Source organism: Streptomyces sp. NPDC020192, assembly GCF_044388685.1.
Taxonomy (GTDB): domain Bacteria; phylum Actinomycetota; class Actinomycetes; order Streptomycetales; family Streptomycetaceae; genus Streptomyces.
This window is the reverse complement of record NZ_JBIRXG010000026.1, coordinates 56,149-109,166: the sequence shown is the minus strand read 5'-3', so window position 1 is coordinate 109,166 and position 53,018 is coordinate 56,149. Positions and strand designations below refer to the sequence as shown.

Below are 53,018 nucleotides of genomic sequence, written 5' to 3'. Positions count from 1 at the left end.
CCCCCCGGGGGGCCGTACGGCTCCGGACCAGAGGGTCGCTGGCTCAGAAGTGCGCCGCCGCCCACGCGGCCAGTTCCGACCGGGCCGCGCTCAGCAGGTCCGCCGAGGGGGCCGGGGCGCCATTCGTCACCAGCGCGTAGTGCGGGGCCCCGGAGTCCGTGTCGGTGAGCAGCAGCCGGCGGCTGCCCGTGCCGCCCGGTTCGGGGGCGACGGCGACCGGGGTGGACGTGGCGTAGGCGGGCGGACCGTACACCGTGCCCAGGTCGGAGACGACCGTGGTCGACGCGGTCGGGAAGGACGCCGGAAGGTGCAGTTCGGTGGGCGCGGTGCCGTCCCCGGAGCGCCACACCAGCAGCCCGTACTGGCCGGAGCCCACCAGCCGAGCCACGTTGGGCAGGCTGCTCGGCACCGGGTTCCAGGTGAGGGTGGTGGAGCCGTCGCGCGAGCGGTCCTCGTAGGTGAAGGCCAGCGTCGTACCGGCCGTGGCGCTCGGGTAGAGGCGGTCGAGGAGCCGGGAGTTCTGACGCAGCGTCACATTGCCTGAGCCGTCCAGGTTTACGGCCGAGAGGTCCTCGTCGTTCCAGGCGTCGCCTGAGGTGAGCACCTTGCCGGAGTTGCCGTTCATCAGCTCGTGATGCCGGCCGTTGTAGATGTCCCACTGCCACTGGGTGCCGGAGAGCACCGGGCCCGAGGCGGCCGGGTTGGACCACCAACTCGCGCCCGGCAGGCGGGAGTCGAGGGCCTGGTACATCGCCTTCAGGACGGTCGGCGCCTTGTCGGACACCGTGCCGGACAGGGGGTGCCCGAACTCGCTGACCATGGCCGCGGTACCGGCGGCCGTGGCGCGGTCGCGGACGGTGGCGAAGTCGAAGGCGTACTGACCGTCGGCCGCCTTGCCCCACATCAGGATCCCGGAGATGGCCTTCTGGTCGTAGAAGTGGGTGTTGAAGACGTAGCGCGAGCCGAGGGTGCCCGCGTCCAGCAGGCCGCCCTCCTGCTTCTGGGTCGAAATGTTGGAGTTCCAGAAGAGGTTGGGCTCCACGAAGGCGGGCTTGTCCTGCCAGCCGGCCGCGTCCATCCGGGCGCGGAACTTCACGTAGAACGGCCAGAGCAGGTCGCGCTCCCAGGTGCGGGAGGTCTGCCCGGAGTCGTCACTGCCCGCGTACGGCTCGTTGTACGGGTCGAAGCCGGTGACGGCCGCGAACTCGACGTCGGTCAGGTGCTGTTGGAGGTAGGCCATCGTCGCCTGGGCGGTGGTGAGGAAGGCGTCCTGGAGGCCGTGGTTGTTGTGCCAGAAGTCGTACTGCGCCTTCTGCACCGCCGCGTTCTGGGTGATGTTCTGACCCCAGAAGAGGCAGATCCCGCAGGACTCGGCGGGGTAATTTCCGGCGTCCACGGCCCACTTGGGGGCGCCGTCGCCGGTGTACCAGCTGCCGCTGTTGAACAGGTAGCGGGAATACAGGTCCTGGTGGAAGTCAGGGAGGACACGGATGCCCGCGTCCAGGAAGGCGCGCATCTGCTCGGCGACGGCGGCCAGATAGGTGGTGTCCACCTGGCCGCGTACGGGTTCGGCGTGCGCCCAGGAGAGCAGGAAGCGGACCGCGTCGCCGCCGCCGAGGGCGCGCAGCGCGGTCGCGGACTTGCGGGCGTCGGCGACCGAGGCGAACGGCAGCCCGCTGTTCTCCTCCAGCTTGGTCTCGCCGGAGACGTTGTAGCCGCGCAGGACGATCTCACGGCCCTGACCATCGGTGAGGCGACCGTTCTGGACCGTGAGGGAGGAGCCGTCGAACCACAGGGAGTCGGAAGGGGTGGCGGCGGTGGCGGGCGGGGCGCCCGCCACCGTCAGGAATCCGCAGAGGATGACCAGGACAACCAGGAGACGGGCGCGGATGGTGGGCATGTCCACCACAATCAGGGGATCTTCCGGTCGGCGTCAATACCACCTGACTCTCAAGTAAGTTGACTATCAGTCAGCTCCTGCCGCCCCGTCCCCCGTCCTGCGCATCACCTTCAGCAGATACTCCTTGCGGTTCAGCGGGTTGTGGTCGGTGCGCGGCCGCTCGGGGACGGTGCCCCGGGTGACCGGCGCGTAGTGGTCGAAGGCCGTCTCCAGCTCGCCCTCGCCCCGGGTGAGCCCGGGCAGCCGATGCTCCAGCTCGTGCACCCGGGCGGCGGGCACCGTACCCTCCAGCACGGCGGCCGTCCCGAGCGCGCCGGTCGTCTCCGGTACGGCGCCCAGCCGGGCGAGCACCGGCAGCAGCGCGCCCAGCGTGTCCGCCGGGACCTCCAGCCGGAAGCGGTGCATCGGCTCGTGCACGACGGTGCCCGCGCGGCGCAGAGCCTCGGTCAGGACCAGCGGGGTCAGGCCCCGGAAGTCGTAGCCGGTGCTCGACATGCTCTTGTCGAAGCCCTGGTGGGCGTGGCTCTGCCGGGGCGAGTAGCCGGAGTGGGTCATGGTCACCGCGCAGTCGGGGACCTGCCAGCCGCGCAGCCCCTGGCCGAGCGTCTCGCGGACGGTGTCCTCGACGGCCTTGAAGAAGGCGTACGGCATCGAGCCCAGCTCCACCTCCAGCCGGAACGCCACGCCCGCGCCGGGCGGTGCGGGCTCGACGCGCAGGCCGACGGTGGCCAGGAACGGGTTGGGGTCCTTCTTGTTGAACTCCACGGCGTGCCCGGTGCCCGCCGGCCGTTCGATGCACAGGGTCGTCGTCTCGCGGAAGGTGACGTCCAGGCCGTACTCCTCGGCGAGGGTGGCCTGGACGACCTCCTTCTGCACCTCGCCGTAGAGCGAGACGGAGGTCTCCCCGCGCAGCTCGTCGTGGCGGACGCCGATGAGCGGGTCCTGTTCGGCGAGCTGGGTGAGCGCGAGGTGCAGGGAGCGCCGGTCCGCGCCGGGGCCGGGGACGACGACGGTCTCCAGGGTCGGCGGCGCGAAGTGATGCTCGTACGCCCGCCCCGGCACGCCGAGCGCATCCCCGATCCGGATGCCGCCGAGCCCCCACACCTTGACGATCCGCCCGGCACCGGCACTGTCCCACCGGGTGTCGACGGCCCCGTCGAAGACACTGAGCGCGGTGACACGGCCTGTCGGCCGGGCGCCGAGTTCCCGGCCGGCGGCGAGGGTGCCTGCGGCGCGGGAGCCGACGGCCCGACCGGTCGCGCGGGACCCGGCGGCGCGGGAGCTGACGGCCCGGCCGTCCGCCCGGCGGTCGACGGCCCCGTCATCCGCCCCGCGGTCAGCCCCGCTCTCGTCACGGGCGCCGCCCGTCTCGCACGCGCCGGCCTCCTCGCGGGCGCCGACTTCCTCGCGGGCGTCGATGTCCTCGCGGGCGCCGGTCCCCTCGCGGACGCCGGCCTCCCCGCAAGCACCGACCTCCTCGCGGACGCCGCCCTCCTCACGAACACCGGCCTCCTGACGGACGCCGGCCTCCTCGCAAGCGCCGGTCCCCTCCCCGGCGCCCCTCCTCCCCCGGGCGCCGACAGGGACGCCCGTCGCACGGCCGTCCCCGAACGGGATCCGGTCGCGGACGCGCAGGGTGCCCGAGAAGATGCGCGCGTAGGCGATCTTCTCCCCCGCCGAGCCCCGCTCGACCTTGAAGACCGTGGCCGACAGGGGTGCGGCGGGGTCGCCGGCGGCGGTGGGCAGCAGGTGTTCGATGCCGGTGATCAGCTCCGGAACGCCCGCGCCCGTCATGGCGGAGCCGAAGTACACCGGATGGACCAGGGACCCGCGGGTCTGGGCGGCGAGGACCGTGTGCAGTCGGCCCTTCTCGACGCGACCGTCGAGGTAGGCGGCGAGCAGGTCGTCGTCGTGGTCGGCGAGCGCCTCCTGCGCGGCCGGGCCGAGGCCGGGCACGAAGCGGGCGGCGCGGGTGCCGAGCGCGGCGGCCCGGCCCATCGGGACGAGCGGCACGGCCAGCCGGCGGGTCAACTGGTCCAGTACGGCGGAGCCGTTCGCGCCGCGCCGGTCGATCTTGTTGACGAAGACCAGGGTGGGGATGCCCAGCCGGCGCAGGGTGCGCATCAGCACTCTGGTCTGCGCCTGGACCCCTTCGACGGCCGAGACGACCAGCACCGCGCCGTCGAGGATGCCGAGCACGCGCTCGACCTCGGCGATGAAGTCCGGGTGGCCCGGGGTGTCGATGAGGTTGACGGTGACGCCGTCGAGCGGGAACGACACGACGGCGGACTTGATCGTGATGCCGCGCCGGCGTTCCAGCGCGAGGGTGTCGGTCCGGGTGTTGCCGTCGTCGACGCGGCCGAGCTCGTCGGTGACCCCGGCCGTGTGCAGCAGCCGTTCGGTCAGGCTGGTCTTACCGGCGTCGACATGCGCGAGAATTCCGAGATTGAGCAGATGCACTGAGCGTGATGTCCTTCGGCATGGGGCGGATTCCTTCCTGGGTGGACATGCACGCAGTGCGCATCGCTGGTCCTCTCCGGGTGACGTCGGATCGCCGAGCAGTGCAACAGGAACGCCCGGCGACAGCAATGGATTAACGTTCAACGAAGGCCCGGTCGCCGCACTCGCCACCCCCAGAACACGGTCATAGAGTGACCTACGTCACCGTGGTCGGCCCGTCTGGAGGTCCCATGACCCGCATCAAGGTGAACGTGGACGGCATGACGTACGAGGACGACGTGGAACCCCGTCTCCTCCTCGCCCATTACCTGCGCGACCGCCTCGGCCTGACCGGCACCCCGATCGGCTGCGACACCTCCAACTGCGGGGCGTGCACGGTCGACCTGGACGGGATGAGCGTGAAGAGCTGCTCGGTGCTGACGGTGCAGGCCGACGGCGGCGAGGTGACCACCGTCGAGGGGCTGGCCGTGGGCGGCGAGTGGACCGCGCTGCAGCGCGCCTTCCACGAGCGGCACGGTCTTCAGTGCGGCTACTGCACCCCCGGAATGATCATGGCGGCCCGGGATCTGCTGCGGGAGAACCCGCACCCCACCTCCGACGAGATCCGGCAGGCCCTGGAGGGCAACCTCTGCCGCTGCACCGGATACCAGAACATCGTCCGCGCGGTGCTCGCCGCCTCCGCACAGGACCAACAGGTCGGTGAGGAGGTCACGGCATGACCCATCAGGCCGCCGAACCCGAGGTCGGCCGCTCCCGGTTGCGCAAGGAGGACGCGCGGCTGATCACCGGCCAGACCACCTGGACCGACAACATCCAGCTGGCCGGACTGCTGCACCTGGCCGTCCTGCGCAGCCCGATGGCCCACGCCCGCATCACCCGCGTCGACGTGTCACCCGCCCGCCGACGCCCCGGTGTCGTCGCGGTGTTCAGCGGAGCCGACCTCGCCGAGGGCCTTGGCTCACTGCCCTGCGCCTGGCCGGTGACCGAGGACATGGTGCTGCCCGACCACCCGCCGATCGCCGTGGACGAGGTCCGCTACGCCGGTGATCCGGTCGCGGTCGTGGTGGCCCGCGACCGGTACGCGGCCGCCGACGCGCTGGAGGCGATCGAGGTCGAATACGACCCGCTGCCCCCGGTCCTGGACCTGGAGACCGCGCTGGCCCCGGACGCCCCGCTGGTCCACGCCGACAAGGGCACCAACCGCTGCTACACCTGGCCGCTCGCCACCGGCGAGAGCTTCGCGTCGGTACGCGACCGCGCCGACGTCGTCCTGATGCGCCGCTACCACCAGCAGCGGCTGATCCCCAACGCGATGGAGCCGCGCGCTGTCGTCGTCACCCCGCTCGCCGCCTCCGGCGAGTACACGGTGTACTCGGCGACCCAGATCCCGCACATCCTGCGCATCATGCTCGCGACGGTCACCGGGATCCCCGAGCAGAAGCTGCGCGTGATCGCCCCGGACGTGGGCGGCGGCTTCGGCTCCAAGCTCCAGGTGTACGGCGAGGAGGTCCTCGCGCTCGCGATCGCCCGCAAGCTCGGCCGGCCGGTGAAGTGGACCGAGTCCCGCTCCGAGGGCTACCTCGCCACCCACCACGGCCGCGGCATGATCCAGGACGTCGAGGTCGCCGCCACGAGCGAGGGCAGACTGCTCGGCCTGAAGGTCGACCTGCTCGCCGACATGGGCGCCTATCTGATGCTCGTCACCCCCGGCATCCCGATCCTCGGCGCCTTCATGTACCCGGCGATCTACAAGATGGACGCCTACGAGTTCACCTGCACCGGCGTCTTCACCACCCGCACCCCCACCGACGCCTACCGCGGTGCCGGGCGCCCGGAGGCGACGTACGCGATCGAACGGGTCATGGACGAGCTGGCCGCCGAACTCGACCTGGATCCGGTCGAGTTGAGGCGCCGCAACTGGATCCGGCACGAGGAGTTCCCGTACACCACGATCGCCGGGCTCACCTACGACAGCGGCGACTACGAGGCGGCCACCGCGAAGGCGCTCGACCTGTTCGGGTACGACGCCCTGCGCGCCGAGCAGCGGGAGCGCAACCGGCGTGGCGATCCCGTGCGGCTCGGCATCGGCGTGTCGACGTACACCGAGATGTGCGGCCTGGCGCCGAGCCGGGTGCTGCGCGACCTCAAGTACTCCGCCGGCGGCTGGGAGGCGGCGAGCATCCGGATGCTGCCCACCGGCAAGGTCGAGGTGGTCACCGGCACCAGTCCGCACGGACAGGGCCACGAGACCTGCTGGAGCCAGATCGCGGCCGACGTGCTCGGCGTGCCGTTCGAGGACGTCGAGGTGGTGCACGGCGACACCAGGACGGCCCCGCAGGGCATGGACACCTACGGCTCACGGTCGCTGGCCGTCGGCGGCGAGGCCGTACACCGCGCCGCGACGACCGTCGTGGAGAAGGCCCGGAAGGTCGCCGCCCATCTGCTGGAGGCGAGCGAGCAGGACCTGGAGTTCAGCGGCGGGGTGTTCTCGGTGAAGGGCTCACCGGAAGCCCGCAGGACCATCCAGGAGATCGCCTTCGCGGCGTTCACCAACCACGACCTGCCCGACGGCGTCGAGCCCAGCATCAACGCCGAGCACGTCGTGGACCCGGAGAACTTCTCCTACCCGCACGGCACCCATCTGTGCGCGGTCGAGGTCGACACCGAGACCGGGCAGACCCGGATCCGGTCGTACGTCTGCGTGGACGACGTCGGCCGGGTCGTCAACCCGATGATCGTGGAAGGGCAGGTGCACGGCGGTCTGGCGCAGGGCATCGCGCAGGCGCTGTACGAGGAAGCCGTGTACGACGCCGAGGGCAACCTCGTCTCCGGCACCATGGCCGACTATCTCGTGCCGTCGGCGGCCGACCTGCCGGACTTCGTGACCGACCGGACCGAGACGCCGGCGGCCTCGAACGCCCTGGGTGTCAAGGGAGTCGGCGAAGCGGGGACGATCGCCTCGACACCGGCCGTGGTCAACGCCGTCGTGGACGCGCTGCGCCCGCTCGGGGTGCACGACGTCCGGATGCCCTGCACGCCCGAACGCGTGTGGCGCGAGGTGAAGGAGGCGTCGGCATGATTCCCCCGGCGTTCGAGTACGCCCGTCCCGGGAGCGTGGAGGAGGCGGTGCGGCTTCTCGCCGACGCGGGCGAGGAGGCGAAGGTGCTGGCCGGCGGGCAGAGCCTGCTGCCGCTGCTCAGGCTCCGGCTGGCCTTCCCGGAACTGGTCGTGGACGTCGGGCGGATCCCCGAGCTGCGCGGGGTCCGCGAGGACGGCGACATGCTCGTGATCGGCGCCCTGACCACCCACCACGACGTGATCCGGGATCCGCTGGTGCGCCGGCACGCCGGTCTGCTGGCCGAGGCCACGGCCACGGTCGCCGATCCCGCCGTACGGCACCGGGGCACCCTCGGCGGCTCGCTGGCGCACGCCGATCCGGCCGGGGACCTGCCCGCGGTGGTGCTGGCCCTGGACGCCGACCTGGTCGCCGTCGGCCCGGGCGGCCGACGCACCGTCCCGGCCCGGGAGTTCTTCGTGGACTATCTCCAGTCGGCGCTCGCCCCCGACGAGCTGCTCGTGGAGGTACGGGTGCCGAAGACGGACGGCTGGGGCTTCCACTACGAGAAGTTCCACCGGGTCGCCCAGGCGTGGGCGATCGTGGGCGTGGCGGCGCTGGTACGACGGGATGACGGGCGGGTGGCCGAGGCCCGGATCGGCCTGACCAACATGGGCTCGACCCCGCTGCGGGCTTCGGCGGCCGAGGAGGCGCTGGCAGGCGCCGGCGCCCCGGACGCGGTGGCCCGGGCCGCGGAGTTGGCGGCCGAGGGCACCCGGCCGGCGCAGGACGTGTCCGCCTCGCCCGAGTACCGGGCACATCTGGCCCGGGTACTGACCCGGCGGGCGGTGCTGGCCGCCGGCGGAACGGGGTGAGCGCCGATCAACACGATGGACGACCCGGAGCAGGTGCGGGCCCGGCTGGAGGAGACGGGGTACCTCGTCGACGAAGGGCTGTCCGTCACCTGTTTCCTGGCCCTGAGGCTGCACCGGCCGCTGTTCTGCGAGGGCGACGCGGGCGTGGGCAAGACCGCGCTCGCCTCCGCCCTGGCCGAGGCGCTCGGCGCGCCGCTGATCCGGCTCCAGTGCCACGAGGGCATCGACGCCTCGCAGGCGCTGTACGACTGGGACTTCCCGCGCCAGCTGCTGCATCTGCGCGCCGCCGAGGCGGCCGGGGTGACGGACGCGGACCGGCTGGAGAGCGAGCTGTACGACCGCCGTTTCCTGATCGCCCGGCCGCTGCTGCGCGCCCTGCAGACGCAGCCGGCGGTGCTGCTGGTGGACGAGATCGACCGGGCCGACGACGAGTTCGAGGCGTTTCTGCTGGAGCTGCTGTCCGAGTACTCCGTCACGATCCCGGAACTGGGCACGCTGCGCGCCGAGGAACCGCCGGTGGTCGTCCTGACGTCGAACCGGACCAGAGAGGTGCACGACGCGCTGAAGCGGCGCTGCCTCTACCACTGGTTCGACCATCCCTCCTTCGGCCGCGAACTGGCCATCGTGCGGCGCCGGCTGCCCCGGGTGTCCGCGCGGCTGGCCGAGCAGGTCACCGCGCTGGTCCAGGCCCTGCGCGGTGCCGACCTGATCAAACCGCCCGGGGTGGCCGAGACCCTCGACTGGGCCGAGGCCCTGGACGCGCTGGGCGCGGACGAGGTCGACGCGGACCTGGCGGTGGCGACGCTGGGCTCGGTCCTGAAGTACCGCGAGGACACCGACCGCGCCCGGGACCTGGACATCGCGGCGGTCCTCGCGGCACGGGGCGGGTGAGCGGGATGGGCGGGCCACCCGGGACGGACACCGGACACCTCGCGGCGGATGCCGTGCTGGTCGGTTTCGTGCGGGCCCTGCGGGCGGCCGGGGTGGAGGCGAGTACCGAACGGCTGTACGCGTTCCTGCGGGCCGTGGCCGCGCTGCGGCCCGGGGTGCGGGCGGACGTGTTCTGGGCGGGGCGGGCGACGCTGTGCGGTGGGCACGACGATCTGGAGCGGTACGAGCGGGTGTTCGCCGCGTACTTCGGGCCCGCCGGGGAGCGGGCGCCGCATCCGGTGCGCACCGCTCCCCCGACCCGGCTGCGGCTCGTCGCACGGAAGGCGCCCTTGGGTGCGGGTACGCCCGGTGAGGATGCACCGCCGGGGCCGCCCGTCGGCGTGCTCGCCGACTCCGCCGAGGTGCTGCGGCACCGCGACGTCGGCGCGCTCGACGCCGCCGAACGGGCCCAACTACGTCGTCTGCTGGCCGCGTTCGCGCTGGAGGGTCAGGCGCGGCGCTCGGCCCGGCGCGGGCCCGCCCGGCGCGGTGAGGTCGATCCGCGGCGCACCGTAAGGGAGTTGCTGCGCCGGGGCGGCGAACCGGCCCGGCTGCGACGGCACGCACGGGTCGAGCGGCCCCGCCGGGTGGTGCTCCTGGTGGACGTGAGCGGCTCGATGGCGCCGTACGCCGACGCGCTGCTGCGGTTCGCGCACGCGGCGGTGCGCGCGGGCCGTACGGAGGTGTTCACCATCGGCACCCGGCTGACCCGGGTGACCCGCGAACTGGCACACCGGGACCCGGACCTGGCGATGGCGGCCGTCGCGACGGCCGTACCGGACTGGCGCGGTGGCACCCGGCTCGGCGAGCTGGTGCGGGAGTTCCTGAACCGGTGGGGGCAGCGCGGGATGGCGCGCGGCGCGATCGTCGTGCTGCTCTCCGACGGCTGGGAACGCGGCGACCCGGAACTGCTGGGGCAGCAGATGCGCCGGCTGCACGCCCTGGCGCACCAGGTGGTCTGGGCGAACCCCCGTAAGGCGCGGCCCGGTTACGCGCCACTGGCCGCCGGGATGGCGGCGGCCCTGCCCAGCGTGGACGCCTTCGTCGCGGGGCACAGCCTGGCGGCGCTGGAGCGGCTGGCGGCGATCGTGCGGGGCGAGGACGCCGGTGCGGAGCGGGTGGGAGGAGCGGATCGTGCGTGAGATTCTGCCGGCGCTGGCGCGGTGGCACGCGGCCGGGATCCCGTTCGGTCTGGCCACGGTCGTCGCGGTCAGCCGCAGCGCACCGCGCGGACCCGGCGCCGCCATGGCGGTGGGCCCGGACGACGAGGTCGTGGGGAGCGTGTCCGGGGGCTGCGTGGAGGGCGCGGTGTTCGAGCTGGCGCAGGAGGTCGTGGCGAGCGGCGAGGCACGCCTTGCGACCTTCGGCTACAGCGACGAGGACGCGTTCGCGGTCGGCCTGACCTGCGGTGGCGAGATCACCCTGCTGGTACGGCCGGTGACGCCCGCGTCGGACCCGGCGTTCGGCGCGGTCGCCGCGTCGGTCGCCGCGGGCGAGCCCGTGACGGTGGCCACGGTGGTGGACGGACCCGCGCCGCGCGGCGCCACGCTCGCCGTCCGGCCGGACCGGGCGGCCGGCACGCTCGGCACGGCCGGCCTCGACATCGCCGTCACCGCCGACGCGCGCGGTGAACTCGCGCTCGGCGCCTCGGTCCTGCGGCACTACGGGCCGCACGGCGAGCGTCGCGAGGACACCGTGACGGTGTTCTTCCAGTCGTTCGCCCCGCCACCGCGCATGCTGGTCTTCGGCGCGATCGACTACGCGGCCGCGGTGGCCCGGATCGGCGACTTCCTCGGCTACCGGGTGACCGTGTGCGACGCCCGGCCGGTCTTCGCCACGCCCAAGCGCTTCCCGGCGGCCGTCGAGGTCGTGGTCGACTGGCCGCACCGCTATCTCGCCGGCACCGAGACCGACGACCGCACGGTGATCTGTGTCCTCACCCACGACCCCAAGTTCGACGTACCTCTCCTGGAGGAGGCCCTGCGCCGCCCGGCCGCCTACATCGGGGCGATGGGCAGCCGGAAGACCCATGAGGAGCGGCGCGCACGGCTCACGGAGGCCGGTCTGACCGGGACCGAACTGTCCCGGCTGCGCTCACCGCTGGGCCTCGACCTCGGCGCCCGCACTCCCGAGGAGGTCGCGGTGTCCGTCGCCGCCGAGATCGTCGCCCTGCGCTGGGGCGGCAGCGGCGCACCACTGACCACCACCGCCGGCGCCATCCACCCGCCCGACGAAGCCTGACGCGCCCGAAAGGACCAGGTCATGGAGCTGCACCACGAGTTCGCCGTCCCCGTCCCGGTCGCCGACGCCTGGCACGCGCTCCTCGACATCGAACGGGTCGCGCCGTGTCTGCCGGGCGCGGTGGTGGAGGACTACGACGGCACGACCGTGACCGGCTCGGTGAAGGTCAGGGTCGGCCCGGTCACGGTGGCCTACCAGGGCACGGCGGTCTTCGAGGAGCAGGACGAGACGGCGCACCGGATGGTGCTCGCCGCGAACGGCCGGGAGACCCGCGGCCAGGGCACGGCCCGCGCGACGGTCACCGGCACGCTGACCGAACGCGACAACGGCGGTACAGCGGTGTCCGTACACACCGACCTGACGGTGACCGGCCGCCCGGCACAGTTCGGGCGCGGGGTGCTGGCGGAGGTCGGCGACCGGTTGGTGGGCCAGTTCGCGGACTGCCTGGCGACCCGGCTGACCGCGAGCGCCGAACCCGCCGCCGAGGACGACGAGGAGGAGCCCCAACCGCTCGACCTCCTGCGCACGGCCGGGGCGCCGTTGGCCAAGCGGGCGGCCCTCGTCGCGGCGGCGCTGGCCGCACTGGCGTACACGGCGAGACGACTGCTACGGCGCAGGCGAGGACGACGCACCACTCGACGCCCGGTGAGAAGGCCACACACCACGGGCACCCGGCACTGACAACTCCCCCGAGCGGGCCCGCTACTCGGGGTCGCCGGCCACGCGCGCGTGCAGATGCTGGTCGTGCCAGCCGTCGGCGTGCAGGAGGGCGCTGCGCTGGGTGCCCTCGTAGGTGAATCCGGCCTTCTCGGCGACCCTGCAGGACGCCGGGTTGGCGACCGAGTGGCACAGGCGCAGGCGGTGCAGGCCCAGCTCGTCGAGGGCCCACTGGCTGAGCCTGCGGGTGGCCTCGACGGCGATGCCGCCGCCGCGCGCCTCGGGCAGGAGCCAGTAGAGGATCTCGGCGCTGCCGCCGTGCAGGTCGATGTCGCCCCATCCGCAGAGTCCGACGGCCGGGCCGTCCGGCCTGGCGATGGCCCATATCGCGGCGATCTCGGCCCGCCAGCGTGCGTGCATGCGCTCGATCCTGGCGCACGCCTCCTCGAAGCTGCCGACGGTGAATCGGTTCCACGTGCGGATCGCGGGATCCTGGCCGGCGGTCAGCAGCGTTCCGGCGTCGTCGGGGTGCCAGGGCCGCAGCTGAAATCCGCCGGGCAGGGCGAGTACGGGCTGCTCACCGCCGGCCATGCGACCTGCCGGAACGACGTCACCCGGGATGCCTGTGTCAGAGATCATCCCGGCATCCTGGCACAGGACCGCTACCGCTGGGGCAGCCGGTGCAGCGTCACCTCGGCCAGAGCGCCGTCGGCGATCGCGGCCGTCAGGTAGGTGCGGTGAGGCTGGCGGCGGCGGTCGGTCGGGGAGCCGGGGTTGAGCAGGCGCAGGCCGGTCGGGGCGGTGGTGTCCCAGGGGATGTGGCTGTGGCCGAAGACCAGCACGTCGAGGTCGGGGAAGCGGGCGGCGCAGCGGGCCTCGCGGCCCTGGGCGGGGCCGGTCTCGTGCACGACGCCGAAGCGCAGGCCGCCCAGCTCGGCGTACGCCACCTCGGGGAGCCGGGCGCGCAGCTCGGGACCGTCGTTGTTGCCGTAGACCCCGATCAGCCGTCGGCTGCGGCTCTCCAGCAGGTCCAGGGTGGCGGTGTCGACCCAGTCCCCGGCGTGGAACACCACGTCCACGCGCGGGAGTTCGGCCAGCAACTGCTCCGGGAGCCGCTTGGCGCGCTTCGGGAGGTGGGTGTCGGACAGCATCAGCAGACGCACAGGGCCACCGTAATCGAGACACCTCCGCCAGATTCGCCAGATGGAACTGAACAGTTTGGACTGGACAGTCTCGGCTGTCAGATCTACGCTGGCCACATGGCTGACATCTCCGATTCCGCCGCTCGCGCCGCGCTCGATCTGCGTGTCGTGTTCAGCCGGCTGCGGCGACGTATCCGCGAGGTCGCGCAGGACACCGACCTCAGCCCCTCCCAGGAGTCGGCGCTCACCCTGGTCGGCAAGCACGGCGCCGCCACCGCCAGTGCGCTGGCCGCCGCGGAGGGCGTACGCCCGCAGTCGATGGCGACCACGCTGGCCGCGCTGGACCAGCACGGTCTGATCCGGCGCGCCCCCGACCCCGACGACGGCCGCCGTCAGCTGGTCACCCTGACCGACGCGGGGCGGGCCCGGATCGAGGGCAACCGGCAGGTCCGTGAGGAGTGGCTGGCCCGCGCCTTCCAGGACCGCTACTCGGAGGAGGAGCGGCAGACCGTCCTGAAGGCACTGGAGCTGATGGAACGGCTGTCGCAGCAGTGATACCGAGGCCCACCGGACACACCGAGAAGGCCACCCGCCCCGCCCCCGCCGGATTCGACCGCCGACTGATCCCGCCGATGCTGTTCGGCTCGGTCCTGAATCCGGTCAACTCGTCGATGATCGCCGTGGCCCTGGTGCCGATCGGCGTCGCCTTCGGGGCCCCGCCCGCCGAGACCGCCTGGCTGGTCTCGGCGCTCTATCTGGCCACGGCCGTCGGGCAGCCCGTCATCGGCCGCCTGGTGGACATGTACGGCCCGCGCCGGCTCTACCTCGCCGGTACGGCCCTGGTCGGCGTCGCCGGTGTGCTCGGCGCGCTCGCGCCCTCGCTGGGCGCACTCATCGCGGCGCGGGTGCTGCTGGGCTTCGGGACGTCGGCGGCGTACCCGGCGGCCATGCGGCTGACCCGCAGCGAGGCCGAACGCACCGGGCAGGACAGCCCGGCCGGGGTGCTGGCCGCACTGGCCGTCGCCAACCAGACGGTGGCCGTCGTCGGGCCCGCGCTCGGCGGCCTGCTGATCGGGCTCGGCGGCTGGCGCGCCGTGTTCACCGTGAACGTGCCGCTCTCGGCGGTCTGCCTGGTGCTCGGCACCCTGCGGCTGCCCCGGTCCGGGACCCGGCGGCGCGCCGTCGACCTGCCCGGCATGGCACTCTTCGCGCTGATGCTGGTCGCGCTGATGCTGTTCCTGATGCACCCGCGCGCCGACCGCTGGTACCTGCCGGTGCTGTCCGCCGTCGCCGCCGCCGGTTTCGCGGTGCGCGAGCTGCGCGTGCCGGACCCCTTCGTCGACCTGCGCGTCCTCGGCGGCAACGGCCCGCTGCTCGCCACCTATGTGCGCCAGCTGCTCGCCTACACCACCTCCTACGCCTTCATGTACGGCTACACGCAGTGGCTGGAGCAGGGGCGCGGGCTCGGCGCCTCCACCGCCGGACTCGTCCTGCTGCCGCTGTCAATCTCCGCGCTGATCGTGTCCACGCTCACCGGACGCCGGGAGGCGGTGCGCGGCAAGCTGATCGTCGGCTCCGCACTCCAGGTCGCGGGCTGCGCCCTGCTGCTCCTCGTGCGGGCCGACAGCGCGCTGTGGCTGCTGCTCGCGGTCGGCGCGCTGCTCGGCATCCCGCAGGGCCTCATCGGCCTGGCCGCACAGAACGCCCTGTACCGGCAGGCCGATCCGGAGCGCATCGCCTCCGCGGCCGGGCTGCTGCGCACCTTCATGTACCTCGGCGCGCTGGGCGCGTCCGCCGCCACCGCGGCGTTCTACCCGCACCACGCCGACACGGCCGGGCTCCACGGCCTGGCCCTGTTCATGCTCGCCGGCTCCGCCCTGCTGCTGGCGACGACCCTGCCGGACCGGTCCCTGGGCCGGCTCGGCACCACCACCTCCCGAACCATCGGAAAGGCCTGACCGACTCATGTCGCTCACCACCCTCGACCCCCGTACCGCCCTCGTCGCGATCGACCTGCAGAACGGCATCGTGGGGATGCCCGTCCAGCCGCACGCGGCCTCGGACGTCGTCTCCCGCACGGCCGGACTGGCCGAGGCCTTCCGCTCCCGGAACCTGCCCGTGGTCCTGGTCCGGGTCTCCTTCGCCCCCGACTGGGCCGACGCCGTCCCCGGCCGCACCGAGCGCCAGGCGCGTGGCCTCGCATTCCCCGAGGACTGGGACACCGTCGTCGACGAGCTCTCCGGCCACGCCGGCGACCTCCGCGTCACCAAGCACAACTGGAGCGCCTTCCACGGCACCGACCTGGACGTCCAGCTGCGCCGTCGCGGCATCACCCAGATCGTGCTGACGGGCATCGCGACCAGCATCGGCGTGGAGTCCACCGCCCGGGACGCCTACGCGCACGGCTACCACGTCACCCTCGCCACCGACGCGATGGCCGACGCCGACGCCGAGGCGCACGCCAACAGCGTCGAGCGGATCTTCCCGCGGCTCGGCGAGAGCGGCACGACCGCCGAGGTCCTGGAGCTGCTGGCCAAGACCCACGCCTGACCGACGCCCCGGCCGGCCTGGGGGTACGGCCGTGCAGCCCGCCCGCGCCGGTGACCGGCCATTCATCCCGCGCCCCGCCGCTTCAGCGGCTCCCACCAGTCGCGGTGGTCCCGGTACCAGGCGACTGTCTCGGCGAGGGAGCCGGCGAAGTGGCGGCGCGGGCGGTAGCCGAGTTCGTCGCGGGCCTTGCTCCAGTCGACCGAGTAGCGCAGGTCGTGCCCCTTGCGGTCGGCGACGTACGCGACCCGGTCCCAGCCGGCGCCGCACGCGTCGAGGAGCAGGCCGGTCAGCTCCCGGTTGCTCAGCTCGGTGCCGCCGCCGAGGTTGTAGACCTCGCCGGGGCGGCCCTTGGTGCGCACCAGCTCGATGCCCCGGCAGTGGTCGTCGACGTGCAGCCAGTCGCGGACGTTGCGTCCGTCGCCGTACAGCGGGACCTTCAGGCCCTCGAGGAGGTGGGTCACGAAGAGCGGGACGATCTTCTCGGGGAACTGGTGCGGGCCGTAGGTGTTGGAGCTGCGGGTGACGCGGACGTCCAGGCCGTGGGTCCGGTGGCAGGCCAGGGCCAGCAGGTCGGCGGAGGCCTTGGAGGCGGAGTACGGCGAGCTGGGGGCGAGTGGGTGCTCCTCCGGCCAGGAGCCGGTGTCGAGGGAGCCGTAGACCTCGTCGGTGGAGATGTGGACGAACGGGCCGGTGCCGTGCCGCAGGGCCGCGTCCAGCAGGGTCTGGGTGCCGAGCACGTTGGTGCGGACGAAGTCACCGGCTCCCTCGATGGACCGGTCGACGTGCGACTCGGCGGCGAAGTGCACCACCTGGTCGGCGTCCGCCATCAGCCGGTCGACCAGGGCCGCGTCGCAGATGTCGCCGTGCACGAAGTCGAGTCGGGGGTGGCCGGCCGGGAGGTTGGTGAGGGTGCCAGCGTAGGTGAGCTTGTCCAGCACGGTGACGCGGGGCGCGTCGGGTGAGGGGTCGGCGAGCAGTGCGCGCACGTACGCGGATCCGATGAACCCGGCGCCGCCCGTGACGAGGAGATGCACGGGAACTCCCGTTCGAGGTCGGTGATCAGCCTGTACAGCTTACGGAGTGGGATGCGCAGGGCGTGGCGCGGACCTGCCCCCGGTCACCGCGAGTAGCTTCGCCAGGGATGACCGAACCACCCCGGATGTCCGACACTCCCGAAGCCATCGACACGCGCCAGGCCGTCGATGCCCGTGCGGCCGTCGCGCGCTACACGGCACCCGCGCCGCGGCCCGGCCGGGCCCTGCTGCGCTGGGCCGCGACGACCGACCACAAGGTGATCGGCCGGCTGTACATGGTCACGGCGTTCTGCTTCTTCCTGTTCGCCGGGCTGCTGGCGCTCGGCATGCGCGCGGAACTGGCCCGTCCGGGGCTGCAGTTCCTCAGCGAGCAGGGCTACAACCAGTTCTTCACCATCCACGGCACGATCATGATGCTGCTGTTCGCGACGCCCATGTTCGCCGGGTTCGCCAACGCCGTGATGCCGCTGCAGATCGGCGCCCCCGACCTGGCGCTGCCGCGGCTGAACGCGATGTCGTACTGGATGTACCTGTTCGGGGCGCTGATGGTGGTGTCCGGCTTCGCGGTGCCGGGCGGCGCCGCCTCGTTCGGCTGGTTCGCGTACGCGCCGCTGAACAGCGCCTACTTCTCGCCCGGCGCGGGCGGCGACCTGTGGGCGATGGGCCTGGTGGTCACCGGCGTGTCGACGACGCTGACCGCGGTCAACTTCATCACCACGATCCTGTGCCTGCGCGCCCCGGGCATGACCATGTTCCGGATGCCGATGTTCACCTGGAACGTGCTGTTCACCTCGATCCTGGTCCTGCCCGCCTTCCCGGTGTTCGCGGCGGCGCTGCTGGCGCTGGAGGCGGGCCGCAAGTTCGGGGCGCATGTCTTCGACGCGGCGAACGGGGGCGCGATCCTCTGGCAGCACCTGTTCTGGTTCTTCGGGCACCCGGAGGTCTACATCGTGGCGCTGCCGTTCTTCGGGGTCATCTCGGAGATCATCCCGGTGTTCTCCCGCAAGCCCCTGTTCGGCTATCTGCCGATGATCGGGGCGACCATCGCGATCACGATGCTGTCGGCGGTGGTGTGGGCGCACCATATGTTCGCCACGGGCGCGGTGTTGCTGCCGTTCTTCTCCCTGATGTCGTTCCTGATCGCGGTGCCCACGGGCATCAAGTTCTTCGCGTGGATCGGGACGATGGTGAGCGGGTCGGTGTCGTTCGAGACCCCGATGCTGTGGTCCATGGGCTTCCTGGTGTCGTTCCTGCTGGGCGGGCTGAGCGGGGTGCTGATCGCCTCGCCGCCGCTGGACTTCCACCTCACCGACACCTACTTCATCGTGGCGCATCTGCACTACGTGCTGTTCGGCACCGTGGTGTTCGCGATGTTCGCCGGGTTCTACTTCTGGTGGCCGAAGTTCACCGGGAAGCTGCTGGACGAGCGGCTCGGCAAGCTGCACTTCTGGCTGCTGTTCCCGGCGTTCCAGCTGACGTTCCTGGTGCAGCACTGGCTGGGCGAGGCGGGGATGCCGCGCCGGTACGCGGACTATCTCCCGGCGGACGGCTTCACGCTGCTCAACACCCTGTCGTCGGCGGGCGCGTTCCTGCTCGGCGTCTCCACGCTGCCGTTCCTGTACAACGTCTGGCGCACCACCACCAAGGGCGAGAAGGTCACCCTCGACGACCCGTGGGGCTGGGGCCGGGGCCTGGAATGGGCCACCTCCTGCCCGCCGCCCCGGCACAACTTCACGGCCCTGCCCCGGATCCGCTCGGAGTCCCCCGCGTTCGACCTGCACCATCCGGAGGCCGGGCAGGCGGGACAGACCGAGGCGGAGGCCGCGCGATGAAGACCGAGGCGATGCTGTTCGGCGGGGTGGCGCTGTTCTTCGGCGGGTCCGCCGCGCTGTACGGGGTGTGGTCCGGGGACGAGACGGGCACGGTCGCGCTGGTCGTGGCCTGCGGGATGGCGGCACTGGTGTCGTTCTTCTGCCTGATCCAGTACCGGCGGCGGGGCACCCGAGCCCAGGACCGTACGGCCGCGGAGGTGGCCGACGGAGCGGGGCCGGTGGCGTTCTTCCCGGACGAGAGCATGTTCCCGATCATCACCGCGCTGGGCTTCGCGGTGACGGCGACCGGTGTGGTCTACGGCCTGTGGCTGTTCCTCATCGGTCTGGGCGTTCTGGCTCGTGGGGTGTTCGGGATGGCGTTCCAGTACGCGCAGCGGTGAGCTGTCTGCGCGGGGCGCCGGGCCGGAAGGACGTGACGGGCTCGTGGTCGGACTCGTAGCCGCCGGTGACGTTCTGCCGGATCTCGCCGGTGGACACGCCCTCCTCGAGCCGGCCGCGCTCGGCCTCGGTGAGGGCCCGGCACAGCCACCGGGTCGCCAGGAACGCCAGTACGGGCGCCACGACCAGGGCGATGCGCAGCACCCAGGTGAGGCCGTTGACGGAGATACGGAAGGTCTGCGCGATCACGTCGTTGCCGCCGGCCAGCAGCAGCACGCCGTAGAAGACGGTGCCCGCGACGCCGAGGCCGGTGCGGACGGGACGCTCGCGCGGCCGGTCGCAGAAGTGCTGTTCGCTGCGCCACTCCCCGGTGATGCGCTGCTCCACGAACGGGTAGGCGTAGAGCACGGCGAACAGCAGGCCGGGCAGGACGATCGCGGGCAGCAGGACGTTCCACATCAGGGTGTGCCCGGCGATGTTCGTCTCCCACGCCGGCACCAGCCGCAGTGCGCCCTCCAGGAAGCCGACGTACCAGTCGGGCTGGGAGCCGGTGGAGACCAGGTCGGGCCGGTAGGGGCCGTAGTTCCAGACCGGGTTGACCTGGGCGAGCGCGGCCAGCAGCACCAGCAGGCCGGTGACGATGATCGACAGGCCGCCGGAGGAGGCGGTGAACTGCGGGAAGAAGGGCCTGCCGACGGCGTTGCGCACGGTGTGACGCGGGCCGCGCCACTGCGTGTGCTTGAGGTGGAACACCAGGATCAGATGCACGGTGAGCAGGGCGATCAGGGCGCCCGGGAGCAGCAGAATGTGCAGCGGATACAGGCGGGTGATGATGTCGTGCCCCGGGAACGGGCCGCCGAAGGCGAAGAAGGCGACGTACGTGCCGACCACCGGGATCGACGACATGATGCCCTGGGCGATGCGCAGCCCGGTCCCCGAGAGCAGGTCGTCGGGGAGCGAGTAGCCGGCGAAGCCCTCGGCGAGCGAGACCACGAACAGGGTCAGCCCCACCGCCCAGTTCAGCTCGCGCGGGCGGCGGAAGGCGCCGGTGAAGAAGATCCGCAGCAGGTGCACGCCGATCGCGGCGACGAAGACCAGCGCGGCCCAGTGGTGGGCCTGCCGCATCAGCAGTCCGCCGCGTACGTCGAAGCTGATGCGCAGGGTGGAGTCGAAGGCGGCCGACATGCGCACCCCGCGCAGCGGTGCGTAGGGGCCGGTGTAGACGACCTCGCGCATCTCGGGCGTGAAGAACAGGGTCAGCCAGACCCCGGTCAGGATCAGCACGAGCAGGCTGTACAGCGCGAGTTCGCCGAGCAGGAAGGACCAGTGGTCGGGGAACGCCTTGCGCAGCAGCGGACCGCCCTCCAGCACGGGAAGCCGGGCGTCCGCGGCGTCCACGAGCCGCTCGGCGCGCCCGCCGGGCCGGCTCCCGCGTCCTTCGGCTCCGCTCATGTGCCCTGCGGTTCCGCCGCCGCCCGGACCACCTCGGCCTCGATGTCCGCGCGCGGCCGGCCGCTGTCCTTGGCGTACTCGCTGAGCGCGGTCTGCACCTCACGGGCCAGGTCCCGGGAGGCGCGCAGGGCGGTCTCGTACGTCTCCGACTGAGCGCCCGTCATCCCCCGCTCGGCCGGCGGGCCGTAGGCCTCCCGCAGCCCGTCGACCGTGCGCTGGGCCGCGTCGGCGGCGCGCTGCTTCTCCACCAGTTCTTCGAAGGTGTGTGCCACGCCGACCGACCCTAGGCACGCCCGCCGTGCGATCCCCTCCGACCTGCCGTGGGTGCCCGCACCCGTACCCGAGTGGCGGGGGTCGGGCGCCCGTGTCCGAAGGGCTGGTCAGCCGTCGGGCACAAGGTCCGCCCACACCTGTTTGCCGCCGCTGACCGGGACCGTCCCCCAGGCCACCGAGACCGCCTCCACCAGCAGGATGCCCCGGCCGCCGGTGGCCTCCCAGCCGATGCTGGTGGGCTTGACCGGGCTGCGCGGCGAGGCGTCGGCGACGGAGAGGCGCAGCCGGTGGTTGATCAGGCTGAGGTCGAGGCGGACCTGGCCGTCGGTGTGCACGAGGGCGTTGGTGACGAGTTCGGAGACCACCAGCAGGGCCGTGTCCATGGTGTCCGGCGAGACGCCCCAGGCGCGCAGGGTGCGCCGGGTGAAGCGGCGGGCGTGCCCGACCGCCTCCGGGAGCCGCCACACCGTCCAGCTCTCGCGCAGCGGGCGTACGGCCATCCCGTCGTAGCGCATCAGCAGCAGGGCGACGTCGTCGGTGCGGCGGGCCCCGGAGAGCAGGGCGTCGGCGACCTGGCCGAGGTGGGCGGGGTCGGCGGCGGACAGCTCGCGGGCGAGCCGCTGCATGCCCTCGTCGAGGTCGGTGTCCGCCGACTCCACCAGGCCGTCGGTGGTCAGTGCGATCACCGTGCCTGGCTGGAGCCGGAGCGGGGTCATCGGGAACTCCGCCTGGCCGACCACCCCGAGCGGCGGCCCGCCCTCGGCGTGCACGATCTCGGCGCTGCCGTCCGGGTGACGCAGCACCGGCTCCACATGGCCCGCGCGCACGCACCAGGCGGTGCCCTCCTCCATGTCGACGTCGACATAGGCGCAGGTGGCGAAGAGGTCGGTCTCCATCTCCAGCAGCAGCCGGTTGGCGTGGCTGACGACCACGTCCGGGGCGTGGCCCTCGGCGGCGTAGGCCCGCAGGGCGGTGCGCATCTGGCCCATCAGGGTGGCGGCGCCCGCGTTGTGGCCCTGGACGTCGCCGATGACGAAGGCCACGTGGTTGTCGGCGAGCGGGATCACGTCGTACCAGTCGCCGCCCACCTCCAGGCCCGCGGTGGTGGGCAGATAGCGGGCCACGGCGACCGCGCCGGGCAGCCGGGGCAGCCGGCGCGGCAGCAGGGTGCGCTGGAGCATGCCGACGAGTTCGTGCTCGGCGTCGAAGGCGTGGGCGCGCAGCAGGGCCTGGCCGGTCAGACCGGCGCAGGCGGTGAGCAGGGCGCGTTCGTCGGGGCCGAACTCGTGCGGGGCCTCCCAGCCGATCAGGCAGGCGCCCGCCACCCGGCCGCCGGCGGGCAGCGGCAGCACGGCGAGCCCGCCGGGGCCGACGCCGGCGAGGGCGGGCTCCAGCGTGCTGCCGGCGGGCCAGATCCGGGCGCGGCCCTCGCGCAGCGCGGCGGCCAGGGTGGGCATGGCGCGCACCGGCGCGTCGGGCCACTCGGTGCGCCACTCGGTGCGCCACAGCTCGGGCCAGGCCTCGGGTTCGGGCGGGTCGAGGACGGTGACGACGAGCCGGTCGTTCTCCAGTTCGGCGAGCGCGATCCGGTCGGCCTGCAGCGGTTCCCGCAGCGCGGCGACCACGGCCCGGCCGACGTCGTCGACCGTGCCTGCGGTGGCGAGGGCGGCGGCCAGGCGCTGCACGCGGGCCACGTCAGTGACGTCGGAGCGCAGGCTGGATGCGTCGGCGACGGTGCCGACCAGCCGGGCCGGGTGGCCCTCTCCGGCGGGCAGCAGCCGGCCGCGCAGCCGCAGCCACAGGGGCTCGCCGGAGGGCTGGAGGATACGGAACTCCAGTTCGCGGTCGCCGATGGTCATGTGGTCGGCCTCGACCACGGACATCAGCGCGGGCAGGTCCTCGGGCACGGCCTGGGCCAGCAGGGTCTCCACCCGGCCGTCGAAGTCGTCCCGGCCGATCCCGAACAGCCGCAGGATGGCGTCGCCGACCTCGACCCGGCCGGTGTCCATGGCCAGGCTGAAGGCGTCCTCGGGCAGCTCGCCGGCCTCGCCCGGGGCGGCGGCCGGGACGGGTACGGCGACCGCGCGGACGATCAGGTCCAGGCAGGCCCGCTCGTCGTCGCCGAAGCCGCCGGGACGCTCGCTGACGGCCAGCAGCGCGCCCGCGCCCGCCGGGCCGAGCGGCAGAGCGGCCACGGAGAAGTCCCGGAAGGGGGTGCGCCGCGCCTCGGGACCGTCGGCCAGCTGTTCCGGACCCAGCCACTGCGGGCGGCCGCTGCGGTGCGCCTCGGCGACCGGGGAGCCGCCCGCGGCCGGATAGCCGTCCCGGAGCCCGTACAAGGTGCGTGGCAGCCCCGCCGACTCGACGAGGCACAGCTCGGCGGGGTCGTCGCCGGGCGTGTACACCCCGGCGAAGGCCGCGCCGGCGAACACCAGCGCCTGTTCGAGGACCTGGTGGAGCCGGTCCGGGGTGTCCGGGGACACGCCGAGGGCGTCGAGGGCGGCCTCGGCACGCTCCGGCCCCGTCCTCGTTCCGCCGACCGCAGCGCCGTCCCTCACCACGTTCGCCATTACAGCGCGTGTGAGCCTCCCGCGCAGCCCCTGTGGACGCTCGGGGTGTCCCGGGTGCCCGGTTCCGCTCGAAAGCCGCCGAACACATCTTGACCCATGCGTTCCGCACGCCGACCTCGTGACAGACGTGACTGTCCGCAGCCGTACGGCGCCTGCGAGTGTCTTTTCCGGTCACCGGGGATCGCCGGTCACCGAGGGCGAGGGCGGGAGGGGCATGGACAAGCGGTACGAGGTGTACGCGCTGGCCGACCGGCATTTCTACGACACGCCCGACCGGCTCTCGGCGGACGGGCGGGAACCCGCGCCGCTGTTCGCGACGGCGCGGCGCGCCGTCCCGGCCGGCTGGCACGCGGCCCGCTCCGGCGACTGGCTGATGCTGACCCCGCTCGGCGCGGACGGCGCGCCGCTGCCGGCGCCGGCCCAGGGCTGGAAGATCCACTCCTCGGCGACCGCGGCGAACGCGAACCGGATCGCGGAGATCGTGTGGGACTACTGCGTACCGCGCCGCATCCCGTTCAAGTTCGTGCCCGGCCCGCATCTGCTGCACCTGCGCAACGCCAAGTACGCGGGCCGCGACACCAGCGGCAAGTTCGTCACGCTGTACCCGGCGCACGAGGGGCAACTGCACGGGATACTAGGTGAGTTGGGAGCGCTGCTGGAGGGCTTCGACGGCCCGTACATCCTCACCGACCTGCGCTGGGGCGGCGGTCCGCTCTACGTCCGCTACGGCGCCTTCGCGCGGCGGTACGTCGTCGACGAGCGCGGCTCGCTGGTCCCGGCGGTCACCGACGGCGAGGGCACGCTGGTGCCGGACCGGCGGGCGCCGTCCTTCCAGGTCCCGGAGTGGGCGACCCTGCCGGAGTTCCTGCGCCCGCACCTCGAGGCCCGCAACACGACGACGGTCGGCGAGCTGCCGTACCGCATCGAGAAGGCGCTGCACTTCTCCAACGGCGGCGGGGTGTACGCCGGCACCGACACCCGGAACGGACGCCGGGTGGTGCTGAAGGAGGCCCGGCCGCACGCGGGGCTGGCCGCCGACGGCGCGGACGCGGTGGCCCGGCTGGAGCGGGAGAAGGCGGCGCTGGAGCGGGTCGCCGGGACCGGTGTGGTGCCCGAGGTGCGGGACTGGTTCCTGCTCGGCGAGCACCGCTTCCTGGTCATGGACCACCTGGCGGGCCGCCCGCTCAACTCCTACTTCGCCGAGCGGCATCCGCTGCTCACGCCCGACCCCGACCCGGCGGCGATCGCCGCGTACACGGCATGGGCCCTGCGCATCAACGCGGCGGTGGAGCGGGCGGTTTCGGCGGTGCACGCACGCGGGCTGGTCTTCAACGACCTGCACGTCTTCAACATCATGGTGGCCGAGGACGAACAGTCCGTGTACCTCATCGACTTCGAGGCCGCCGCCCCCGCCGAGGACAACGCCCGGCAGACCGTCGCCCATCCCGGCTTCTTCGCCCCGCCGGACCGGCGCGGCCCGGACGTCGACCGCTATGCGCTGGCCTGTCTGCGCCTGGCCCTGTTCCTGCCGGTCACCACCCTGTTCGTGGTGGACCGCGGCAAGGCGGCGCATCTCGCGGAGGTGATCGCCGAGCAGTTCCCGGACGTGCCGCGGGCCTTCCTGGACGAGGCCGTCGCGGAGATCACCCGGAACGCGGCGGGCGGACGGCGCGCCCGGCCGGCCCCGCCGGCGCTGCCCGGCGACTGGCCCCACAGCCGGGACTCGATGGTGAAGGCGATCCTCGCCTCCGCCACCCCGGAACGCGACGACCGCCTGTTCCCCGGTGACATCGCCCAGTTCACGGACGGCGGCGGCCTGGGCCTCGCGCACGGCGCGGCAGGCGTGCTGTACGCGCTGGAGGCCTCCGGGGCCGGCCGCTACGACGAGGGCGAGCGCTGGCTGCTCGACCGCACCGCACCGCCACCGCCCGGCACCCCGCTCGGCCTGTACGACGGCCTCGCGGGCGTCGCCCTGGTCCTGGACCAACTGGGCCACCGGCAGCGGGCGTTGGACCTGCTGGACGGCATCCTGCGGGAGAACTGGCGCAACCTCGCCTCCGATCTGCACGGCGGACTCGCGGGGCTGGGCCTGGTCCTCGGCCGGCTGGCGGACACCACGGGCGAGGCGGCGTTGCGGCACCACGCGACGGAGGCCGCCGAGATCCTCGTACGACGTCTCGCCGAACCGCTCCCGGACACCCCGCACCGCCGCGCCGGCCTGCTGCGCGGTGCGAGCGGTCCGGCGCTGTTCCTGCTCCGGCACCACGAGGAGACCGGCGAGGAGGCCTACCTGTCGGCGGCGGCCGAGGCGCTCCGCCGTGACCTGGACCGCTGTGTGACCCAGCAGGCGGGCGGCGGTCTGGAGGTGGACGAGGGCTGGCGGACGCTGCCGTACGTCGGCGACGGCAGCGCGGGCATCGGGCTGGTCCTCGACGACTTCCTGGCGCACCGGGAGAGCGAGGAGTTCGAGCGCGCGAGGGCCGGCATCCTCACGGCCGCCACGTCCCGCTTCTACGCCCAGCCCGGCCTCTTCCAGGGCCGCGCCGGAATGATCCTGCACCTCGCCCGCTCCACAGCCCCGGGCGCGACCGCGGACCGGCTGGAGCAGCAGATCACCGGGCTCGGCTGGTTCGCGATGGCCTACCAGGGCCAACTCGCCTTCCCCGGGCACCAGATGATGCGCCTGTCCATGGACCTCGCCACCGGTACGGCAGGCTGCCTGCTCGCGCTCGCCGCGGCCCGCGACGACGCCGGCACCGCGCACCTGCCCTTCCTGCCGCCGCTCCCGGCGGCCCGCACACGCGGCTCCGCACGGACGGAGCCGTGATCCAACCCCCGTCCCCAAGAAGGAAAGGACACCATCATGGCACTGCTCGACCTGCAGACCCTCGCGTCCGAGGAGCACGACGGCGGCGGCGCGAGCACCCTGAGCCTGCTCTCCTGCGTCTCCGCCGCGAGCGTTCTGCTCTGTCTCTGACCGAGCCGGTGGCACCACGGCTCCGGACGACCCCTCTCCACGTGGGAGGGGCCGTCCGGGGCCAGCGGGACCGGCAGCCGGGAGAGGGCGTTTACCGACTCCCGGTCATCCCTTCCGACCGAGCGAGCGAGGCGGCGGCCCGATGAACTCCCGCCCTGACAGCGCCACTTCGGCGGCCGGTCGCGCCCTGTCCCACGCGGTGCTGCGGCAGGGCCGGGCCCGCTGTGCGGCGCTGTGCGCCGTGAGTACGGCGGCCACGGCGGCCGGCCTGCTGCTGCCGGCCCTCCTCGGCCACACTCTCGACCTCCTCCTGGACCGCGCCCCGGCCGCCCGCTGGGTCGGCGCCTGTGCCGGCGTGGTCCTGCTGCTCGCCCTGCTGGACGGCTGCGCGGGCGTGCTCACCGGCACGGCCGGCGCGCACGCCACCGCATGGCTGCGCCGCCGCCTCATCGGACATGTCCTGGCCCTGGGCCCGCGCGCGACGGCCCGGTTCGGCGCCGGGGACCTGGTGGCGCGCTGGGTCGGCAACGCCGCGCAGGCCGGGACGGCGCCGGGCGCGCTGGCCGCGCTGCTCTCCGCACTCGCCGGGCCGGTCGGCGGTGTGGTGGCGCTCGGCCTCATCGACCCGTGGCTGGCGGCGGTGTTCCTCGCTGGGGCACCGGTCCTGGCCCTGCTGCTGCGCGCCTTCGCCCGGGACACGACGGCGTGCGTGGCCGAATACCAGCGCGTGCAGGGCCGGATCGCCACGGCGCTCGCGGAGGCGATCGGCGGCTCCCGGACGATCCGGGCGGCGGGCGTGGCGGACCGGGAGACGGCCCGCATCCTGGCGCCGCTGCCCGAACTGTCGCGCGTCGGACACCGCATGTGGCGGGTGCAGGGGCGGGCCGCGGCGCAGGCGGTCACCGTGGCACCGCTGCTGAACCTGGTCGTGCTGGCGGTGGCCGGGCTGCTGCTGGCCCGGCACCGGCTGTCGGTCGGCGACATGCTGGCCGCCTCGCGGTACGCGGTGCTCGCGACGGGCGTCGGCGCGCTGGTCGGACAGCTCGCCGCACTCGCCCGGGCCCGCGCGGCGACCGCCCGCCTGGCCGAGGTGACGGCGGAACCCCGCCCGGATCACGGCACCCGCCGACTGCCGCCGGGCCCCGGCCGGCTGGAGCTACGAGCGGTGACCGCGATCCGCGGCGGCCGCACCGTCCTGGACGGACTGGACCTGACCATCCCGGGCGGTACGACCCTGGCCCTCGTCGGCCGCTCCGGCACCGGAAAGTCCCTGCTCGCCGAGGTGGCCGGCCGGCTCGCCGACCCGGACGCCGGCGAGGTCCTGCTCGACGGCGTCCCGCTGCGCGACCTCACCCACGACGAACTGCGCCGCGCCGTCGCCTACGCCTTCGAACGCCCCGCCCTGCTCGGTACGACGATCGAGGACACCCTCTCCTTCGGACTCACCGCCCGGTCACCGGCCGTCGTCGGCGCGGCCGCGCGGCGCGCCCAGGCCGACGACTTCGTCCGCCGCCTTCCCGACGGCTACGCGACCCGCACCGCCGACGCCCCCCGCTCCGGCGGCGAGTCCCAACGCCTGGGCCTCGCCCGCGCCTTCGCTCGCGGCGCCCGCCTGCTGATCCTCGACGACGCCCTGTCCAGCCTCGACACGGTCACGGAACACCGCATCACCCAGACCCTGTTCACCCCCGCCCCGACCGAGACCCGCCTCCTGATCGCCCACCGCCCGACCACAGCGGCCCACGCCGACCACGTCGCCTGGCTGCACGCCGGCCGCGTCCGCGCCCTGGGCACCCACGAGGAGCTGTGGCGGGAGGCGGAGTACCGGGCGGTGTTCGGCGAGGTCGCCGGTGCGAGGGAGGCACGGAGCTGATGGATGTGCCGGACGGACGCCCGCAGCGCCTACGGACCCGGGCGGCCCGGTTCCTGCGGATGCGCCGGCGGGTGCTCCTGCACCTCGGCGCCTGGTCGGTGCTGGAGGCGGGGCAGACCTTCCTCGCCGGGTACGCCCTCGCGCGGGCGCTGGACGACGGGTTCCTCGCCGGTGACGTACGGACCGGCCTGCTGTGGCTGGGGGCGGCGGGGCTCGCCGTGTGTGCCGGGGCGTACGGGACCGGCCGGGTGTACGGCGTGGTCGCCGCGCTGGTCGAGCCGGCCCGGGACCGGCTGGTGACGACGGTGGTCGGGCGCGGGGTGCGGGAGGCGGACACGGGGGCGCTGTCCGGGCTCACCCAGCAGGTGGAACTGGCCCGGGACACGCTCGCCGGTGTGGTCATGGTGTCGCGTTCGTTCCTGTTCACCGCCGCCGGCGCCCTGATCGGCCTGTTCTCGCTGGCCCCGCTGCTCCTGGTCGTCGTCCTGCCCCCGCTGCTGGCCGGGACGGCCCTGTTCGCGGCCACGCTCCGGCCGCTGGCCCGCCGCCAGGAGGCGTTCCTCACGGCCGACGAGGCACTGGCCCAGGAACTGGGCACGCTGTGCCCGGGGCTCAGGGACGTCACGGCGTCCGGGGCCGAGGAGCGGGTCGCGGCGGACGTCGGCGAACGGATCGACACCGAACTGCGCACCGCCCGCGCCCTGGCCCACTGGAGCGTGACCCGCACGGCGGCACTGACCGTCGGCGGCGAACTGCCCGTGGTCCTGCTCCTGCTCACCACGCCCTGGCTCCTGGCCCACGGCGTGACCCCGGGCGCCCTGGTAGGCGCACTGGCCTACGTCACCCAGTCCCTCCTCCCGGCCCTCCAGAACCTGGTCCACGGCCTGGGCACGAGCGGCTCCCGCCTGACGGTCGTACTGCGCAGACTGACCCGCGCGCCAAAGGGGCGCGCACAACGACCCCGTAGCCGCCAACCGGCCGCAACTCCCCCTCCCTCAGGCGCACCCGCCCTCACCCTCACCTCCCTCACCTTCGCCTACGGCCCCGCCGGCGAACCGATCCTCAACGGCCTCGACCTCACCCTCCCCACCGGCGCCCACCTGGCCGTCGTAGGCCCCAGCGGCATCGGAAAGTCAACACTCACCGGACTGGTCGCCGGTCTGCTCACCCCACAGCACGGCACGATCCACGTGCACGGCCATCCCGTCCCCGCGCCGCAGGCAACCGTCCTGATCCCCCAGGAGGCCTACGTCCACGGCGGCACCCTCGCCGAGAACCTGTCCCTCTTCCGCGAGGACCCCGTACCGGAAGCCGAACTGCTGGCCGTGGCCGAGACCGTCGGCCTCACCCCCCTGCTGCACAGGCTGGGCGGACCCGACGCACCGGTCGACCCAGCGGCGCTCTCCGCCGGCGAGCGGCAGCTCATCGCGCTGACCAGGGCCTACCTCTCCCCCGCCCCGCTCGCCCTGCTGGACGAGGCGACCTGCCATCTCGACCCGGAGGCGGAGGCGCGTGCCGAGCGGGCCTTCGCCGCGCGGCCGGGCGGGACGCTGCTGGTCGTCGCCCACCGGATCAGCTCCGCCCTGCGCGCCGAACGGATCCTGGTCATGGACGGCGCGCGCACCGCCTGCGGCACCCACGACGACCTGCTGCGCACCTCGGCCCTCTACCGGCAGCTGACCACCGGCTGGACACCACACCAGACGCCCCTCGCCCGGTAGACCGTGGTCACAGCCACCCCTCCCCCCGAGATATGCGAATGGCGTCGATCCGGTTCCGCGCACCCGTCTTGCGGGTGATCGACGCCATGTAGTTGCGGACCGTGCCGTGGGACAGATGCAGGCTCCCGGCGATCTCCGCGATCGAGGCGCCGCCGGCCGCGAGCGAGAGCACGCTCAGCTCGCGTCTCGTCAGTGGCATCTGCGCGGCCTTGAGGAAACCGAAGCCCAGTGAGGCATCGACGAAACGTTCCCTCGCGGCGACGCTGCGAATGGCCCGCAGCAGCCGGTCCGGCGAGCCGGCCTTGTCGACGAAGCCGAGGGCGCCCGCCTCGGCGGCCCGCTTCAGCTCGCCCGGCCGGTTCGCGTGGGCCAGCACCACCAGCGCCGGCGGCCGGCCCCCGGCACGCGCGGGGGACAGATCGCCGAGCGGGGGTATGCCATGGCCGTCGGCGCAGTCCAGGTCCGCCGCGCACACGTCCGGGGACGACGACCGTATCCGCGCCCCCGCACCCCGCCACGGCGTGTCGTCCACGGCCAGCCCGGGCTCCCGGCCCAGCCACTCCGCCAGGACCGATCGCACCAGACACGCGTCGTGCACCAGTAGTACCCGGATCACTGCCCCGCCCCCTCGCAGGTCGTCGTACGCCGTACGCTCGCGCCGCCCGTGCCGTCGCGGCCGGTCGGCCCTCCCCTCGTCACACGCCTTTCCGGCCCGTGGTCCACGGCCGGGAAAGCGCCTGCCCATTCTTGGGCGCGTCTCTCGTTCGCGGGCGCGGAGAATCGGCCATCAGGGTGCGCGGGGGCGCACGCGGAGCGCCCGTACGCCGCCCGCGCATCCGATACCTCTGGCCATAGGTCGGCACAGGTGGGGTGTCCAGCGGCTCCGCCGCGGCCGCACCCTGCCCGCGCCGGAGCGCTCGCCGTGCGCGGCGCGCCCCCGCGAGGGAATCTGGTCCCCGGGGGCGCGACGCGCGGCCGTGCGAGGAGGTGGTGGCGTGTCCGACGGGCCAGGGGCAGGGCCTGGACCGGCACCGCCGGCCATCGGAGCGGCGACCGCCCAGCCGGTGCTGTCGCTCGCCCTGGCTTCGATGCTCGAGGAGGTGCACGCGCACTCCGGCGCGGTGTATCTGCTCCGGCCCGACCAGCCGGTCCTGGAGATGTCGGTGCACGCGGGCATGCCCCGGGCGTTCGCGGCGCCGTGGGAGCGGGTCGGGCTGAGCGCACCGATCCCGGTCGCGGACGCGGCGCGCGAGCGGCGGCTGGTGTGGGTGGGCAGCGAGGAGGCGATGGCCAGCCGCTATCCGCGGATCGCGGTGGTGCTGCCGTACCCGTTCGCGCTGGCCGCGATGCCCGTGGCAACCCAGAGCCGGGTGTACGGCGCGGCGTACGTGACCTGGCCGGGCGCGCATCCGCCGGAGCTGTCGGACCGGGAGCGAGCGCATCTGACGGCGGCCTGCGACCGGCTGGCGCTGCGGCTGGAACGGGCCGCGGCGGAGAACCGGCCGCTCGGCCCCGAGGCAGATGTGCTGCCGGTGCCGGCACCGGCCGTGGCGGAGACGCTGGGCACGGTCGAGGCGGTGCGGATGGTGTCCCGGCTGCCGTACGGGCTGCTGTCGCTGGATCTGCACGGCCGGATCGGGTTCGTCAACGCGGCCGCCGCCGAGCTGCTCGGCAGACCGGCCGCGGAGCTGCTCGGGACGCCGCCGTGGGTGTCGGTGCCCTGGCTCAACGACCCGATGTACGAGGACCGTTACCGGGCGGCGCTGATCAGCCAGCAGGTCACGTCCTTCGTGGCGATGCGCCCGCCGGGCGAGTGGCTGTCGTTCCGGATGCATCCCAGTACGACCGGGCTGACCGTGCGCATCACCCGGGCCCGGGCGATGGCGGACATGGCGCCCGGGGCCGTGCGGCCCGGTCCGGCGCCGTCCCGGCTGGTGACGATCTCCCAGGTGCTGAGCCTCGCGGGCGCGCTGACCGAGGCGGTGGGTGTGCAGGACGTGGTGCAGCTGGTGTGGGACGAGGTGACCCCGGCGGTCGGCGGCCAGGCGATGGTGCTCCTCGGCTCGCAGGGCGGGCGGCTGCATGTGCTGGGGCACCGGGGCTACGACGACCCGCATGTCGTAGAGCGGTTCGACGGGCTGCCGCTGACCGAGCGCACCCCGGGCACCCATGCGCTGACCAGCGGGGTGCCCGCGTTCTTCGACTCGCGGGAGCAGCTGGAACGGCTGTATCCGGGCCGCCAGGAGACCCCGGACGGCTTCGAGGCCTGGGCGTATCTGCCGCTGATCGCGTCCGGACGGCCGGTGGGCACGTGTGTGCTGGCGTACGCCGAGCCGCATGTCTTCCCCGCCGACGAGCGGGCCGTGCTGACCTCCCTCGGCGGGCTGATCGCGCAGGCGCTGGAGCGGGCCCGGCTCTACGACGCCAAACACCGCCTGGCGCACGGTCTCCAGCAGGCCCTGCTGCCGAGTTCGCTGGTACCGCCGCCGGGCATCGAGGCGGCCGCCCGTTATCTGCCGGCCACGCACGGCATGGACATCGGCGGCGACTTCTACGACCTGGTGCCGACGCTGCCGTTGACGGCGGCCGTGATCGGGGACGTCCAGGGGCACAACGTGACGGCGGCGGGGCTGATGGGGCAGATCCGTACCGGGGTGCGGGCGTACACCACGGTCGGGCAGGCGCCGCACGAGGTGATGAGCAGCACCAACCGGCTGCTGATCGACCTCGGTGCCGAACTGTTCGCCAGCTGTCTGTACTTGCGGCTGGATCCGGCGCGCGGGCGGGCCGTGATGGCGCGGGCGGGGCATCCGCCGCCGCTGCTGAGGCGGCCGGACGGGCGGGTGCGGGTGCTGGACCTGGCCGGCGGTCCGCTGCTCGGGATCGACGCGGCCGCCGTGTATCCGACGACCGAGGTGTCCCTCGCGCCCGGTTCGGTCCTGGTCCTGTACACCGACGGTCTGGTGGAGTGCCCCGGCGTCGACATCGAGGACGCGCTGGTCGACCTCGGCGGGCTGCTGTCGGAGGTCGGCGACCAGCCGCTGGAGCGGCTGGCGGACGAGGTCGTACGGCACAGCGCCGGCGTGCGGGGTCGGGTGGACGACGTGGCGGTGCTGCTGCTGCGGGCCTGCGCCGCCCCCTGAGGCATGCGGCGGGTCCGGCCCTCCCGCCGGAGGGCCGGACCCTGTCCCCGCCGGCCGGGAACCGCGGGTGAGGCCGGTCGGGGAGCGTGGATGAGCCTTTCGGCTCAGTGCCGGGACGACTTGTGGTGGTGCCCGGAGCTGTTGCCGGACTGAGCGCTGCCACTGCCGGACTGGGTGCCGACGCCGCTGCCGGACTGGTTACCGGTGCCGCTGCCGGACGGGTCGGTGGCCGAGGCGGACGGGTCGGTGGCGGAGGCGGAGGGGTCGGTGGCGGAGGCGGAGGGGTCGGTGGCCGAGGCGGAGGGGTCGGCGCTGCCGCCGATCTGGTCACCGGCTCCGGCGCCTGACGGGTCGGTCGCGGAGGCCGACGGGTCGGCGGAGCCGGACTGGTCGCCCGCGCCGTTGCCGGCGTTGGCACCGTTACCCGCGTTGCCCGCGTTGCCGCCGTTGCCCGCGTTGCCGCCGTTGCCCAGCGTCGCGCCGGTGGCCTGGAGGGCGGCGGTGACCGGCTGGAAGAAGGTCTCGCCGCCGCTGGTGCAGTCGCCGCTGCCGCCGGAGGTGAGGCCGACCGCGCCGCCGTCCTGGGTGAACAGGGAGCCGCCACTGTCGCCGGCCTCGGCGCACACGTTGGTCTGAATGAGGCCGTTGACGGTGTCGGTGCCGCCCGGGACGGTCTCGCTCGCGAAGTTCACGGTGGCGTCGAGGCCGGTGACCTGGCCGTTGTGCAGGCCGGTGGTCGAACCCATACGGAAGACGGTCTCACCGACGGTGGCGTCGGCGGCCTGGGTGATCTGCACGGTCTGGCCGTTGCCGGCGTTGACCGTGCTGGACGTCTGAGTGGTCTTGTCGTTGTACTTGACGAGCGAGAAGTCGTTGCCGGGGAACTTGGCCTGGTCCACGGTGGCGATGGGCTGGCCGTTCTGGGAGTCGGACCAGTCCTTGGCGGCGACCCCGCAGTGACCGGCAGTCAGGAAGGCGGGGCTGCCGTCGGCGGCGGTGACGTTGAAGCCGAGGGAGCAGCGCACGCCGCCCTGCTGGGTCTGGGCGAAGATGGCGTCGCCGCCCGCGACGAAGGTCTTGAAGCTGCCGGCGGACTTCTTCAGGGTCGCCATGCCGGAGCCGAGGCTCTGCACGGTCGACTGCAGTCTGTTCCACTTGGCGCCGGTGACGGTGGAGTCGGCGGTGACGAGGACCTTGTTGGTGCGCGGGTCGATCGCCCACGAGGTGCCGGGGATCGTCGCCCTGGTCTTCAGCGTCCCGGCGGCGGCCTTGAGCGCGCCGGTGCTGTTCTTCACCTGGCGGACGACCGCGCCCGCGTTCTTGGCCTGGACGATCAGGTTGTTGTCGCCGTTGACCACGTTCACGACCAGCTGCTGCTTGCCGCTGTCGAAGTACGACCCCGCGAAGGCCTGGCCGAGAATCTTCTGGAGCTGGGCGGAAAGACCCGAGGCCTCCGAGGCCTTCAGGGTCCGCGCGGTGCCGAGGGTGCCCGCCGCGTTCGTGTCGTTCTTGTCCTGGGAGGCGTTGGCGTTGGGCAGCAGAAGGGCCGCCGCTCCGAGCGCCGCGACACCGCCCACCGCTATCGCTGCCTTGCGCTTGGGCATTCGCTTGTGACTCAAACTTCTCGACCTCCTGGGGACGGGGGCCTGCCGCTCATCGGCAGTTCGTATCGGGGCGCCTGGATGGCCGTACGTACGCACCGGGCGCGCGCCGTGTTCAAACCGGGGGCGCAACTTCCGCCTGGGGCAGGCGAATCGGCCACGGTGCGCGTGGCGTGACGGGCGGCCGGGAACAATCCGCCATATGACGATGACCACCGCCGAAGCCGACAAGATCCTCTCCGCCAACTTCGCACCCTGGGTGCTCGAGCTCGGGCTGACGGTCGAAGGGATCGGCGGGGACCGGGCCCTGCTGCGTCTGCCCTGGTCCGAGCGGCTGGCGCGGGAGGGCGGCGGGCTGTCGGGGCAGGCGCTGCTGGCGGCCGCCGACACGGCGACGGTGATCGCGGTGTCGGCCGCGCGGGACGCCTTCGTGCCGATGACGACGGTGCAGCAGTCGATGTCGTTCCAGCGGCCGGTGACCGGTGCGGATGTCCTGATCGAAGCGGTCCTGACGAAGCTGGGCCGCCGGATGGCGTTCGCGGACATCACGCTGACCGACGCCGATTCGGGCGCGCTGGCCGCCCGCGCGAGCACGGTCTATGCGATTCTGGGCTGACACGGTCCGCTACTGATCAGTAACGGACCGTTCCCGACGCTTAGCGGAATCCCAGCTTCAGGGAATCTCCACATCGAATACCCAGACGGGTCACCGCCGTCGGCGGATCTGCACATCCTCACGCCCCCCGGGCACGCGTTTGGCGCGGAGTGCCGGATTCGCCACCGGCGACGCAATAGCACGGACGCGACGATGCCGCGCGGCTTGTGAAGGAGTCGCCGACAAGCCGTGCGCACGCCTGCACGGATGACCCCGTTCCCCGGCCAAGTGCCCTGGTGAGCGCGTTGATTGATTGGATGCGCGCCCCGTGTGCGTGCTTTGATCCATCGCACCGCAGGGTCGCTGCGGGCTCCCGGGCCACGGGAGCCGCCGGCCCGCGGTCGCGGCGTCCCGTCTGTCCCCAGAGGGGGCCGCTCCCCCCTTGTGAAATATCCATCAGGAAGGGAAGTTCCATCATGAACTCCACCCCCCAGGTTGAGACCGTCGAGATCTCGGACGCCGAGCTGGACAACGTCTCCGGCGGTCTTTCCGTGAACACCCTCAACACCGTGACGGGCGCCGTGAACGGCATCGCCCCGGTTTCCGGCCTGGTCAACACCGTCGTCGGCACCGCCGAGGGTGTCACCGGCCTGAACGTTGCGCCGGTCACCAACCTGGTCGCCGGTCTCTGATCGCACCCAGGTGTCACCGAAGTCCCGGAGCCGTTTCCCGGCCCCGGGGCTCTCGGGTGCCCGTCTCCCTGTCGTAACACCGTCTCTCCTCGGGTGAGGGAAGTCCCGTGCAGTTCCGCCAACAGGCCCTCGCCAAGCTCCAGTCGCCGGAAGAGCTGGACCTTCCGGTGCGCCTGGCCCGTCCGCAGGGCTGGCTCGCGCTGGGGGTCACCGTCGTCGTCATGGCGGCGGCCTCCGTCTGGGCGGTGACCGGTTCGGTCGCCTCCACGGTCGGCGCGCCCGCCATCCTCACCCACGGGCAGGGCAGTTACCTCCTGCAGAGCCCCGTGTCGGGCCAGGTCACCGCCGTTCTCGCGCAGCAGGGCCAGCGGCTGCCCGCGAACGCGCCGGTCCTCAAGGTCCGTACCACGCAGGGCAATTCGGTCGTCCGCACGGTCGCCGCGGGCCGCGTCACCGCGCTCGCCGCCACCATCGGGCAGATCATCCAGACCGGCGCCGATGTCGCCGCCGTGGAGAAGGTCGCCCACGCCGCCGACCCGCTGTACGCGACCGTGTACGTCCCCGCCGAGAACGCCGCCGCCATCCCGGCGCACGCCTCCGTGGACCTCACCGTGTCCTCGGTGCCGACCCAGACGTACGGCGTGCTGCGCGGCGAGGTGAAGTCGGTGGACCGCGAGGCGCAGTCCGCCCAGTCGATCGCCGCGTTCCTCGGAGACAGCCAGCTCGGCGAGCAGTTCACCCGCAAGGGCCGCCCGGTGGCCGTCACGGTCGCCCTCGACACGTCGGCGACGAAGAGCGGTTACCGCTGGTCCACCTCCGACGGGCCGCCGTTCGGGCTGGACTCGATGACCCTCGCCTCCGCCTCGGTCAAGCTGACCGACCAGCGTCCGATCGATTGGCTGCTGCCGTGAGCACGACCCAGGAGACCCGCGGCCGCAGACGCGCCGCCCCGGCCAAGCGGCCGGTCCCCAAGCCCCGCGGCGGCACGGTCCGCACCCCCACCGTGCTCCAGATGGAGGCCGTCGAGTGCGGCGCCGCCTCCCTCGCGATGGTCCTCGGCCACTACGGCCGGCACGTGCCGCTGGAGGAGCTGCGCATCGCCTGCGGTGTCTCCCGCGACGGCTCGCGCGCCTCCAACCTCCTCAAGGCCGCGCGGAGTTACGGCCTGACGGCCAAGGGCATGCAGATGGACCTGGCCGCCCTCGCCGAGGTCGCGGCGCCGGCCATCCTCTTCTGGGAGTTCAACCACTACGTCGTCTACGACGGCATGGGCCGCCGCTTCGGCCGGCGCGGGGTGTACATCAACGACCCCGCCAAGGGCCGCCGGTTCGTGCCCATGGAGGAGTTCGACGGCAGCTTCACCGGTGTGGTGCTGGTGCTGGAGCCCGGCGACGGCTTCAGCAAGGGCGGGCGCCGGCCGGGCGTGCTCGGCGCGATGCCGGCCCGGCTGCGCGGCACCGCGGGCACCCTGCCCGCCGCCGTCCTGGCCAGCCTGCTGCTGGTCGCGGTCGGCGCCGCCACGCCCGCGCTCAGCCGCACCTACATCGACAAGTTCCTCATCGGCGGCCAGACCTCGCTGCTCGGCGTGCTGTTCGCCTCGATGGCCACCTGCGTGCTGCTCACCCTGGTGCTGACCTGGCTCCAGCAGGCCAACCTGCTGCACGGCCGGATCATCTCCTCCACCCTGTCCAGCGCCCGCTTCCTGCGCCACCTGCTGCGGCTGCCGGTCACGTTCTTCGCCCAGCGCTCCCCCGCCGACCTGGTCCAGCGCCTGCAGTCCAACGACCAGGTCGCCGAGACCCTCGCCCGCGACCTCGCGGCGGCCGGCGTGGACGCGATCGTCGTCGTCCTGTACGCCGTGCTGCTCTACACCTACGACCCGCAGCTGACCTTCGTCGGCATCGGCGTGGCCCTGCTCAACGTGGTCGCCATGCGGCTGGTCGTACGGCTGCGGGCGACGCGTACGGCGAAGCTGCGCGCGGACACGGCACGGCTCACGAACACCTCGTACACCGGTCTTCAGCTGATCGAGACGATGAAGGCGACCGGCGGCGAGGACGGCTACTTCCGCAAGTGGGCCGGGCAGCACGCCACCACGCTGGAGGAGCAGCAGCGGCTCGGGGTGCCGAGCGCGTGGCTCGGGGTGGTGGCGCCGACGCTGGCCACGTTCAACAGCGCGCTGATCCTGTGGATCGGCGGCATGCGCGCGGTCGAGGGGCACATCTCGGTCGGTCTGCTGGTCGCGTTCCAGGCGCTGGTGGCCCGGTTCACCGCCCCGCTCACCCGGCTCAACGGCGTGGCGGGCCGCATCCAGGACTTCGCGGCCGACGTGGCCCGGCTGAAGGACGTGGAGAACTTCCAGGCCGACCCGCTCTACGCCCGCCCCGGCGGCGCCGACTCCACGCGCCGGCTGCAGGGGCACGTCGAGCTGGAGAACGTCACCTTCGGCTACAGCCCGCTGGACAAGCCGCTGCTGAGTGGCTTCGACCTGATCGTCGGCCCCGGGCAGCAGGTGGCGCTGGTCGGCGGCTCGGGCAGCGGCAAGTCGACGGTGTCCCGGCTGATCTCCGGCCTGTACGCCCCCTGGGACGGGGTGATCCGCATCGACGGCCGCCGGCTGGAGGACATCCCGCGCGGGGCGCTGGCCTCCTCGGTCTCCTTCGTGGACCAGGAGGTCTTCCTCTTCGAGGGCTCGGTCCGCGACAACGTGGCCCTGTGGGATCCGTCGATCCCTGACGAGGCCGTGGTGGAGGCGCTGAAGGACGCGGCCCTGTACGACGTCGTGATGCGCCGCCCCGGCGGCATCCACAGCAGGGTCGAGCAGGACGGCCACAACTTCTCCGGCGGTCAGCGCCAACGCCTGGAGATCGCACGGGCGTTGGTGCGCCGGCCCAGCATCCTGGTGCTGGACGAGGTGACCAGCGCGCTGGACGCGGAGACCGAGCTGGTCGTGATGGACAACCTGCGCCGGCGCGGCTGTGCCTGTGTGGTGATCGCGCACCGGCTGAGCACGGTCCGCGACAGTGACGAGATCGTCGTACTCCAGCACGGCACGGTCGTCGAACGCGGGCGGCACGAGGAGCTGGTGGCGCACGGCGGCGCGTACGCCGCGCTGGTCAGGGAGCGGTGAGATGACGACCGTCAGCGAAGGCGACCTCGTGCTCGGTGCCCTGGGGTCCATGGGCACCCGCATCGACTGCGCCGGCTTCAACCGCGTCGACCTGGAAGGCCCGCAGGTGCTGTGGCTGGTCGCGGCCGGCGCCCTGGACCTGTTCGCGGTGGACGCCGCCCAGCAGGGCCACTGGCACCACCTCGGCCGGCTGGAGGCGGGCACCCTGCTGCTCGGCCCGGTCGCGGGGCCCCAGCACACCCTCGTGGCCCGCCCGGTGCGGGACTGCGTGGTGCACCGGATCAACCTGCGCGAGCTGTACCAGCCCGCCAACACCCAGACCTGGTCGTACGACGAGTACGGCAACCCGCAGTACGTCCCGCCCGCCACCAGCCCGCTGGAGTACGCGGTCGCGCTCGGCGTCGGCCGTGGCCTGTCCGTCCTGTTCCAGGCGCCGATGGCCGAGGACCGGTCCCAGGCGCCCACCGACGACGACGTGTTCTGGATGCAGGTGCCGCCGGGCAGCGTGCAGTACGGCTCGCTGTACGGCGCGGAGGCCGCCGCCGATCTGCTGATGGACCCGGCGCTGTGGCAGTCCATGGTGGACCAGCAGTACCGGCTGCTCACCGCGCTGGACCGGTGGATCGAGCAGCTGGAGCGCAGCCACGAGACCCGTGCCGCCGCCGGGATCAAGGCCGGTGAGGACGTCCGCGCCCAGGCCGACCGGACGCTGCTCGCCTCCATCGGCAAGCGCTCGGCCCGCCGCACCACGGCCGCCGACGCGGACGCCGGGTACGCGGCCTGCAAGCTGGTCGCCGAGGCGGCCGGGATCAAGCTGGCCGAGCCCGCGCAGAGCGGCACCGAGAGCGAACGCCTCGACCCGGTGGAGCGCGTGGCGCTCGCCTCCCGGGTGCGCACCCGGGCCGTGCGGCTCCAGGGGCGCTGGTGGCGGGAGAACGTGGGCCCGTTGGTCGGGCACCGGGCGCTGTCCGGGGCTCCGGTCGCGCTGATGTGGCGGCGCGGCGGCTATGTGGCCGTCCATCCGGGCACCGGGCGCGAGACGCCGATCGAGAAGGCGAACGCGGAGGAGTTCGAGCCGCGTGCGGTGATGTTCTACCGGCCGCTGCCCGACAAGGCGCTCTCGCCGCTCGGCCTGCTGCGCTTCAGCCTCCAGGGCACCCGCGGTGACCTGCTCAGCCTGCTGCTGGCCGGGCTGGTGACGGTGGCGATCGGCGCACTGGTGCCGGTCGCGACCGGCAAGGTGCTCGGCGAGTACGTGCCGAAGGCGCAGTCGGGCCTGATCGTCCAGGTGTGCCTGGCCGTGATGGTGAGCGGCGTGGTGGCGGCGGCGTTCACGCTGCTGGAGAACCTGTCCATCCTGCGTCTGGAGGGCCGGATCGAGGCCGCGCTCCAGCCCGCCGTGTGGGACAGGCTGCTCAGGCTGCCCACCCGGTTCTTCACCCAGCGCTCCACCGGCGAGCTGGCCAGCGCCGCCATGGGCATCAGCGCGATCCGCCGGCTGCTGGCGGGCGTCGGCCCGGTGGTCGCGCAGTCGGTGACGGTCGGCGCGATGAACCTCGGCATGCTGTTCTGGTACAGCCCGGCGATGGCCTTGGCGGCGCTCGGCATGCTCGTCGTCATCGCGGCCGTGTTCCTCGGGCTCGGGCTGTGGCAGGTGCGCTGGCAGCGGCGGCTGGTGACGCTCGGCAACAAGCTGAACAACCAGGCCTTCCAGACCCTGCGCGGCCTGCCCAAGCTGCGGGTGGCGGCCGCCGAGAACTACGCCTACGCCGCCTGGGCGCGGGAGTTCGCACACAGCCGGGAACTGCAGCAGAAGGTCGGCCGGATCAAGAACCTCACCACGGTGCTGGGCGCGGTCTATCTGCCGATCGTCACGCTGCTGATGTTCATGCTGCTGGCGGGCCCGGCGAGGGGCGCGATGTCGGCGGCGGACTTCCTCACCTTCAACACCTCGGTGACGATGGTGCTGACCTCGGTCACCCAGCTGACCGGCGCCTTCGTCTCGGCGGTGGCCGCGCTGCCGCTGTTCGAGGAGATCAGGCCGGTCTTCGAGGCGCTGCCCGAGGTGCGCACGTCGAGCACCCGGCCGGGCCCGCTGTCGGGTGCGCTGGAGGCCCGGCGCCTCTCCTTCCGGTACGCCGACGACGGCCCGCTCGTCCTCGACGACGTGTCCTTCGCCATCCGGCCGGGCGAGTTCGTCGCGGTCGTCGGCCCGAGCGGCTGCGGCAAGTCCACGCTGCTGAGGCTGCTCATCGGCTTCGACAAGCCGGTCTCCGGCAGCGTCCTGTACGACGGCCAGGACCTGGCGGCGCTCGACCAGTCGGCGGTGCGCCGCCAGTGCGGCGTCGTGCTCCAGCACGCCCAGCCGTTCACCGGCTCCATCCTGGACGTCATCTGCGGCACCGAGCCGTACACGCCGGAGGAGGCCATGGCGGCGGCCGAGATGGCGGGACTCGCGGAGGACATCAAGCGGATGCCGATGGGCCTGCACACGATCGTCGCCGGAAACGGCGCGATCTCCGGCGGCCAGCGCCAGCGCCTGATGATCGCCCAGGCCCTCATCCGGCGCCCGCGGATCCTCTTCTTCGACGAGGCCACCAGCGCCCTGGACAACGACACCCAGCGCATCGTCATCGACAGCACCCGCAAGCTGAACGCCACCCGGGTCGTCATCGCGCACCGGCTGTCCACGGTGCTGGACGCCGACCGGGTGATCGTGATGGAGGACGGCAAAGTGGTCCAGCAGGGCAGCCCGGCCGAACTGCTCGCCGACACCGGGGGCCGGCTGCACGAGCTGGTGCGCAGGCAGCTGGCCTAGTCCTTCTCTTCCGTCTCGTCCGTCTCTCCCGTCCGGTGGTGGGACGGCGTCCAGTGGTGCTCGACGAACCAGCGGCCGAACAGGGCACCGCCGTAGATGACGAACCCGACGCCGATCAGCCATGACTCGACGACGAGGACGGTGCCGACCGCGCCGTAGCTGAGCGCGTTGGTGACGATCAGCGGGGTGAAGACGAGGTAGGAGAAGGCCCGCAGGCCGACGAGGCCGAGGACGGTGGCGATGGCGCCCGGCAACAGGGCACGCCAGTGGACCTGGCCGCCCAGCAGGAAGCGCTGCCCCCACCAGAAGAAGAGCACCCCGCTCACCGCGGACAGCACGCTCCGCTGGCTGCCGGGCAGCGCGGTCTTCGTGGCCGCCTCCTGGTAGAGGTAGGCGGTGAGCACCACCAGCCAGGTGGCCTGCCGCCACAGCCGGTGCCAGGGGCCGGCGGCGAGGCCCCAGATCCGCTCGTAGGCGTTCTGCACGCTGCCGCCGAAGGTCACGCCGAAGACGCCGAGCAGGACGAGGCTCAGGACGCTGGTCGTGCCGATGACGCTGCGGGGCGGGCTGATGACGTCGGTGAGCGCGCGGGCGGACGGGCCGGACAGGCCCATGCCGTCGGTGAGCCAGGAGGCGAAACCGCCCCGGGACTGGGGGTCGGCGGCGGCGACCACGATCAGCAGCGGGGCCAGCGTCACCAGCGCCAGGGTGGCGAACCCCATGGCCCGGTGCAGCAGTTCCAGCTCCCGGCCGTGCTCGAACAGGGCCCGCACCCTGAGCCACTCCCAGGCGCGGTGCAGGCCGCGCCGCCACCGCTCCACGGCTCCTCCCGGGCTCGCCACCGCCACGCTCTCCTGAGCCGATTCATCCATCCTGACGCGCTCCGGGCAACTCGCCACCGCCACGGCGCACCCGCCCGGGTCAGGTCTGCGACCCGGGCGCGGCACGGTCAGTCCAGGCCCGGCACCTGCGCGCCGGAGGGCACACCGGCGTCGACGTAGGCGGCGTAGAACTCCTTCCAGGGTGCGCTCATCCCGGCGTGCGGGCCCTCGAAGCGCTCACCGCGGGCCTTGGCGTCGAGGGTGGCGAGGCAGACCTCCCAGCCGGCGCCGTTGCGGGCGGCCGTGTCGGCCTCGCCGAGGACGTCGGTGAGCGTGAACCGGGTGCGCCGGTCGCCGACGGCTTCCAGGTCGAAGCGGAGTTCGTCGGCGCCCCACTCGAAGGACAGGTGCCGGGGCGGGTCGACGGCGAGCATCCGGCCGGTGAACTCGGGCACGTTCGGGTGGCCGCTGAAGCGAATGGTGCCGCCGGGGTGCAGCTCCATCTCGGCGCGGAACGGGAACCACTGCTCGAGTTCGTCGGGATCGGTGACGAACCGCCAGACGCGGTCCACCGGGTGGTCGTAGGTGCGGGTGAACCGGACGGCGGGGCGGCCGTCGTCCAGGGTCAGATAGGTGCCGGTGAGGTCGACGGGCATGGTGCTTCAGTCCTTCGGTGGTGGGGGGTGCCGGGGGTCGTCCGACGTCGCGTCGAGGCGCCGGCCCAGGGCGTCCAGGCTGCTGTTCCACAACCTGCGGTAGGGCTCCAGCCAGGCGTCGAGGGCGGCGATCGGGGCCGGGTCCAGGGCGTAGACGCGGCGCTGCGCCTCCTGCCGGACCCGGACCAGGCCGGCCTCCCGGAGCACCTTCAGATGCTTGGAGGTGCTCGGCTGACTCAGCCCGCAGGCCTCGGTGATCTCCCCGACGGGCCGGGGGCGTTCCAGGAGCAGCGCCACGATGGCCCGCCGGTGGGGGTCGGCGAGGGCGGACCAGAGCGCTGCGTCGGACATACGAGCAAATATGCCTTCCCAGTTATATGCCAGTCAAGGAATGCAAGAAAAGAAACGTTGCCGTTTCGCTAGGCGTGCCGTAGGCTCGATGTGTACGAAACAGTTTCGTTTATGGGCTGTTCGCCTCCTCGCACCCGAACGACTTCCCTGGAGTGGTTCCTCATGCCCCAGAAAACCCTGGCCGAAGGCTCCCGGGCGGGAGCCCCCGCCGTCGAGCACGGCGGGGCGGCCTCGCCGAAGCGGTGGTGGATCCTCGCGGTCGTCGCCGTCGCGCAGCTGATGGTCGTCCTCGACGCCACGATCGTGAACATCGCCCTGCCGTCCGCCCAGACCGACCTCGGCTTCTCCGACGGCAGCCGGCAGTGGATCGTGACGGCGTACGCCCTCGCCTTCGCCTCCCTGCTGCTGCTCGGCGGCCGCATCGCCGACCTGTTCGGCCGCAAGCCCGCCTTCCTCGTCGGCGTCGTCGGCTTCGCGGCGGCCTCCGCGCTCGGCGGTGCCGCCAACGGCTTCACCATGCTGGTGATCGCCCGCGCCCTGCAGGGTGCCTTCGGCGCACTGCTCGCCCCGGCCGCGCTGTCGCTGCTCAACACCACGTTCACCGACGCCCGGGAACGGGCCCGCGCCTTCAGCGTGTACGGCGCGATCGCCGGCGCCGGCGGCGCGGTGGGCCTGCTGCTCGGCGGTGTGCTGACCGACGCCCTCGACTGGCGCTGGACCCTGTACGTGAACGTGGCCATCGCCGTCGTCGCCTTCGCGGGCGGCTGGCTCCTGCTGAGCAACCACCGCGACGCTGCCGACGCCAAGCTCGACGTACCGGGCACGGTCCTGGTCGCCGCCGGACTGTTCTCCCTGGTCTACGGCTTCTCCAACGCCGAGACCCACGACTGGGGCTCGCCGCTGACCTGGGGCTTCCTGATCGCGGGCGGTCTGCTGCTCGCGGCGTTCGCCTGGTGGCAGACCCGGACCGCGCACCCGCTGCTGCCGCTGCGCATCCTGCTCGACCGCGACCGCGGCGCCTCCTTCCTCGCGGTGCTGATCACCGGCGCGGGCATGTTCGGCGTGTTCCTCTTCCTGACCTACTACCTCCAGCTCAACCTCGGCTTCAGCCCCACGAAGACCGGCGTGGCGTTCCTTCCGATGGTCGGCGCGCTGATGGTGGCCGCCCAGCTCGGCACCACCATGCTGCTGCCCCGGATCGGTCCGAAGGCGGTCATCCCGCTGGGCTTCGCGATCGCCACGGCCGGCATGGCCTGGCTGACCGGCATCGGCGTCGGCACGCACTACGCCAGCGCAGTACTGCCCCAGCTGATCGTGATCGGCGCCGGCCTCGGCCTGGTCATGCCGACGGCCATGCAGCTGGCCACCGGCGGGGTCGCGGCCGAGGACGCAGGCGTGGCCTCCGCGGCCGTCAACGCCATGCAGCAGGTGGGCGGTTCGATCGGTACGGCGCTGCTGAACACCCTCGCCTCGACCGCCGCCACGAACTACCTGGCCGGCCGGGACGCCACCAGCAAGCTGGTGCAGGCGCAGGCGACCATCGAGAGCTACACGACCGCCTTCTGGTGGTCCGCGGGCCTCTTCGCGGCGGGCGCGCTGATCGCCTTCCTGCTCTACCGGCGCGGAGTGCCACGGCAGGACGCGGGAGCCGCTCCGGTCGTCCACATGTGACCGCCGGACCCATGAGCCCGAGGGGCCGCCGTCAGCAGGGAGACGGCGGCCCCTCGGCCTGTCATGGTGAAGGGGTGCGCAAGGCGACGGCGGTGCTCGGCAGCACCCTGTTCCTGGTCCTGGCGGCGGGCTGTGCGGCCGTCCTGGTGCCGTGGTGGCTGACCGGCGGCTGGCGGACCGGGCACTGGTGGCCGCCGCTGCGGCTGCTGGGCCTGCTCCCCCTGGCGGCCGGTGCCGCCGTGATCCTTCAGGCCTACGCCCGCTTCGCCCTGGAGGGGCTCGGCACCCCGGCGCCGGTGGCGCCGCCCGAGCGGCTGGTGGTGAGCGGGCCGTACCGGTACGTGCGCAATCCGATCTACCTCGCGGTCGTCGCCGTACTCGCCGGACAGGGCCTGCTGCTCGCCCGGCCCGTGCTGTTCGCGTACGCCGCCGGTGCCTGGGCGGTGAGCCTGGCCTTCGTCCGCGGGTACGAGGAGCCGCGGTTGGTGTGCCGGTTCGGGTCGGAGTACGAGCGCTACCGCCGGGCGGTGCCGGCCTGGTGGCCCCGGCACACTCCCTGGCGGGACGCCTGAGCCGTGTCGCTCTGTGTGCCCGCCGCATCCCGGCACACGACACGAGTCATCGGCACAGGGCCGACGGCACCGGTTGAAACCGGTGTTTTTTCGCCGCTCCCCGGGTCGGGCCCCCCACGGGCCTTTCCCGGGGAGCGGCTGTGTGCCCGGAAGCCGGCGGGCGGCCCCACTCCGCCCGTCGGCCCCGGTGCGAGATCGCTGGTCCCCGCTCCAGTGGCCGCACTCCCCAGTCACGGACCTGAACCGGCGCGTACGGGACCGTGCGATCCCGGTCCTGGACGGCGGATCCCCTAGAAGGAGAAGACGCCGTCGCCCACGGAGTCCTTCATGCACGTGTTGCCGAAGGTCCGCTCGTAGGAGACGCGTTGGCCCTGCCAGACGCCCTGGACGGTGACGACGACCGGGTCGTACAGCTTGGTGCACCACACGCCCTCGGCGGGCTTGAGCGCGTTGAAGTCACCGCCGGTGCCGCGCAGTTCGGCGCAGGCACGGGCCGCATCGGGGTGGGTGCCGAAGGCCGTGGGGGCGCAGATGAGGGTCGCGGCACGCTCGGGCGTGGCCGTGGCCGCGTCGTTGCCGTGGCCCACGGTGAGGACCAGCGCCGAGGGGGCGTAGAGCGACGACGGGGCGGCGCCCGGCGCGGCGACGGCGGCCCCGGCCAGGGGTCCGCAGACGGCGGCGGCCGTGAGGCCGAGGGCCGCTGCCCAGCGCGCGGTGTTCCGCATTGTGTGCATCCTTCCGCTCGAACAGACGAGGTGCCGGCCCGGACCCGGGTGGGGCGCCGGAGCGGCGAGCGCCACTCTGCCGACTCCACGAGCGAAACTCACATCGAGCGCATAGGTTTCGGTAACCTTTCGTGTTGAATCAGTGGCGTGATGTCACGGAATTTGCACACCGTGCCCCAGGAACGAAGCGGGTTCCGCGCGCCCGAAGCGATTCAATGGCCGAAAATCAGCGCCTCGTTAATCGTCCTGAAACACTCCGGCTCCGACCCCTTCAAGTCCCTTCATGACTCCTTGTGTTCATGAAGTGATCACGTATCGTCTGGCTGCACGCACGCTCAGCTCCTCAGCTCCTCAGCGACGAGAGGCGGACGACCGGATGGCGAAGCACTGGGCCGATTTCCAGTACGAGATCTATCTGAACGGGATGACGGGTGCCGTGCCCCGCCTGCCGACCGATCTGACCCGGCTGGAGGAGCTGGCCGAACACCGGCTCGCCCCGGGCCCGGTGGGGTATGTGGCGGGCAGCGCGGGCGACGGCAGCACGGCCCGTGCCAACCGGGCCGCGCTCGCCCGGCGCCGGATCGTGCCGCGCATGCTGCGGGACGTCGGCGAGCGCGATCTGTCCGTCGAGGTGCTCGGGCGGTCGCTGCCGGCGCCGCTGGCGCTGGCCCCCGTCGGCGTGCTGAGGATCATGCATCCGGACGCCGAACTTGCCGCCGCCCGGGCCGCCGCCGCCCAGGGCGTGCCGTACGTCCTGTCGTCGGCGTCGAGCACGCCGATGGAGCGGGTGGCCGAGGCGATGGGGGACGCCGAGCGGTGGTTCCAGCTGTACTGGGGCAAGGACCGCGAGGTGACCCGGAGTTTCCTGAGCAGGGCGAAGGCCGCCGGGTTCTCGGTGCTGGTCGTCACCCTGGACACCCAGCTGCTGGCGTGGCGGCCCCGCGACCTGGACCAGGCGTATCTGCCGTTCCTGCACGGCGTGGGCACCGCCAACTACTTCACCGACCCGGCCTTCCAGGCGGGGCTCGAGCGGCCCGTGGAGGAGGATCCGAACGCGGCGGTGCTGCACTTCCTCGGCCTGTTCGGGGACCCGGGCAAGACCTGGCCGGACCTGGCCTTCCTGCGGGAGCACTGGGACGGTCCGATCGTGCTGAAGGGCGTCCTGCACCCGGACGACGCCCGGCTGGCCGCCGACGCCGGGATGGACGGCGTGGTGGTCTCCAACCACGGCGGCCGGCAGGTGGCCGGCTCGGTCGCCGCGGCCGACGCGCTGCCCCGGGTCGCGCAGGCGGTCGGCGACCGGCTGACGGTGCTGTTCGACAGCGGGGTGCGCACCGGCGACGACGTGTTCAAGGCGCTGGCCCTGGGCGCGCGGGCGGTGCTGGTCGGACGGCCGTACGTCTACGGGCTCGGGCTGGACGGGCAGGCGGGCGTGGAACACGTCATCCGGTGTCTGCTGGCCGAGTTCGACCTCACGCTGGCGCTGTCCGGGCACAGCGGCCCGGGGACGGTGTCGGCGGCCGACCTCGTCGAAGAACCCGTCTGAACCAGGGCTTTGCCGGTGGCGGGCGGCCCGCCACCGGCGGTGGGGTCAGGTGTCCTTCTCCGGCAGCCGCGCCGGCTGTGCGGACGGCCCGCCCGTGCCGGCGATGGACAGGGAGCCGGGGCTCGCCGACGGCGTGTCGGTGACCCAGCGCTGGCCGGCCGAGTGGTCCCGGACCTTGACGACGAGGTCGGCGCCCGGGGTCGCGCCCGCGGCGGCGAGGGCGAGGGTGTGGTCCCAGCGGGGCAGCAGCTCACCCTGCGCGGTGCGGTCGTATCGCACGTCCCTCTCCCGCGGCGAGCCCGCGTCGGCGCAGCCGCCGAGGATGACCACCCCGGCATCGGCGTGCGAGTCCAGGCACAGGTCCGTGACGGCCGCGCTGCGCAGCAGTCCGTCGGTGTCGTACGTCCACTGCTGGCCGGCCGCCGAGGAGCACACGGCCAGCACCGCGCCCGCCCCGGCGCGCGGGGTGCCCTTGATGTCCAGGCACAGGTCGGCGTCGGCGTTGCGCAGGCGGGTGGGACGGCCGGACGTGGGCAGGCCCGCGGTGCCGGGCGCGGTGGCGGAGGTGGGCGCGGAGGGGCCGCCGGTGCCGGGGACGGCGCTGGTGGAGGCGACCGGGTCGGTGCCGTCGCCGCCGTCCGGCCACATGCTGATCGCCAGCACGGTCGCGAGCAGCCCGGCCGAGGCCACGCCGACCCCGGTGAGCAGCGTCCGGGACGACAACGCGGCGACGGGTGCGCGGAGTACGGCCGCCGGGATCCGGGCGAGCGGTCCGGGCTCGCCGCCGCCGCGCCGCCGGCCGCGGGGCGCTCTGCTGTCACCGTCGCCGCGGCGCAGGGAACCGGTGCGGGCGGCGCGGGCGAGCAGTCCGGGCTTGTCCCCGCCGCGCCGGCGTCCGCCGGAACGCCGATTGCCGCCGCTGGCGGGGCCCTGTCGGCGGCCGGGGCGCGAGTCGAGGTACCGGCGGGCGCCCCAGCCGAGCACGGCCTCGGCGAGCAGCACGCCCAAGGCCGCGTCGGCGTGGCCGAGCTGCTCGGCGGCGTGCCGGCAGTAGGGGCAGGCGGCCAGGTGTTCCTGGACGTCGGGCAGCAGGGCGCCGCCCCGGCGGATCGGGACGTCGAGCAGCCGGTTGTAGTAGCGGCAGTCCTTGCCGGGCGCGAGTTCCCGGTGGGCGCGGACCAGGCCTTCCCGGAACTTGTCCCGCGCCTCCTCCAGCGCGGCCGTCGCGCTGTCGGCGTCCAGGCCGAGCAGCGCGGCCGGCACGGATATCGGCTCGGCCTCGACCTCGATGTGCCACAGCAGCGCCTGCTCCAGGCGGGGCAGGGCGTGGAAAGAGCGGTCGGACAGGGCGCGGTTGTCCGGTATCAGCGTCTTGGCGGCGCGCATACCGCGGCCCCCGGCGGGTTTGCCGAGGCCGGACAGTACGGCCGTGATCCGGTCCGTGCCGGACCAGTTGACGACCGTGTCCCGGACGGTGACCAGCAGGCGGGGCCGCAGCGCCTCGGCGGGCTCGCCGAGCGCGAGACGGCCGAGGACCTGATGGAAGGCGGTGGCGGTGACCATGTGGGCGAGGGGCCCGGACATGGCCAGGCAGATGCCCGCGTACTCGTGGGCCGGCTGCCAGTGCCGGGCCATCAGCAGGGCGGTGGACCGCGAGCCTTCCGCGTCGGAGCCGGCCCGCAGCGGACCGGCGAGCAACTCGTCCGGTTCCCCGGGATCTCCGCCGGGCGGCGGATAGGGGGGACGAGGAGGGTGGGGGGTGGGCACTGAGCGGATTCCTTTGGTGCGTGATGCGTCGTTGCGTATCTCTGGGGCGCGCACGGGGAGGCGAACTCACCGGCGCCCGGCCGGTGAACGATCCGCAACTGCCGGAAGAACCTCGGACTTTACCCCCCGCACGAGCCTTTCAACCCTTGCACAACATCCACACGAGCAACAAGGCGCCCGCACAACTCGGCCGGTTTGAAGGAAAGTCAGAAAGGGCGGGAGCCTGTCTGTTCGGTTGTGACGGCATTCGACAACCCGAACACCCCGCGTGAAACGTGCACACGCGCCGACGGGCCGGGCTCGTTCCCGGCCCGCGCGGCTCTTACTCGGATCCGCTCAGATCTGCCAGGAGCGCAGCCGGTCGGCCGCGCCGTACACGTCCGCCTTGCCGGAGATCAGGTCGCGGGCGAGGTCGACGAGGGCGCCGTAGGGCGGGTCGATGCCGACGCCGCTGACGAACATGTACGCCACGGCGGTCGCGCAGGCGAAACGGGCGTTGGCCGCGGGCAGCGGCTTGAGCACGGCTAGGGTGTGCAGCAGGGCGGCGGCCCGCCAGGCGGGGTCGGAGTCCACGCCGAGCCGGGGCGGGTCCACGCGGTGCCGGGCGACGGCGGCGACCAGCGCGGAGAAGTCGTCGACCGCGGGCTGGTCGGGCAGGACCTCCTCATGGCGCTGGAGCAGCCAGGGGACGTCGATATGGATGACGGAGGACATCGCTCAGGCGGCCTCGTCCTTCGCGGAGGGTTCGTCGTCGGGGAAGGCCGCCGCGAACTCCTCGGCGTGCGCGGCGAAGAACTGCCGGAAGGCCTCGGCGCCCTCCTGCAGGGCCCGGTGCCGGGCGATGTCGGCGGCGGCGGCCTCCCGCACCAGGGCCTTCATCGACGTACCGCGCTCCTTGGCGATCTGCCGCAGGTCCTCTAGTTCCCGGTCGCTGAACTCCACGTTGAGAGCTGGCATGCCCCTCACGGTACCGCGCGGGTACTTACCCGTAAATACCAGCAGGTCAGAAGGCATCCGACACGGTACCTGCGGCACCCGAGGGCCATGTCCGATTCCCGCCGGTCCCGGGGCGCGCGGCGCAGCAGACTCGACAGCGAAGGACAGCAGGACACCGACGAAGACAGAAGGAGCAGCGATGAACACGCGCACCGTTCACACCGTCCACCCCAGCCCGCTGGGCGACCTGCTGCTGACCGGCACGGTCTCGGCGGCCGGCGTCACGCTCGCCTCGCTCACCCTGCCCGGGCAGCGCGGCGCGCCCACGGTCCGCGCGGAGGAGCGCGACGACGCGCCGTTCACCGAGGCGCACCGGCAGCTGGACGCCTACTTCGCGGGCCGGCTGACCCGCTTCGACCTGCCGCTCGCACCCGTCGGCACCCCGTTCCAGCGGGCGGTCTGGCAGGCCCTGGAGGACGTCCCCCACGGCACGACGACCACGTACGGCGAACTGGCCGCCCGGCTGGGCGTGCCGCGCACCGAGCTGCGCGCGGTCGGCCGGGCCCTCGGCGCCAACCCTCACCTCCTCGTCCGCCCCTGCCACCGGGTGATCGGCGCGGACGGCTCGATGCGCGGGTACGCGGGCGGCGTCGAGAACAAGGTCTGGCTCCTGACCCACGAGGGTGCGCTGCAGCCGGTGTTGGTGTGAGGGGAGCCACGCCCATGCGGCGGTAGCTTCATGAACGCACAGCCCCGCGCACCTTCTGGGCGCGGCCGAACCGCGTCGGCCCGGCCCGGCAGCGTACGGGGTTCCCTCCCGAAGGAGAGAGATTCCGGCCTGCTCGCCTGGTGCTGTGCCGCTACGCGGCACGGGCATCGGGCGGGCTTCCACGGCTTCCTGCTTCACCACGCCGTGCCAGAACGGGTTCTGATCCTGCCGGCGCTCCACAGGCTGTCACCGCCAGTCCGGCGGCCGATTTCACGTTCTTCGCGGCATCGTGGTCCCGATCGTGGACAGCGCCGCAGGTCGTGCAGGTGCCCACGAACTGGGACCAGCCCGCATCGTGGACGCTCTTGGCCAACCGGGTGCGCGCCAGGCCGACCACCGCCAAGTCCTCCACGGCGACCGCTTGGTTCTCACGGATCAGCTTCGTGGACAACTGGTGGTGGAACTCCCGGCGTACGTCGGCCACCTTCGCGTGAGCGCGGGCGACCTTCAGGCGGGCCTTGGCCCGGTTCTTCGACCCCTTCTGCCTGCGGCGAGCCAATTTTCGTGCCGCCGGACAGCACCGCGATGGGGGTCCCCCGGACGGAGTCTGGGGGAGGGTCAGTCCGAGGTCGATGCCCACGCTCGCTTCGACATCCGGCATCCGCTCAAGATCCGCAGCCGCGTCGGTGCCGATGACGAAGCCGACGAAGTACCGGCCCGCTGCATCCTCGCCGATCTTCGGCAGATTCAACCGTACGCCGGGCGTGATGCACCAGCGGGCGTTCGCGGTGAACCGGATCGACTGCCTGCGGTCCTTTCGGGACTTCAGACGCGGAGCACCCAGCCTCGGCCCCTTGCGCTCGCCCTTGAGCGAGGCGAAGCCTGCCCGCCACGCGGGCGTCCTCCCGGGCCCGCACCGCATCGTTGAACACAACCCGGGCGTCGGGTACAGGCGAAAGCCGTACCGAAGCTGCGTGCGGATCACCCTACGGACTTGAGTCATGGCAGACACAGCCCGCAACAGAACCATCGCCCTGCTTCGAAGGAACAAGACGCCGCAACTCGAAACCGTCGTGATTCGCTGCACCACCGGCCCGAAGACCGATGCACTGCGAACGAATCCCGGGAGCAGAACCTACCGGTGCAGCCTTGCTCCGGCCCGTCAACGATCCGGGCGGGACCGGCTCCACCCGGACCGTCCGTACCCGCTACACATCGAGGCGGCTGATCCGCACCGCCCCCTTCGCCTGCCCTGGATACGCGCTCGTGAGGGTCAGCCGCAGCCGGGAGCCGCGTACCGCGTCGAAGGTGATCACCGTCGGGCTGTCCGAGGCGGTGGCCCAGTCCGTCGTCGCGCCGGTCACC

Annotated in this window: 44 protein-coding genes (1 of these 44 running past the window's edge); 26 read left to right on the top strand and 18 right to left on the bottom strand. The window is 73.0% G+C overall.

From position 1 onward, the window contains the following. Window positions 1-43: 43 nt before the first annotated feature. Window positions 44-1,900 (bottom strand): cellulase family glycosylhydrolase, encoded by a 1,857-nt coding sequence (locus tag ACH47Z_RS36830; RefSeq protein ID WP_399081676.1) that lies wholly within the window; start codon window positions 1,898-1,900, stop codon window positions 44-46. A gap of 66 nt (window positions 1,901-1,966) precedes the next feature. Next, on the bottom strand, window positions 1,967-4,360 hold the full coding sequence (locus tag ACH47Z_RS36825; RefSeq protein WP_399081674.1) for a GTP-binding protein: 2,394 nt from the start codon (window positions 4,358-4,360) through the stop codon (window positions 1,967-1,969). A gap of 230 nt (window positions 4,361-4,590) precedes the next feature. Between ACH47Z_RS36825 and ACH47Z_RS36820 the strand changes: the two genes are divergently transcribed. The 7 genes from ACH47Z_RS36820 to ACH47Z_RS36790 are packed head-to-tail and all read left to right on the top strand — an operon-like array spanning window position 4,591 to window position 12,142. Next, window positions 4,591-5,079: a (2Fe-2S)-binding protein gene (locus ACH47Z_RS36820; RefSeq protein WP_399081672.1), complete on the top strand. Its 489-nt coding sequence runs from the start codon at window positions 4,591-4,593 to the stop codon at window positions 5,077-5,079. Continuing rightward, a complete protein-coding gene (locus ACH47Z_RS36815; protein ID WP_399081670.1) occupies window positions 5,076-7,439 on the top strand; it encodes a xanthine dehydrogenase family protein molybdopterin-binding subunit in 2,364 nt (787 codons plus the stop codon). The genes ACH47Z_RS36820 and ACH47Z_RS36815 overlap by 4 nt, the downstream gene beginning before the upstream one ends. Then, window positions 7,436-8,290 carry an FAD binding domain-containing protein gene (locus ACH47Z_RS36810; protein ID WP_399081668.1) on the top strand — a complete coding sequence of 285 codons (855 nt, stop codon included), beginning with the start codon at window positions 7,436-7,438 and terminating at the stop codon, window positions 8,288-8,290. Before ACH47Z_RS36815 ends, ACH47Z_RS36810 begins: the two co-directional genes overlap by 4 nt. 15 nt (window positions 8,291-8,305) lie before the next feature. After that, complete coding sequence (locus tag ACH47Z_RS36805; RefSeq protein WP_399081666.1) at window positions 8,306-9,181, top strand: AAA family ATPase; 876 nt, start codon at window positions 8,306-8,308, stop codon at window positions 9,179-9,181. A gap of 5 nt (window positions 9,182-9,186) precedes the next feature. Beyond that, the gene (locus ACH47Z_RS36800) at window positions 9,187-10,362 is read left to right on the top strand and encodes a VWA domain-containing protein (RefSeq protein WP_399081664.1); all 1,176 of its coding nucleotides are present in this window, start codon (window positions 9,187-9,189) and stop codon (window positions 10,360-10,362) included. Then, window positions 10,355-11,461: an XdhC family protein gene (locus ACH47Z_RS36795; RefSeq protein ID WP_399081662.1), complete on the top strand. Its 1,107-nt coding sequence runs from the start codon at window positions 10,355-10,357 to the stop codon at window positions 11,459-11,461. Before ACH47Z_RS36800 ends, ACH47Z_RS36795 begins: the two co-directional genes overlap by 8 nt. A 21-nt stretch (window positions 11,462-11,482) precedes the next feature. After that, window positions 11,483-12,142, top strand: a complete 660-nt coding sequence (locus ACH47Z_RS36790; RefSeq protein ID WP_399081660.1) for an SRPBCC family protein — start codon at window positions 11,483-11,485, stop codon at window positions 12,140-12,142. A 21-nt stretch (window positions 12,143-12,163) separates the two neighbouring features. On the opposite strand, the gene ACH47Z_RS36785 is transcribed toward ACH47Z_RS36790, so the two are convergent. After that, window positions 12,164-12,757: a GNAT family N-acetyltransferase gene (locus ACH47Z_RS36785; RefSeq protein ID WP_399081658.1), complete on the bottom strand. Its 594-nt coding sequence runs from the start codon at window positions 12,755-12,757 to the stop codon at window positions 12,164-12,166. A 23-nt stretch (window positions 12,758-12,780) separates the two neighbouring features. Continuing rightward, window positions 12,781-13,281, bottom strand: coding sequence for a metallophosphoesterase family protein (locus ACH47Z_RS36780; protein WP_399081656.1), 501 nt, complete (start codon window positions 13,279-13,281; stop codon window positions 12,781-12,783). 96 nt (window positions 13,282-13,377) lie between these two features. Here ACH47Z_RS36780 and ACH47Z_RS36775 point away from each other — a divergent pair, with 96 nt between their 5' ends. The 3 genes from ACH47Z_RS36775 to ACH47Z_RS36765 are packed head-to-tail and all read left to right on the top strand — an operon-like array spanning window position 13,378 to window position 15,810. Then, window positions 13,378-13,815: a MarR family winged helix-turn-helix transcriptional regulator gene (locus ACH47Z_RS36775; protein ID WP_399081654.1), complete on the top strand. Its 438-nt coding sequence runs from the start codon at window positions 13,378-13,380 to the stop codon at window positions 13,813-13,815. After that, window positions 13,812-15,218 carry an MFS transporter gene (locus tag ACH47Z_RS36770; RefSeq protein ID WP_399081652.1) on the top strand — a complete coding sequence of 469 codons (1,407 nt, stop codon included), beginning with the start codon at window positions 13,812-13,814 and terminating at the stop codon, window positions 15,216-15,218. Before ACH47Z_RS36775 ends, ACH47Z_RS36770 begins: the two co-directional genes overlap by 4 nt. 7 nt (window positions 15,219-15,225) lie before the next feature. Next, window positions 15,226-15,810, top strand: coding sequence for a hydrolase (locus ACH47Z_RS36765; RefSeq protein ID WP_399081650.1), 585 nt, complete (start codon window positions 15,226-15,228; stop codon window positions 15,808-15,810). 62 nt (window positions 15,811-15,872) lie between these two features. Here the strand turns inward: ACH47Z_RS36765 and rfbB are convergent, their stop codons facing one another. After that, a complete protein-coding gene (gene rfbB / locus ACH47Z_RS36760; protein WP_399081648.1) occupies window positions 15,873-16,844 on the bottom strand; it encodes a dTDP-glucose 4,6-dehydratase in 972 nt (323 codons plus the stop codon). Between the two features lie 107 nt (window positions 16,845-16,951). Here rfbB and ctaD point away from each other — a divergent pair, with 107 nt between their 5' ends. Next, a complete protein-coding gene (gene ctaD / locus ACH47Z_RS36755; RefSeq protein WP_399081646.1) occupies window positions 16,952-18,676 on the top strand; it encodes a cytochrome c oxidase subunit I in 1,725 nt (574 codons plus the stop codon). After that, window positions 18,673-19,056 carry a cytochrome c oxidase subunit 4 gene (locus ACH47Z_RS36750; protein WP_399081644.1) on the top strand — a complete coding sequence of 128 codons (384 nt, stop codon included), beginning with the start codon at window positions 18,673-18,675 and terminating at the stop codon, window positions 19,054-19,056. The genes ctaD and ACH47Z_RS36750 overlap by 4 nt, the downstream gene beginning before the upstream one ends. On the opposite strand, the gene ACH47Z_RS36745 is transcribed toward ACH47Z_RS36750, so the two are convergent. From ACH47Z_RS36745 to ACH47Z_RS36735, 3 genes are all read right to left on the bottom strand, one after another. Then, window positions 18,992-20,506, bottom strand: a complete 1,515-nt coding sequence (locus tag ACH47Z_RS36745; protein ID WP_399081642.1) for a cytochrome bc complex cytochrome b subunit — start codon at window positions 20,504-20,506, stop codon at window positions 18,992-18,994. The two genes, ACH47Z_RS36750 and ACH47Z_RS36745, sit on opposite strands and share 65 nt — an antisense overlap. Next, window positions 20,503-20,778 carry a hypothetical protein gene (locus ACH47Z_RS36740; protein WP_399081640.1) on the bottom strand — a complete coding sequence of 92 codons (276 nt, stop codon included), beginning with the start codon at window positions 20,776-20,778 and terminating at the stop codon, window positions 20,503-20,505. The genes ACH47Z_RS36745 and ACH47Z_RS36740 overlap by 4 nt, the downstream gene beginning before the upstream one ends. Window positions 20,779-20,886: 108 nt before the next feature. Beyond that, window positions 20,887-23,349, bottom strand: coding sequence for a SpoIIE family protein phosphatase (locus ACH47Z_RS36735; protein WP_399081638.1), 2,463 nt, complete (start codon window positions 23,347-23,349; stop codon window positions 20,887-20,889). 214 nt (window positions 23,350-23,563) lie between these two features. Between ACH47Z_RS36735 and lanKC the strand changes: the two genes are divergently transcribed. From lanKC to ACH47Z_RS36715, 4 genes are all read left to right on the top strand, one after another. After that, entirely contained in the window at window positions 23,564-26,176 is a 2,613-nt protein-coding gene (gene lanKC, locus ACH47Z_RS36730; protein WP_399081636.1) for a class III lanthionine synthetase LanKC, read from the top strand. 36 nt (window positions 26,177-26,212) lie between these two features. Next, the gene (locus ACH47Z_RS36725) at window positions 26,213-26,326 is read left to right on the top strand and encodes a SapB/AmfS family lanthipeptide (protein WP_399081634.1); all 114 of its coding nucleotides are present in this window, start codon (window positions 26,213-26,215) and stop codon (window positions 26,324-26,326) included. A 142-nt stretch (window positions 26,327-26,468) separates the two neighbouring features. Further along, window positions 26,469-28,199, top strand: a complete 1,731-nt coding sequence (locus ACH47Z_RS36720) for an ABC transporter ATP-binding protein (protein ID WP_399081632.1) — start codon at window positions 26,469-26,471, stop codon at window positions 28,197-28,199. Then, entirely contained in the window at window positions 28,199-29,920 is a 1,722-nt protein-coding gene (locus tag ACH47Z_RS36715) for an ATP-binding cassette domain-containing protein (RefSeq protein WP_399081630.1), read from the top strand. Before ACH47Z_RS36720 ends, ACH47Z_RS36715 begins: the two co-directional genes overlap by 1 nt. 7 nt (window positions 29,921-29,927) lie before the next feature. Here ACH47Z_RS36715 and ACH47Z_RS36710 read toward each other — a convergent pair whose 3' ends face one another. Further along, window positions 29,928-30,536: a LuxR C-terminal-related transcriptional regulator gene (locus ACH47Z_RS36710; RefSeq protein ID WP_399081628.1), complete on the bottom strand. Its 609-nt coding sequence runs from the start codon at window positions 30,534-30,536 to the stop codon at window positions 29,928-29,930. Between the two features lie 379 nt (window positions 30,537-30,915). On the opposite strand from ACH47Z_RS36710, the gene ACH47Z_RS36705 reads away from it, so the two are divergent. After that, a complete protein-coding gene (locus tag ACH47Z_RS36705; RefSeq protein ID WP_399081626.1) occupies window positions 30,916-33,063 on the top strand; it encodes a SpoIIE family protein phosphatase in 2,148 nt (715 codons plus the stop codon). A 104-nt stretch (window positions 33,064-33,167) separates the two neighbouring features. On the opposite strand, the gene ACH47Z_RS36700 is transcribed toward ACH47Z_RS36705, so the two are convergent. Then, window positions 33,168-34,667 (bottom strand): S1 family peptidase, encoded by a 1,500-nt coding sequence (locus ACH47Z_RS36700; protein WP_399081688.1) that lies wholly within the window; start codon window positions 34,665-34,667, stop codon window positions 33,168-33,170. A gap of 199 nt (window positions 34,668-34,866) precedes the next feature. Here ACH47Z_RS36700 and ACH47Z_RS36695 point away from each other — a divergent pair, with 199 nt between their 5' ends. From ACH47Z_RS36695 to ACH47Z_RS36675, 5 genes are all read left to right on the top strand, one after another. After that, window positions 34,867-35,280 (top strand): PaaI family thioesterase, encoded by a 414-nt coding sequence (locus tag ACH47Z_RS36695; protein WP_399081624.1) that lies wholly within the window; start codon window positions 34,867-34,869, stop codon window positions 35,278-35,280. Window positions 35,281-35,735: 455 nt separating this feature from the next. Next, entirely contained in the window at window positions 35,736-35,951 is a 216-nt protein-coding gene (locus ACH47Z_RS36690; RefSeq protein WP_270080226.1) for a type A2 lantipeptide, read from the top strand. Window positions 35,952-36,058: 107 nt separating this feature from the next. After that, entirely contained in the window at window positions 36,059-36,862 is an 804-nt protein-coding gene (locus ACH47Z_RS36685) for an HlyD family efflux transporter periplasmic adaptor subunit (protein ID WP_399081622.1), read from the top strand. Then, window positions 36,859-39,081, top strand: a complete 2,223-nt coding sequence (locus tag ACH47Z_RS36680; RefSeq protein ID WP_399081620.1) for an NHLP family bacteriocin export ABC transporter peptidase/permease/ATPase subunit — start codon at window positions 36,859-36,861, stop codon at window positions 39,079-39,081. Before ACH47Z_RS36685 ends, ACH47Z_RS36680 begins: the two co-directional genes overlap by 4 nt. 1 nt (window position 39,082) lies before the next feature. Continuing rightward, window positions 39,083-41,899: an NHLP bacteriocin export ABC transporter permease/ATPase subunit gene (locus ACH47Z_RS36675; protein WP_399081618.1), complete on the top strand. Its 2,817-nt coding sequence runs from the start codon at window positions 39,083-39,085 to the stop codon at window positions 41,897-41,899. Window positions 41,900-42,848: 949 nt separating this feature from the next. On the opposite strand, the gene ACH47Z_RS36670 is transcribed toward ACH47Z_RS36675, so the two are convergent. Together ACH47Z_RS36670 and ACH47Z_RS36665 are read right to left on the bottom strand one after the other, a co-directional pair. After that, the gene (locus ACH47Z_RS36670) at window positions 42,849-43,376 is read right to left on the bottom strand and encodes an SRPBCC family protein (RefSeq protein ID WP_399081616.1); all 528 of its coding nucleotides are present in this window, start codon (window positions 43,374-43,376) and stop codon (window positions 42,849-42,851) included. A gap of 6 nt (window positions 43,377-43,382) precedes the next feature. Continuing rightward, window positions 43,383-43,727, bottom strand: a complete 345-nt coding sequence (locus ACH47Z_RS36665) for an ArsR/SmtB family transcription factor (protein ID WP_399081614.1) — start codon at window positions 43,725-43,727, stop codon at window positions 43,383-43,385. A gap of 162 nt (window positions 43,728-43,889) precedes the next feature. Between ACH47Z_RS36665 and ACH47Z_RS36660 the strand changes: the two genes are divergently transcribed. Continuing rightward, window positions 43,890-45,398: an MFS transporter gene (locus ACH47Z_RS36660; RefSeq protein WP_399081612.1), complete on the top strand. Its 1,509-nt coding sequence runs from the start codon at window positions 43,890-43,892 to the stop codon at window positions 45,396-45,398. Window positions 45,399-45,472: 74 nt separating this feature from the next. Beyond that, entirely contained in the window at window positions 45,473-45,970 is a 498-nt protein-coding gene (locus tag ACH47Z_RS36655; RefSeq protein WP_399081610.1) for a methyltransferase family protein, read from the top strand. Window positions 45,971-46,260: 290 nt separating this feature from the next. On the opposite strand, the gene ACH47Z_RS36650 is transcribed toward ACH47Z_RS36655, so the two are convergent. Further along, window positions 46,261-46,695 carry a subtilase-type protease inhibitor gene (locus ACH47Z_RS36650; protein WP_399081608.1) on the bottom strand — a complete coding sequence of 145 codons (435 nt, stop codon included), beginning with the start codon at window positions 46,693-46,695 and terminating at the stop codon, window positions 46,261-46,263. Between the two features lie 376 nt (window positions 46,696-47,071). On the opposite strand from ACH47Z_RS36650, the gene ACH47Z_RS36645 reads away from it, so the two are divergent. After that, a complete protein-coding gene (locus ACH47Z_RS36645; protein ID WP_399081606.1) occupies window positions 47,072-48,241 on the top strand; it encodes a lactate 2-monooxygenase in 1,170 nt (389 codons plus the stop codon). A gap of 45 nt (window positions 48,242-48,286) precedes the next feature. Here the strand turns inward: ACH47Z_RS36645 and ACH47Z_RS36640 are convergent, their stop codons facing one another. The 3 genes from ACH47Z_RS36640 to ACH47Z_RS36630 all read right to left on the bottom strand — a co-directional run bounded on the left by ACH47Z_RS36640 (window position 48,287) and on the right by ACH47Z_RS36630 (window position 50,965). Next, entirely contained in the window at window positions 48,287-50,008 is a 1,722-nt protein-coding gene (locus ACH47Z_RS36640; RefSeq protein ID WP_399081604.1) for an RICIN domain-containing protein, read from the bottom strand. Between the two features lie 336 nt (window positions 50,009-50,344). Further along, window positions 50,345-50,722 carry a toxin Doc gene (locus tag ACH47Z_RS36635; protein ID WP_399081602.1) on the bottom strand — a complete coding sequence of 126 codons (378 nt, stop codon included), beginning with the start codon at window positions 50,720-50,722 and terminating at the stop codon, window positions 50,345-50,347. A 3-nt stretch (window positions 50,723-50,725) separates the two neighbouring features. After that, on the bottom strand, window positions 50,726-50,965 hold the full coding sequence (locus ACH47Z_RS36630; protein WP_399081600.1) for a hypothetical protein: 240 nt from the start codon (window positions 50,963-50,965) through the stop codon (window positions 50,726-50,728). A 178-nt stretch (window positions 50,966-51,143) separates the two neighbouring features. On the opposite strand from ACH47Z_RS36630, the gene ACH47Z_RS36625 reads away from it, so the two are divergent. Continuing rightward, window positions 51,144-51,653, top strand: coding sequence for a methylated-DNA--[protein]-cysteine S-methyltransferase (locus ACH47Z_RS36625; RefSeq protein ID WP_399081598.1), 510 nt, complete (start codon window positions 51,144-51,146; stop codon window positions 51,651-51,653). A gap of 151 nt (window positions 51,654-51,804) precedes the next feature. Here ACH47Z_RS36625 and ACH47Z_RS36620 read toward each other — a convergent pair whose 3' ends face one another. Then, on the bottom strand, window positions 51,805-52,638 hold the full coding sequence (locus tag ACH47Z_RS36620) for an RNA-guided endonuclease InsQ/TnpB family protein (protein ID WP_399081596.1): 834 nt from the start codon (window positions 52,636-52,638) through the stop codon (window positions 51,805-51,807). Window positions 52,639-52,861: 223 nt separating this feature from the next. Next, a protein-coding gene (locus ACH47Z_RS36615) for a glycoside hydrolase family 2 TIM barrel-domain containing protein (protein ID WP_399081594.1) crosses the window boundary here: on the bottom strand, window positions 52,862-53,018 show its final stretch. The gene runs 2,942 nt beyond the window's last position; the window shows 157 of its 3,099 coding nt (coding positions 2,943-3,099); its start codon lies beyond the right edge, outside the window — the gene reads right to left on this strand; the stop codon is at window positions 52,862-52,864.

What these genes read in the sequence shown, in the direction of transcription:
- ACH47Z_RS36830 (WP_399081676.1), bottom strand. Translation starts at nt 1,900, where the DNA reads ATGCCCACCATCCGCGCCCGTCTCCTGGTTGTCCTGGTCATCCTCTGC.
- ACH47Z_RS36820 (WP_399081672.1), top strand. Translation starts at nt 4,591, where the DNA reads ATGACCCGCATCAAGGTGAACGTGGACGGCATGACGTACGAGGACGAC.
- ACH47Z_RS36815 (WP_399081670.1), top strand. Translation starts at nt 5,076, where the DNA reads ATGACCCATCAGGCCGCCGAACCCGAGGTCGGCCGCTCCCGGTTGCGC.
- ACH47Z_RS36810 (WP_399081668.1), top strand. Translation starts at nt 7,436, where the DNA reads ATGATTCCCCCGGCGTTCGAGTACGCCCGTCCCGGGAGCGTGGAGGAG.
- ACH47Z_RS36805 (WP_399081666.1), top strand. Translation starts at nt 8,306, where the DNA reads ATGGACGACCCGGAGCAGGTGCGGGCCCGGCTGGAGGAGACGGGGTAC.
- ACH47Z_RS36800 (WP_399081664.1), top strand. Translation starts at nt 9,187, where the DNA reads ATGGGCGGGCCACCCGGGACGGACACCGGACACCTCGCGGCGGATGCC.
- ACH47Z_RS36790 (WP_399081660.1), top strand. Translation starts at nt 11,483, where the DNA reads ATGGAGCTGCACCACGAGTTCGCCGTCCCCGTCCCGGTCGCCGACGCC.
- ACH47Z_RS36785 (WP_399081658.1), bottom strand. Translation starts at nt 12,757, where the DNA reads ATGATCTCTGACACAGGCATCCCGGGTGACGTCGTTCCGGCAGGTCGC.
- ACH47Z_RS36775 (WP_399081654.1), top strand. Translation starts at nt 13,378, where the DNA reads ATGGCTGACATCTCCGATTCCGCCGCTCGCGCCGCGCTCGATCTGCGT.
- ACH47Z_RS36765 (WP_399081650.1), top strand. Translation starts at nt 15,226, where the DNA reads ATGTCGCTCACCACCCTCGACCCCCGTACCGCCCTCGTCGCGATCGAC.
- ctaD (WP_399081646.1), top strand. Translation starts at nt 16,952, where the DNA reads ATGACCGAACCACCCCGGATGTCCGACACTCCCGAAGCCATCGACACG.
- ACH47Z_RS36750 (WP_399081644.1), top strand. Translation starts at nt 18,673, where the DNA reads ATGAAGACCGAGGCGATGCTGTTCGGCGGGGTGGCGCTGTTCTTCGGC.
- ACH47Z_RS36745 (WP_399081642.1), bottom strand. Translation starts at nt 20,506, where the DNA reads ATGAGCGGAGCCGAAGGACGCGGGAGCCGGCCCGGCGGGCGCGCCGAG.
- ACH47Z_RS36735 (WP_399081638.1), bottom strand. Translation starts at nt 23,349, where the DNA reads ATGGCGAACGTGGTGAGGGACGGCGCTGCGGTCGGCGGAACGAGGACG.
- lanKC (WP_399081636.1), top strand. Translation starts at nt 23,564, where the DNA reads ATGGACAAGCGGTACGAGGTGTACGCGCTGGCCGACCGGCATTTCTAC.
- ACH47Z_RS36725 (WP_399081634.1), top strand. Translation starts at nt 26,213, where the DNA reads ATGGCACTGCTCGACCTGCAGACCCTCGCGTCCGAGGAGCACGACGGC.
- ACH47Z_RS36720 (WP_399081632.1), top strand. Translation starts at nt 26,469, where the DNA reads ATGAACTCCCGCCCTGACAGCGCCACTTCGGCGGCCGGTCGCGCCCTG.
- ACH47Z_RS36715 (WP_399081630.1), top strand. Translation starts at nt 28,199, where the DNA reads ATGGATGTGCCGGACGGACGCCCGCAGCGCCTACGGACCCGGGCGGCC.
- ACH47Z_RS36700 (WP_399081688.1), bottom strand. Translation starts at nt 34,667, where the DNA reads ATGCCCAAGCGCAAGGCAGCGATAGCGGTGGGCGGTGTCGCGGCGCTC.
- ACH47Z_RS36695 (WP_399081624.1), top strand. Translation starts at nt 34,867, where the DNA reads ATGACGATGACCACCGCCGAAGCCGACAAGATCCTCTCCGCCAACTTC.
- ACH47Z_RS36690 (WP_270080226.1), top strand. Translation starts at nt 35,736, where the DNA reads ATGAACTCCACCCCCCAGGTTGAGACCGTCGAGATCTCGGACGCCGAG.
- ACH47Z_RS36675 (WP_399081618.1), top strand. Translation starts at nt 39,083, where the DNA reads ATGACGACCGTCAGCGAAGGCGACCTCGTGCTCGGTGCCCTGGGGTCC.
- ACH47Z_RS36670 (WP_399081616.1), bottom strand. Translation starts at nt 43,376, where the DNA reads ATGCCCGTCGACCTCACCGGCACCTATCTGACCCTGGACGACGGCCGC.
- ACH47Z_RS36665 (WP_399081614.1), bottom strand. Translation starts at nt 43,727, where the DNA reads ATGTCCGACGCAGCGCTCTGGTCCGCCCTCGCCGACCCCCACCGGCGG.
- ACH47Z_RS36660 (WP_399081612.1), top strand. Translation starts at nt 43,890, where the DNA reads ATGCCCCAGAAAACCCTGGCCGAAGGCTCCCGGGCGGGAGCCCCCGCC.
- ACH47Z_RS36650 (WP_399081608.1), bottom strand. Translation starts at nt 46,695, where the DNA reads ATGCGGAACACCGCGCGCTGGGCAGCGGCCCTCGGCCTCACGGCCGCC.
- ACH47Z_RS36645 (WP_399081606.1), top strand. Translation starts at nt 47,072, where the DNA reads ATGGCGAAGCACTGGGCCGATTTCCAGTACGAGATCTATCTGAACGGG.
- ACH47Z_RS36635 (WP_399081602.1), bottom strand. Translation starts at nt 50,722, where the DNA reads ATGTCCTCCGTCATCCATATCGACGTCCCCTGGCTGCTCCAGCGCCAT.
- ACH47Z_RS36630 (WP_399081600.1), bottom strand. Translation starts at nt 50,965, where the DNA reads ATGCCAGCTCTCAACGTGGAGTTCAGCGACCGGGAACTAGAGGACCTG.
- ACH47Z_RS36625 (WP_399081598.1), top strand. Translation starts at nt 51,144, where the DNA reads ATGAACACGCGCACCGTTCACACCGTCCACCCCAGCCCGCTGGGCGAC.